Below are 50,036 nucleotides of genomic sequence, written 5' to 3'. Positions count from 1 at the left end.
GGCCTGGCAGCAGCGCGCCGTGGCGGCGCGGCTGGAAGCGCGCCCCTTGCCGCAGCCGTCGCTGGCCGTCGCCATCGCGGCGCCCCCGGCGACGGCCAGCGAGAACCTGGCGCGCTTTTATGCCGCGCTGGGACAGCAGCGCCATGCGGAGCAGCAAGTCAAGCAGCTGTTCGACCTGGCCGCGAAGAACGGCTTGCTGCTGGCGCAGGGCGAATACAAGAGCGGCTACGACAAGGCCAGCAGGGTCGCCACGTACCAGGTGACCTTGCCGTTGAAGGGCAGCTACGCGGCCGTGTGGCAGTTCGCGCTGCAAGCGCTGCGCGCCGTACCCTTCGCCTCGCTGGACGAGCTGAGTTTTCGCCGCGAGCAGATCGCCGATACCGAGCTGGAAGCGCGCCTGCGCCTGACCTTTTATTTGACCGATGCGCAGGCCGGTGCACCGGCCGATGCGGGCGGCGCGCCATGACGCCGCGCCATTATCTGATGCTGGCCGGCGTGCTGGGGGCGGGCGCCTTGCTGCTGTTCGGCGAGCGCCAGCCCGTGGCCGAGGGGGCCGAGGCGGTGGAGCGGGCCGTCGTGCCGGTGCGCCATGCGGCCGCCAGGCCGCAGGCCGCGCAGCCGGCCATCCTGGCCCTGCTGCCGCGCAGCGAAGTGGCGGGCGAGGATGGCGACACCTTTGGCGGCGCCGGCGGCGTCTTCCAGAGCCAGAACTGGACCCCGCCGCCGCCGAAGGTGGCGGCCGTTGCCGCGCCGCCGCCTCCCCCGCCGATGGCGCCGCCGCTGCCCTTCGTCTACCTGGGCAAGGCGGCCGCCGACGGCGCCTGGGAAGTGTTTTTGTCGCGCGCCGACAAGACGTATATCGTGCGCGCCAATACCGTCATCGATGGCGCCTACAAGGTCGTGGCGATCGCGCCGCCCGTCATGACGCTCACTTATCTGCCGTTGAACCAGGTTCAGCAGCTCAACATTGGAGTACACGAGTGATGTCCCGTTCCTTTTCATCGGCGCCGTTGCTGGCACTGCTGGTGCTGCTGGCCGGCTGCGCCGGGCAGCAAGCCTACCGCGACGGGCGCGAGCTGATCGCGCAAGACCAGGTGCCGGCCGGCCTGCAGAAGCTGCAGGAAGCGCTGCAGCAGGACCCCGGCAACGCGCAATACCGCAGCGCGTACCTGCAGGCGCGCGAACGGGCCACCAGCAGCCGTTTGCAGCAGGCCGAGCGCCAGGCGCAGGCGGGGCAGGGCGAGCAGGCGCGCGCGGGCTTTCTAAGCGTGCTGGAAATCGATGCGCAGAACGAGCGGGCCGCCAGCGGCTTGCGTGCGCTCGAACGCGAGCAGCGCCAGGGCAAGCTGCTGGCCGAAGCGCAGAAGGATGCCGAGGCGAAGCGCTACGACCCGGCGCGCCAGCGCCTGAACGCCATCCTCACGGAGCAGCCGAATCACGCCGGCGCGCGCGCGCTGCTGCGCGACGTCGATGAAAAAACGGCGCCGCCCGTGGTCGAGTCGGGCCTGGCCAGATCGTACAAGCAGCCGATCACGATCGAGTTCCGCGACGCGCCGTTAAAGCAGGTGTTCGAGCTGATCGCGCGCCGTTCCGGCCTTAATTTCGTCTTCGACAAGGACGTCAAGGCTGACGCGAAAACCTCGATCTTCCTGAAGAACAGCACGGTGGAATCGGCCGTCTACTTCCTGCTGGTGACGAACCAGCTGGAACAGCAGGTGATGGATGCGAACACCATTCTGATCTATCCCAACGTGGCGGCAAAACTGAAGGAATACCAGGAAGTGCTGGTGAAGACCTTCTTCCTGGCGAACGCGGACGCCAAGCAGGTGGCCAACACGCTCAAGACCATACTGAAGACGCGCGACGTGGTGGCCGATGAAAAGCTCAACCTCGTCATCGTGCGCGACACGCCCGAGGCGATCCGCCTGGCCGAGCGCCTGATCGCGCTGCAGGACGTGCCCGAGGCGGAAGTGGTGCTGGAACTGGAAATCCTCGAAGTCAAGCGCAGCCGCCTGCTGGAGCTGGGCGTGGCCTGGCCGTCGAGCCTGACCCTGGCGCCACTGAGCCGGTCGGGCGGCCTGGGGCTGACGGTCAGCGACCTGAATAACCTGAACCAGCACAGCATCGGCGTGAGCGACCTGTCCGTGACGGCGAACGCCAAGAAGACGGACGGCGATGCGAACATCCTGGCCAACCCCCGCATCCGCGTGCGCAACCGGGAAAAGGCGAAATTCGTCATCGGCGACAGGGTGCCCGTGATTACCACCACCATTTCGCCGGGCATGGGCGGCTTTGCCTCCGAATCCATCAGCTACCTGGACGTGGGCCTGACGGTGAACGCGGAACCGACCATCTATCTGAACAATGAAGTGGGCATCCGCATCTCGCTGGAAGTGAGCAACCTGGGCGCGGCCACCATCACCAAGAGCGGCTCGACCCTGTACCAGATCGGCACGCGCCAGGCGTCGACCATGCTGCAATTGAAGGATGGCGAAAACCAGGTGCTGGCGGGCCTGATCAATAATGAAGAACGCAGCTCGGGCAACAAGGTGCCGGGCCTGGGCGAGATTCCCGTGCTGGGACGCCTGTTCGGCAGCAGCAAGGACGACAGCCAGAAGACGGAAATCGTGCTGTCGATCACGCCGCACCTGGTGCGCACGGTGCAGCGTCCGGAAGCGAAGGAATCGGAATTCTCCGCCGGCACGGAAGGCAGCTTCCGCCGCCGTCCCGACATGGCGGCCAAGGCGCCCACGCAGATGCCGGGCACGGTGATCGTGCGTTCCGGCCCGTCGGCCGTCGGCATGCAGGCGCCGCCGCCGCAGCCGCTGATGGCGCCGGGCCAGGTGCCGTCAACCTTGCCGCAGAGCGTGCCCGCGCCGGAGGTGGCGCCGTCGCCCGAGCCGGCTCCGTCGTCCCTGCCCATATCGTCGGGCCAGCCCGTGCCGCTGCAGGCGTCGCCCTTGCCGCTGTCGTCCAGCCAGCCGGTGCCGGTGGCGCCGCAGCCCGCCAAATGAGGCTGGCGCCTGCGCAGGGCGATCAAGGTGGATTCACCCTGATCGAGCTGCTGGTGACCTTGGCCATCCTGGGCGTGCTGGCCACCCTGGTCATCCCCGTCGCGCAGGTGACGGTGCAGCGGCGCCAGGAGCAGGAGCTGCGGCGCGCGCTGCGCGAGATCCGCCAGGGGCTCGACGCCTACAAGCGGGCCGGCGACGAAGGCCGCATCCTGCGCGCGCCCGATGCCAGCGGCTATCCGAAAAGCCTGGAACTGCTGGTCGAGGGCGTGCCGGACCAGCGCAATCCGAAGCGCAGCAAGCTGTTTTTCCTGCGCCGCGTGCCGCGCGACCCGTTCAACGGGAACGCGGGCCTGAGCGATGCGCAAACGTGGGGCAAGCGCAGCTACGCCAGCGAAGCGGCCGAGCCGCGCGAAGGCGACGATGTCTACGATGTGTATTGCACGTCCGGCAAGACCGGCTTGAACGACGTGCCCTACCGTTTATGGTGAACCATGGCTGCTGAAAACGCCCCGGCCCCCCCGCGCGGCTTTACCCTGATCGAATTGCTGGTGGTGCTCGGCATCGTGGCGCTGCTGCTGACCCTGGCCGTGCCCCGTTACTTTCCCAGCCTCGACAAGGCGAAGGAAACCGTGCTGGCGGACAATTTGCGCAACTTGCGCGCCACCATCGACCAGTTTCACGGCGATACGGGCCGCTATCCAGATTCCCTGGAGCAACTGGTGGAAAAAAAATACCTGCGCGCCATGCCCATCGACCCCATCACGGACAGCGAGGCCAGCTGGCTCATCGTGCCGCCGCCGGACGACACGCCGGGCCAGGTGTATGACGTGAAAAGCGGCGCGCCCGGCAAGGACCGCAGCGGCACGCCGTTTGCCGACTGGTAGCGGCGATGCGCCGTTCCGCACGCCGCCAGCGCGGCTTTACTTACCTGGGCCTGATCATCCTGGTGGCCATCCTGGGCCTGGTGGGGGCGGCCGGCTTGAAGGTGGGTTCTCTGCTGCAGCGCCAGGCGGCCGAGCAGGAGCTGCTCGACATCGGCGCGCAGTTTGCCGATGCGCTGCAGAGCTACGCGGGCGCTACGCCCGCCGGCCAGCCGCAGCAACCGCCCACCCTGGCCGCCTTGCTGCGCGATCCCCGTTTTCCTCAGGTGCGCCGCCACCTGCGCAAGCTGTACGTCGACCCCATCACGGGGCGCGCCGAATGGGGCTTGCTGTACCAGCCCGGCAGCCGGGGCATCATCGGCGTGCATAGCCTGTCGTCGTCCGCGCCCTTAAAGGTGGGCAATTTCGAGGCCCGCTTTACTGGCTTTGAAGGCAAGACGCATTTGTCCGAGTGGCAATTCGTCGTCGGCAGCCCCGTGCCGCCGGCGGGGCTGGCGCAGGTGCCGGCAGACGTACCCGCGCCGCCCGCCTTGTTTCCACCGCCTCGGCCTGCAGTGCCCACGGCAGAACCAGCGGCGCCCGAGGTGGCGGAACCGGAGGACGAGGCCGCTGCGCAGCAAGAGGCGCGCGATCCATCTTAACCATAAGTCAACAATGAACAAGGCGGGGAGAACTATTTTCATTTGGAAATACTCCATTGCCTGCAACCATTTCATAGAAGAAATAATTATAATAAATGAAATTTCGATAAAATATTTATAAGTAATTTAATGCCTTTATGCTACCATCTGGCTTGGTACTTTCGGTACTAAAACGGTGGCTGGCTCCATTGTGGCGGCCATAAATTACTTTTAAGGATAAGTTATGAAATTGAAATTTATCGCGGCAGGCATTCTGGCTGCAGCATCGTTCAGCGCATCGGCGGCAACGTACGACCTGGGCATCCTGGACCCTAGCGGTTCCGATACGCTGTCGGCAATCACCACCAAATTCACGGCGGGCGCCCTGGTTGACGACTTCTGGACATTCAAACTGGTAACGCCATCGTCGACGTCGTTTGGTGCCCTGCAAACGTTTTCCGTGGTGGAAGGCGCGATCCAGGATTTTTCGGCCACCTTGCTCGGGTACGGCAGTCTCACCAACAGCACTGCGGCCGGGGTGCAAAGCCTGAGCTGGACGGGGCCCCTGGCCGCTGGCGAGTACACCGTGCACGTCACTGGCCTGACGGGCCTGGCAAAGGCCCAGTATCTGGGTTCGGTATCGGCCTTGCCGGTACCTGAGCCGGAAACCTACGGCATGCTGCTGGGTGGCCTGGCGCTGGTCGGTTTCGCCGCCCGCCGCGCTCGCAAAGCCGTTTGACTGTTTCCCGGCCAGCATGACAAAACCCGCCTCGGCGGGTTTTTTTTGTCTCTACAACACGCGCAATGACGACAAGCTGCGCAGGACCAGGCGCCAGGTCGAAGACAGTACGCCAGTACGGCAAGACGCAGGCAGCATCCTGCGCAATGACGACAAGCTGCGCAGGACCAGGCGCCAAGTCGAAGACAGTACGCCAGTACGGCAAGACGCAGGCAGCATCCTGCGCAATGAGGACAAGCTGCGCAGGACCAGGCGCCAGGTCGAAGACAGTACGCCAGTACGGCAAGACGCAGGCAACAACGTCCTGCGCAGCTTGTCAGGCGCTGCGCTTGAAGTCGCGGAAACGGAAGCCAACAAGGAAGAGGGTGGCAAAGTAGGCCACGCCGCACAGGCTCACCACGAGGGCCAGCGCGCCGGCCCGCAGCAGCGGATGAGCTTGCATGGCGATCCAGTCGATGCGCAGGGCGCCCAGATACGCCACGCCGCCCATCACTATGAGTGCCGGCAACAGGCGCAGGAAGAACCTGGCCCAGCCCGGTTTCGGCTGGTAGATGCCCCGCTTGCGCAAGCCCCAGTACAGGAAGCTGGCGTTCAGGCAGGCGCCCAGGCCGATGGACAGGGCCAGGCCGGCCACGGCGATGTAGGGCACGAACAGCAAATTCATCAGCTGCGTGGCGATCAGCACGCCGATGGCGATCTTGACGGGCGTACGGATGTCCTGGCGCGCATAGAAGGCGGGCGCCAGGGTTTTCACGAGGATGATGCCGATCAGTCCCAGGCTGTAGGCGACCAGCGGTTCCGTCGACATGCTCACGGATTCGGCCGTGAACTTGCCGTAATGGAAGAGGGTGGCGATCAGGGGCGTGGCCAGGGTCGCCATGCCGACGGCGGCGGGCAGGGCCAGCAGGAAAGTCAGGCGCAAGCCCCAGTCCAGCAGGGCCGAGTATTCCGTCTTGTCGCCATCCACGTTGGCCTTCGACAGGCTGGGCAGCAAGATGGTGCCCAGGGCCACGCCCAGCATGGCGGTCGGAAACTCCATGAGCCGGTCCGCATACGACAGCCAGGAAATGCTGCCTTCGGCCAGGCGCGAGGCGATGCTGGTGTTGATCATCAGGCTGATCTGGGCCGCGGAGACGGCAAACACGGCCGGTCCCATCTTTTTCAGCACGCGGCGCACGCCGCCGTCGGACAGGCCGATGGCGGGATTGATCGACAGGCGCGGCAGCATGCCGATCTTGATCAGCGCGGGAATCTGGATGGCCACCTGCAGCACGCCGCCGGCGAACACGGCAATGGCCATGGCGTAGATCGGCTGTTTCAGGTGGGGCGCGAGGAAGAGCGAGGCGGCGATGAACGACAGGTTCAGCAGCACTGGCGTGAATGCGGGGATCTTGAATTCGCGCCAGGTGTTCAGGATGCCGCCGGCCAGGGCCACGAAGGACATGCAAGTAATATAAGGGAACATCAGGCGCGTCATCCACACGGCCGCGTCGAAGGCGCCCGCATCCTTGGACAGGCCCGTGGCGATGGCGTACACGAACCACGGCGCGCCCACGATGCCGACGGCGGACACGAGCAGGGTGGCCCAGACGAGGGTGGTGGCCACATGGTCGGCCAGCTGCTTGCTGGCTTCCTGGCCATGCTGGTTCTTGTATTCGGACAAGATCGGCACGAAGGCTTGCGAGAACGCCCCCTCGGCAAACAGGCGGCGCAACAGGTTGGGGATGCGGAAGGCAACAATGAAGGCGTCCGTGTAGGCGCCGGCGCCAAAGGCGCGCGCGAACAGGCTTTCGCGCAATAATCCGGTTACACGGGACAGCATGGTCATGCTGGAGATGGCGGCGAGGGTTTTAAGCAAGTTCATGGGGGCAGATTATAGCCGGGGGCGGTACCGTTAAACGCTTAAAATATGGTAACAATTACTGCCGATTCCCCGCGGATACGCCCTTGCCGGGCCCATTTTCACGTGTTTTTGGCGCGATACACGGTTTTTTGATTTGCCCCCGCTTGAAAATATCGCTATAATCGAAGGCTGTACAGAATTCTGTTACGCAGACACTAATGTTTGACAGGCACTGGTTTGGCACACATGGTTCGGCAGACGCACAGAACGCACCGGTTGGCAAACACTAATGTTTGCAAACGCACTTTGACCCTGTTTTAGGAAATTCCATGGCAAATACCGCACAAGCGCGCAAACGCGCTCGTCAAGCAGTTAAGCAAAACGCACAAAATTCGTCCCAACGTTCGACCTTGCGCACGGCTATCAAAGCTGCTCGCAAAGCGATCCAGGGCGGCGACAAGGCAGCTGCTGCTGCAATCTTCCAGGCATCCGTGTCGACCATCGACCGTATCGCTGACAAGAAGATCATCCACAAAAACAAGGCAGCTCGCCATAAGAGCCGTCTGGCAGCTGCTTTGAAAGCACTGTCCGCTTAATATTCGCCAGCAGGCAAGCCGCCAAGGCGGCCTTGCCTGTGCCGGTACGCTGGCACTGGTTGAAAAGCAAAAACCCGCAGATTCATTCTGGCGGGTTTTTTCGCGTTCATGCGCGATTTTTCCGTTGTTTCCGGCAGCCGCCTGCTGCCGGCCGCCACCGGCTAGCGCAGCGCGGGCAGGTTGCCGATGTTCATGCCAGGCTTGATGTTTTTCTGCTTGAACCAGCCCAGGTTCATTTCCAGCGCATAGCGCACGGGCACGGTCCTGGTGGAGCAATGGCTGTCGAGGGTATGCGGCTGCATGTCTTCGATGTTGACGATCTTGCCACTGGCGTCGATAAAGGCCACCGACAGGGGCAGCGGCGTGTTTTTCATCCACATGCATTGCGTGGATGGGTTGCCAAAGACAAACAGCATGCCCGCATTTGCCGGCATCTTTTCACGGTACATCAAGCCCAGCTCGCGCTGCTCTTCCGTGGCAGCCACTTCCGCCTGGATCAGGTGCATGCCGGCCGATAGTTGCAGGCTCTTGCCTTGCGGAGCTTGTGCTTGGGCAATGCCGGCGCACGCCATCATGGCGATGGACAGGCTGAGACGGTGCAGGGAATTTTTCATGGTGCGGGATGGTGGCTGCGAAGCGGCGATTAAGCCATGCTGGCGGCTGCCCGGTCAAGCATGCTGCCTGGCCGCGCCGAAAGCGTGGGGTTACAGCAACATGGCTGCCGCCGTAACCCCGGGAACTACCCTTGATTCCTGTCTCTTACTTCACCGGCTTGCCTGCTTCTGCGGCCGGCTTGTTCGTCTTGCGCGCCTGGGGAACCAGGCGTTGCGGTGCATCGGTTGCGGCCGAGGCCTTGGTCGACGCACCCGCACGTGCCGCATCCGTCGCGGCGGACGCATTGGTGGACGCGGAGGCCGGCGGCACCGGCTTGGCGGCGTCGGTGGCGGCCGATGCATGGCTGGCGGCCGATGCGGGTGGCGGTTTGACGGCATCGGTGGCTGCGGAAGCATGCACCTGGGCGCCCGACTGGGCCAGTGCGGCGCCAGCCAGCAGGGAAGCGGCCAGGGTTAATATTACTTTTGTCATCATCTTTCCTTTTTCGTCATGTTAAGGTGGGATGATTTTAATGCATTATCTAAAAATAAATAGTGCTTAATGGCAAAATTTCAGCAGTGAAGCCACTATTTCTTGTCCTGCTCACGCTTTTCCAATGTTCTCGGCTGGCACTTCGCACCATTCGCCGGGCATCAATGGGTGGCTGGCCAGCGAGAACGGGCCGATGGCGCTGCGCACCAGGCGCAGGGTGGGCAAGCCGACGGCCGCCGTCATGCGCCGCACCTGCCGGTTTTTTCCTTCCTTGAGCGTGATCGCCAGCCAGGACGTGGGCTTGTCGGCGCGCGCGCGGATGGGCGGATTGCGGGGCCACAGCCAGTCCGGCTCGGCGATGCGCACGGCCTTGCACGGTTTGGTGATGAAGTCGCCCAGGTCCAGCGGCGCCTGCAGGCGCGCCAGGCTGGCCGCATCGGGCACGCCATCGACCTGCACCAGGTAGGTTTTCGCTTCCTTGCGGTCCGGGTGGCTGATTTCGTGCTGCAGGCGGCCGTCGTCCGTCAGCAGCAGCAAGCCTTCGCTGTCGGCGTCGAGCCGGCCGGCCGGATAGATGCCGGGAATGGTCAGATGGTCGGCCAGGGTGGCGCGGCCGTCCTGCGGCGAAAACTGGCACAGGACCTGGAATGGTTTATTGAAGAGGATGAGTGGCATGCTGGTCGATTAATTGATGCAAACGATGGTGGCTGCTGATTGGCGCCGCAAAAGCGTGGCGCCTTGTAAGATACTGGTGCATAATATGAAATGTTGGTCTTATGTCTTATAGAAGACTTGATGCCCGCGTGCCCGTACGCTTCCCTGGCGCGGCGTGCTGCATGGCGATGCGGATGGCCCGGGGGTGCTTTCCCTGCTAAAGTGCGTTGTTGCCGCCATGTTCGGACTTGTTTTTGTAAACTCTGCAACCGCAGAGCGCGTCGCCGGCCTGTGTTGCCCGCCGGCGGCGTGTCCCACTTCGGAGATCACGATGTATCAACATATCACTGTACCTGCTGACGGCCAAAAAATCACCGTCAACGCCGATTTTTCGCTGAATGTACCAGATAATCCCATCGTTCCCTTCATTGAAGGCGATGGCACGGGCATCGATATCAGCCCCGTCATGATCAAGGTGATCGACGCTGCCGTGGCCAAGGCCTATGGCGGCGCGCGCAAGATCAGCTGGATGGAAATCTATGCGGGCGAAAAATCGACGAATGTGTACGGTCCCGATGTGTGGCTGCCGGAAGAAACCCTGGCCGTGCTGAAAGACTACGTGGTTTCCATCAAGGGTCCGCTGACGACGCCCGTGGGCGGCGGCATCCGCTCGCTGAACGTGGCCCTGCGCCAGCAGCTGGACCTGTACGTCTGCCTGCGTCCCGTGCGCTACTTCACGGGCGTGCCGTCGCCCGTGAAAGAGCCGGAAAAGACGGATATGGTGATTTTCCGCGAAAACTCGGAAGACATCTACGCCGGCATCGAATACCAGCAGGGTTCCGAGGGCGCGAAAAAGCTCATCGATTTCCTCGTCAAGGAAATGGGCGTGTCGAAGATCCGCTTCCCGAACACCTCCGGCATCGGCATCAAGCCCGTGTCCATCGAAGGCACGGAGCGCCTGGTGCGCAAGGCCATCCAGTACGCGATCGACAATGACAAGCCGTCCGTGACGATCGTGCACAAAGGCAACATCATGAAGTACACGGAAGGCGGTTTCCGCGACTGGGCGTATGCGCTGGCGCAAAAGGAATTCGGCGCCGAGCTGATCGATGGCGGTCCGTGGTGCAAGTTCAAGAATCCGAAGACGGGCCGCGACATCACGGTCAAGGATTCCATCGCTGACGCGTTCCTGCAACAAATCCTGCTGCGCCCGGCCGAATACAGCGTCATCGCCACCTTGAATCTGAACGGCGACTATATTTCCGACGCGCTGGCGGCGCAAGTGGGCGGCATCGGCATCGCGCCGGGCGCCAACCTGTCCGATTCCGTGGCCATGTTCGAAGCGACGCACGGCACGGCGCCGAAGTACGCGGGCAAGGATTACGTGAATCCCGGTTCCCTGATCCTGTCGGCGGAAATGATGCTGCGCCACATGGGCTGGCTGGAGGCGGCCGACCTGGTGATTTCCTCGATGCAGAAGTCGATCGCCTCGAAGCGCGTCACCTATGATTTTGCCCGCCTGATGGAAGGCGCGACGCAGGTATCGTGCTCCGGGTTCGGCCAGGTGATGATCGAGCACATGTAACACGAGGAGGGGCAGGGTGCCGGGCACCCTGCGGACGAAAAAAAACCCCGTCTCACAACGGGGTTTTTCACATCTGAGGGCCGGCGATGCTTAGGCTGCTTGGATGTTGGAAGCTTGCTTGCCTTTAGGGCCTTGCGTGACTTCGAATTGAACTTTTTGACCTTCTTTGAGGGTCTTGAAACCGTTCATGTTGATTGCGGAGAAGTGAGCAAACAAATCTTCGCCGCCGTCATCTGGGGTGATGAAGCCAAAACCTTTGGAATCATTGAACCACTTAACTGTACCTGTTGCCATAAAAAGAACTTTCAAAATTAAAACAAATCACACGAGCCATAAAAGCAAGAAGCTTCTTGCCCCCTCCTCGACGTCTCACTTCTTATCAAGCTGTACATTACTGCAACAGTCGATACAGCATTGTTGGCGGAATAAATAATGAAGTCAAGCGCTTTTCCATCGATATTGCCAAATTCTTCACGACAACCAAAAAAGCAACTCTTGATTTTGACAGCAAGGTCGCCATCTGCGCACTATTAAGAAAACGCGTAAGATTGAAAACAATTGGAAAGGCGTAGATATTGCGCATGACAACCACTGTGAAAGCATTAGAATAAGCGTATGGCAACCAAGCACGACACAGAAACCCTGCTGGAGCGGCAAGTGCTGAAGCCGCCACCGCTCTACCAGGTAGCCTTGCTCAATGACGACTACACCCCGATGGAATTTGTGGTGGCTATCATTCAGGAGTATTTCAACAAGGACCGTGAAACGGCGACGCAAATCATGCTCAGTGTTCATCGCTACGGCAAAGGAGTGTGCGGCGTGTTCTCTAAAGATATAGCGTGTACCAAAGTGGAGTTCGTTTTAACGCATGCGCGCAAGGCGGGGCATCCCCTGCAGTGCGTGATGGAGGAAGTATGATTGCGCAGGAATTAGAAGTAAGTTTGCACATGGCGTTTGTCGAAGCTCGACAGGCACGGCACGAATTCATCACGGTTGAGCATTTACTGCTGGCACTGCTGGACAATCCCTCCGCTGCCGAGGTATTGCGTGCCTGCGCGGTCAATATTGAAGACCTGCGCAAGACCCTCACCAATTTCATCGGCGATAACACGCCGACCGTGCCTGGCACGGGCGAAGTCGACACCCAGCCGACGCTTGGTTTCCAGCGCGTGATCCAGCGCGCCATCATGCATGTCCAGTCTGCCTCGAATGGCAAGAAGGAAGTCACGGGCGCCAATGTGCTGGTGGCCATCTTCGGCGAAAAGGATTCGCATGCGGTGTACTACCTGCACCAGCAGGGCGTGACGCGCCTGGACGTGGTCAATTTCATCTCGCACGGCGTGCGCAAGGACCAGTCGACGGAAAGCGCGAAAGCTTCCGAAGGCGTGGAAGAGGCGCCCGTCGACGGCCAGCCGAAGGAAAGCCCGCTCGACCAGTTCACGCAAAACCTGAACAAGGCCGCTGCCGAAGGCAAGATCGATCCGCTGATCGGCCGCGAGGAAGAAGTCGACCGCGTGATCCAGATCCTGTGCCGCCGCCGCAAGAACAATCCGCTGCTGGTCGGCGAGGCGGGCGTGGGCAAGACGGCCATCGCCGAAGGCCTCGCTTACCGCATCACGCAGAGCGACGTGCCCGAAATCCTGCAGAATGCCGTCGTGTATTCGCTGGACATGGGCGCCTTGCTGGCCGGTACCAAATACCGCGGCGACTTCGAACAGCGCCTGAAAGCCGTGCTGAAACAGCTGAAGGACAATCCGAACGGCATCCTGTTCATCGACGAAATCCACACCATCATCGGTGCGGGCTCGGCCTCGGGCGGCACGCTGGACGCATCGAACCTGCTGAAACCGGCACTGGCGAATGGCCAGCTGAAGTGCATCGGCGCGACCACGTACACGGAATTCCGCGGCGTGTTCGAGAAAGACCATGCCTTGAGCCGCCGTTTCCAGAAAGTGGACGTCAACGAGCCGACCGTCGAACAAACCGTGCAGATCCTGCGCGGCCTCAAGTCGCGCTTCGAAGAGCACCATGGCGTGAAATACTCGGCCTCGGCCCTGTCGACGGCGGCCGAACTGGCGGCGCGCTTCATCAACGACCGCCATCTGCCCGACAAGGCGATCGACGTTATCGATGAAGCGGGCGCGGCGCAGCGCATCCTGCCGAAGTCGAAACAGAAGAAAACCATCGGCAAGGCCGAGATCGAGGACATCATCGCCAAGATCGCCCGCATTCCGCCGCAAACGGTCAACCAGGACGACCGCAGCAAGCTGCAGACGATCGACCGCGACTTGCGCAATGTGGTGTTCGGGCAAGATCCCGCCATCGATGCGCTGGCCTCGGCCATCAAGATGGCCCGTGCCGGCCTGGGCAAGACGGACAAGCCGATCGGCTCCTTCCTGTTCTCCGGTCCGACCGGCGTGGGCAAGACCGAGGTGGCCAAGCAACTGGCGTTCATCCTCGGCATCGAGCTGATCCGTTTCGACATGTCGGAATACATGGAACGCCATGCCGTCAGCCGTCTGATCGGCGCGCCGCCGGGCTACGTCGGTTTCGACCAGGGCGGCCTGCTGACGGAAGCGATCACCAAGAAACCGCATGCGGTGCTGCTGCTCGATGAAATTGAAAAAGCTCATCCGGACATTTTCAATATCCTGCTGCAAGTGATGGATCACGGTACCTTGACGGACAACAATGGCCGCAAAGCCGATTTCCGCAATGTGATCATCATCATGACCACCAATGCGGGGGCGGAAAGCTTGCAGAAGGCTTCGATCGGCTTCACCAATTCCAAGCAGGCAGGCGACGAGATGGCCGACATCAAGCGCATGTTTACGCCGGAATTCCGCAACCGCATCGACGCGACCATCAGCTTCCGCGCGCTGGACCAGGAAATCATCCTGCGCGTGGTCGACAAGTTCCTCATGCAGCTGGAAGAGCAGTTGCACGAGAAAAAGGTCGAAGCCGTGTTTACCGAGAAGCTGCGTACCTTCCTGGGCAAGAAAGGCTTCGATCCGCTGATGGGCGCGCGGCCGATGTCACGCCTGATCCAGGACCTGATCCGCAAGGCCCTGGCCGACGAGCTGCTGTTCGGCCGCCTGGTCACCGGCGGACGGGTCACGGTCGACCTCGACGACAAGGAGCAGGTCTTGCTGGAATTCCCGGAACCGCCAGACGCGGCGCCCACGGCTGCACCGGAAACGGTGGAAGTGGAGTAAGCGCAGCCTGCGCCACGCGCCATCCGAAAAACCCGCCCCACGCAAGTGGCGCGGGTTTTTTTACGTGCCGGCCATGCCGATGGCTGAAATGTTGTAAAAATGACTTTGTTTAAAAATAGGTATTGCTTTCGCGCAAGCTATGCAAGAATCATGATCCCGATGCCGGCTGCGCTCCACATCGTTTCGCCTCCCTAGCTCGTTGAAAGACTGCTTACATGAAAATTTCCCGTACTCTTGCTTTCCTCTTGTGTTCCGCCGGCCTCCTGGGCGGCACGGCCGCCATGGCCGCTGCCGCGACGGCCGGCAGCTATTTCCGTTTTCCTGCCGTGCGCGGCGATACCGTCGTGTTCACGGCCGAAGGCGACCTGTGGAAAAGCAGCGTGCGCGGCGGCGCCGCGCAGCGTTTGACCACGCATCCCGGCTATGAAACGAATGCGGCGATTTCGCGCGACGGCCTGTGGCTGGCCTTTTCCGCCGCCTACGAGGGCGCGCAGGAAGCATATGTGATGCCGCTGGCCGGCGGCTTGCCGCGGCGTATTTCGTACGACAATGGCGGCGTGCTGGTGCTGGGCTGGACGGCGCAGGGCGAAGTGCTGGTCAGCACGCAAAATACGGACGGTCCCGCTTCGCGCCGCATCGTTGCCGCCATCGATCCCGTGAAACAGACGCGCCGCGTGTTTCCCGTGGCCGACGCCAACGATGCCGTGCTCGACGATGCGGGCAAGACGCTGTTCTTCACCCGTTTCGGCCTGGCCATGACCAACGACAATGTGCGCAACTACCGGGGCGGCGCCCATGCCACCCTGTGGCGCTATGACCTGGACGGCAAGGGCGAGGCCGTGCGCATGCACGCGGAGCCTGCCGTGTTGGCGGGCAATAACAAGCGTCCCATGTGGTGGCAGGGCCGCGTCTATTACATCAGCGACGAGGGCGGCAGCGACAATCTGTGGAGCATGCTGCCCGACGGCTCCGAGCGCCGCGCCTTGACCAGCCACACGCAGTGGGACGTGCGCAATGCGGCGCTGGGCGACGGCAAGATCGTCTACCAGCTGGGCGCCGACTTGCACGTGCTGGACCTGAACGCACCCGCCGCGTCCTCGCCCACCTCGCAGCCGCTGGCCATCAGCCTCGTGTCCGATTTCGACCAGCAGCGCGCGCGCCAGATCCGCTCGCCGCTCGATACCTTGAGCAATGTCCAGCTGTCGGGCAAGGACGAGCGCATCATCCTGACGGCGCGGGGCCGGGTCAGCATCGCCGGCACGGGCAGCTTGCGCCGCGTCGATATCGCCATTCCCGAAGGGGCGCGGGCGCGCGACGCCGTCTTTTCCAGCGACGAGAAATCCGTGTTCGCCATCGTCGACACGAGCGGCGAGAACGAAATCTGGAAATACGCCGCCGATGGCTCGGGCAAGGGCGAGCAGCTGACGACGCAGGGCGACAACCACCGCTGGAAACTGTATCCGTCGCCGGACGGGCGCTGGCTCGCGCACACGGACAAGAAAGGCCGTTTCTGGCTGCTGGACCTGGCGACCAGGGGCAACGCGCTGATCGACGACGCGGGCAAGGCGGGCGTGGACAAGCACGACGAAGTGCAATGGTCGCCCGACAGCCGCAACCTGGCCATCGTGCGCGTGGCCAGCAACGAGCAGCGCGAGCAGATCGGCCTGTATACGCTGGCCTCGAAGCAGCTGCAATTCGTCACCAGCGACCGCTACACGTCCGGTTCGCCCGTGTTTTCGCCTGACGGCAAGTGGTTGTATTTCCTGTCGGCGCGCAATTTCCAGCTGGCCAACGGCTCGCCTTGGGGCGACCGCAACATGGGTCCCGTGTTCGACAAGCGCATCGGCGTGTACGCGCTGGCGCTGCAGCCGGGCAACCGTTTCCCGTTCCAGCCCGACGATGAACTGAGCCGCCCCGGCGTCAAGCCGGCCGAGACGGACGATGAAAAGGCGGCCGAACTGGCGGCGGAAAAGGCCCTGGAAAAGGCGGGCGGCAAGGCGGCCGTGAAGAAGGCGCCGGCCGCGCTGCCGGCCATCGTCAGCCAGGGCCTGGCCGAGCGCCTGTATGAAGTGCCGCTGGCGGCGGGCAACTACAGCGCGCTGGCCGCCGACGGCAAGCGCCTGTATTTCCTCGAGCGGGAAAGCGGCGAGAACAAGTCCAGCCTGAAGACGCTCGCCATCGGCAATACCGGTTCCAAGCCGGAACTGCTGGTGGCCAATGTGCGCGAATTCGACCTGGCCCAGGATAAAAAACACCTGTACTACCGCACGGCGGCGGCCACCGGGCCGGGCGAGATGCTGGTGATCGAGGCGGGCGCCAAGCTGCCTGCCGACCTGTCGAAGGCCAAGGTCAAGGTCGACGACTGGACTTTCGTGTCGAACCCGCGCCTGGAGTGGAAGCAGATGTTCAACGACGCCTGGCGCTTGCACCGCGACTTCCTGTACGACGCGAAGATGCGCGGCGTGAACTGGAAGGCGGCGCGCGACAAATATGCGCCGCTGGTCGAGCGGGTCACGGACCGGGCCGAACTCAATGACGTGCTGGGCATGATGGTGGCCGAAGTGGGCGCCCTGCATTCGCAGATCCGTCCCGGCGAATTGCGCCGCACGGAGCAGGAAGGCACGCCCGCGGGCCTGGGCGCCGTGCTGGCGCGCACCAGCGACGGCTACGCGGTCGAACATGTCTACCGCAGCGAGGCGGAACTGCCCGCGGCGCGCGCGCCCCTGTCGCGTCCCGAGGTGGATGTGAAGGCGGGCGACGTGATCACGGCCGTCAACGGCAAGGACGTGCTGGCCGCGCGCGATATCAGCGACCTGCTGCTGAACCAGGCCGACAAGCAGGTGCTGCTGCAGGTGAAGCGTGGCAAGGCCGCGCCGCGCGCGGTCATCGTCACGCCCGTCAACATGGCGAAACAGACGGCGCTGCGCTATGGCGACTGGGAGCTGAGCCGCGCCGAGCAGGTGGCTGCCGCCTCGCAAGGGCGCATCGGCTACCTGCATTTGCGCGCCATGGGGCCGAATGACATCGCCTCGTTTGCGCGCGACTTTTACGCCAACATCAACCGCGAAGGCCTGATCATCGACGTGCGGCGCAACAACGGCGGCAATATCGACAGCTGGATCATCGAAAAACTGCTGCGCAAGGCCTGGGCCTACTGGGCGCCGCCGGGCGTGCAGCCGTCGTCGAACATGCAGAACACCTTCCGCGGCCACCTGGTCGTGCTGGTCGACGAGCTCACGTATTCGGATGGCGAGACCTTCGCCGCCGGCATCAAGGCCCTGGGCCTGGCGCCGCTGGTGGGCAAGCGCACGGCCGGCGCCGGCGTCTGGCTCAGCGACAATACGCGCCTGGCCGACAACGGCATGGCGCGCGTGGCGGAAAACGGCCAGTTCGGCATCGATGGCCAGTGGCTGATCGAAGGCGTGGGCGTGGTGCCGGACGTGGAGGTGGAAAATCCGCCGCACGCCACCTTCAATGGCGCCGACCGCCAGCTGGAAGTGGCGCTGGACATGCTGGCGAAAAAGCTCAGGGAGCAGCCGCGCCCCGCATTCCAGGCGCAGCCGATTCCCGCGCTGAAGTAAGGCCGCTACAGGCCGGTGACGGCCTTGAACTGCTGCGCGCGGCGGCGCGATACTTCGATCACGCTGCCGTCCTGCAGGTGCAGGTCGAGGCCATCGGCGGCGTTCGGCGCCACCTGCGCCACCTGCGCCAGACTGACGATCTGGCGCCGGTTGGCGCGAAAGAACAGGGCCGGATCCAGTTTCTCTTCCAGCTGGTTCAGGGTGCGCAGCATCAGCGGATGCTGCGCGCCGAAATGCACGCGCGTGTAGTTGCCTTCCGATTCCAGCAGGCGGATATCGTCAAGCGCGACAAACCAGCAGCGCTCCCCATCCTTGATGAAGACCTTGCGCGGCGCGGGTGTCGGCACGGCCTGCGCCCGCGCGCCGGCGCGCGCCAGCGCCGTGGCCAGGCGCGCCGCCTGCACGGGTTTTTGCAGATAGTCGAGGGCGCTCACTTCAAATGCCTGCAGCGCGTACTGGTCGAAGGCCGTGCAAAAGATGACGTCGGGCGCCGCGTCGAGCGACGCCAGCAGGTCGAAGCCGGAGCCGCCCGGCATCTGCACGTCGAGCAGCAGCAGGTCGGGCTGCAGCTTGCCGATCTGCGCGACGGCGTCGGCCGCGCTGGCCGCCTCGCCCACGATGTCGACGGCGCCGCACTGCACGTGGGGCGCCAGCAGGCGCCGCAGCTCGGCGCGCGCCAGGCGCTCGTCATCGACCAGCAAGACCTTCAGCGGCGGCGCGCTCATGGCTGCTCCGGCAGGTCCATGGTGGCGCAGACCCAGCCCGCCTGCTGGCGCAACGCCAGGCTGGCGTGCTCGCCGCAGGCCAGCTGCAAGCGCTGGCGCGCATTGCGCAGGCCGACGCTGGTGGACGTGCCGGGTTCGCGCAAGGCGCCCGTGTTGGCCACTTCGACCTGCAGCATGGCCACGCCTTCGGCAGGGGGCGCGCGCCGCGCCGCGATGCGGATGTCGCTGCCGTCGGCGCTGGATTCGACGCCGTACTTGACGGCGTTTTCCACCAGCGTCTGCAAGGCCATGGGCGGCACGCGCACGTGATCGAGCCCGGGGGCGATGTCGAAGCTGACGCGCAGGCGTTCCTCGAAACGTATCTGTTCGATCGCCAGGTAGGCGCGCACGGCTTCCAGTTCGGCCGACAGCGGCACCGTGTCATGCTGGCCCGATTGCAGTGCGTGGCGCATCAGGCCTGTCAGCTGGTCGATCATGTGCGCGGCTGCCTCGCGGTCTTCGTAGATCAGGGCGCGCACGCTATTGAGGCTGTTGAAGAAAAAATGCGGGTTGACCTGCGCCTGCAGGGCGCGCAGTTCGGCCTCCCGTCCATGCAGCTGCAGGCGCAGGGTTTCCGCTTCCAGGCGGGCGGCGCGGCGCAGCGACAGCGCGGTGAAATAAAACACCGTCCAGGTCAGGAAGACCCCGAACCAGAACAGCAGCGCGCCGGGCAGCCAGGCGATGCCGCGCAGGATGTCGGGCGGATACATGACGTGGAAGGCGGCCGTCACGCTGGCCGTCTGGATGGCGGCCAGCAGGACCAGCGACGGCACGATGCGTTTCCAGCGCAAGCCGTTGGCCGCCCAGCCGCGCCGGCGCAGCACGCCATGCCACAGGTGCGACAGCAGCAAGCCGCCCAGCGATCCCCAGCAGGCGATGGTCGCGACGATGCGCAGTGGCGAGGAGCCGCCGTACACGCTGTTGAACAGGGCCAGCGCGCCCCAGCCGGCCAGCTGGAAGGTCCAGTACCAGTCGATCCGGGCCAGCAGCGGGGGGCGGCGGGGTGGCGTCATGGCTCAGCGCAGGAATTGCTCGATCTGGCCGAACATCCAGTCCGGCTGGTCGTACATGATGAAGTGGCGCGCCGTGTCGGCCAGTGCGATCTGCACGCCGGGCAGCAGGCGGTACTGCTGCTGGAAGGTGGCTTCGATGGCGGCGCGCGGCGCGTAGTCCTTGTAGGCGATCCAGGTGCCCAGCACCAGGGTGGGCGACTGCACTTTCGCCACATCCTGGCGCAGGTCGCTGGCCATCAGGGTGCCCATGGCGCGGATCACCGTTTCGCGGTCCGAGCGCTGGCCCCAGCCGACGATGCGTTCCACGTCGGCCGGCGCGCTGGCCATGGCCGCGACGGTGCGGCGCTGGCTGGCGCTGGCGGCCGCCGCATCCTGGGCCCGCATGGCCGCCTGCATCTGCTGCGACATGGCTTGCAGCTGCTCTGGCGTGATGGAGGGCAGCTGCGTTGCGCCCAGCGCCGGCAGCGAATCGACGATCACCAGCTTGCCCGCCTGGGCGGGATGGTCGATGGCCATTTTCAGGGCCAGGAAGCCGCCCAGGCTATGTCCGATGATGGCCGGCCGGCCCAGTTCTTTTCCGGTGATGTAGTCGGCCAGCTGCTGTTCCGCCTGCGCCAGCAGGTCGCCTTCGATGGGCGCCACGCCGGCAAAGCCGGCCAGTGTCAGCACGTGGCAGGCGCGCCCCGCCTGCGGTCCGCACAGGCGCGCCACCGTGCCTTGCCAGACTTCGCCCGCGGATGCGAGGCCGGGAATCAGGATGAGGGGACGGCCCTGGCCCGTGACCTCGACCGTGAATGCCGCGGGCGCGGCGGCCTGGCCGGCGCCCGCCAGCAGCGCGCTACTGAGCAGTATCAATGTTTGCAATGTTCGTTTCATGGGGTACTCCTCCTTGACGACCATGCTAGCGGCGCAGGCGCCCCGCGGCCAGCGCCGCGGGATGAGCGGTGCCAGGGCAGGATGAACGGTTCAGATCCACACATCCTGATCCTGGCAGCGCTCCGGATGGTAGGTCAGGTACTGCACCATGCGCGGCGCCGGGCCGCGGTTGGGGGTGGCGCAATGGGGCAGGGCCTGGTGCCAGATGATGAAATCGCCGGCCTGGCCTTCGACGGGCACGGGCTGCAGGCTGTGGATGGCCCATTCGCGCGGCGTGGTGCCGGGCGGCAGCTGCTGCATCCAGCCGGCGATGTGGTGCTGGAAGCCGGGCACGCAGTGGAAGGCGCCATGCTGCGCCGGACAGTCGCTCAGGTACAGCATGCCCTGCAGCTTGAACGGAATCGGCTGTTGCAGGCTGACGTCCCAGTGCAGGGCGCTGCCGAGGAAACGGTGCTGCGGCGTTTCTGGAGCATTGAAGCTTACCTTGTCGATGCTGGCATAGATGGCGGTGCCTGCGCCGTACAGCTGCTGGTAGGCGTGGCGGATGTGCGCGACGTGGCGGTTTGCCTCGAGGGCAGGATGGTCGGAAAACTGCAGCATCAGGCCCCGCTTGCCCGGGTGCGGCCGGTACCACGATGCCGGTTCGTCCGGGGAGGCGCCCAGGTAGTCCCAGATGGCCGCCTGGGCGGCGGCGCACTGCGCGCGCGGCACGGCGCCGCGCAGCACCAGGTAGCCGTGTTCCTCGAAATGATGCAGTTCGGCGGCGGACAGCACGTCCTCGTGCGGGCTGCTGGCGTGGGCCGGGCGGGGCCGCGTGCGCGCGGCGATCCACTCGGTGTAGGCTTGCAGGGTGGGCCGCTGCTGGTACAGGAAGTGCAGCGCGTCTTCCATCGAAATGCCGCGCGCGTACAGCGCCTTGATGTCCCCGTTGTCGCGCGCCAGTCCGTCGGCGCCAGGCGCACCGCCTTGTCCCGTGCAGCGCTGCCATAATTGGTGCAAATGAGGCCAGTCGTCCATGGTGTCTTGAGGTGGTTGAGAAATTAGCCGGCGCGCAGGCGGCGCCACAGGGTGGTGCGGCTGATGCCCAGGTACTGGGCGGCGGCGTCGCGGCGCCCGCCGAAGCGCGCCAGTACGGCGTTGGCGCTTTCGTCTTCCAGGCGCGGCGCGGCGGTGGCGGTAGCCGCCGGCGGCAGCGCCGCCGTGCCGCCAGCGTTGGCCAGTTCCGGCGCCACGCCCAGCACGAAGGCGGGAGTGAGCGCCTGCAGCGGTTCGGCGGCCAGGAACAGGGCCAGGCGCTCGGCCAGGTTGCGCAGCTCGCGCACGTTGCCGGGCCAGTCGTAGCGGCGCAGCAGCGGCGCGCAGGCGATGATTTCCGCGTGCAGGTTGGGGTGCGGACGGGCGCCCAGCGCGGCCAGCGCGTTTTTCAGCGACCATTCGGCCAGGCCGGGAATATCGCTGGCGCGTTCGCGCAAGGCCGGCAAATGCAGGCGCAGCACGGCCAGGCGGTAGAACAGGTCGGCGCGGAAGCGTCCTTCGCGGATGCGCTGCTCCAGGTCGCAGTGGGTGGCGCTGATGATGCGCACATTGATGGCGATGGGCCGCGTGCCGCCCACGCGCACCACTTCGCGCTCTTCCAGCACGCGCAGCAGCCGCGTTTGCAGGGCCAGCGGCATTTCGCCGATTTCGTCGAGGAACAGGGTGCCGTGGTTGGCCGCCTCGAACAGGCCCGCGTGGCCGCCCCGGCGCGCGCCCGTGAATGCCCCGTCTTCGTGGCCGAACAGCTCCGATTCCAGCAGGGATTCGGCGATGGCGCCGCAATTGATGGCGATGAAGGGCCGGTTCGCGCCCAGGCTGCGGGGGCTTTCGCGGTGGATGGCCTGCGCCACCAGTTCCTTGCCGCTGCCCGTCTCGCCCTGGATCAGCACCGTCGCCGGCGAGCGGGCGTACAGCACCACCGACTGGCGCAGCGCTTCCATGGCCTCGGATTCGCCGCGCAGATCGTGCAGGCCGTGGCGCGCGCGCAGGGTGTCGGCCACCACCGCGCGCCGTCCGCGGCCCGATTCGATCTGGGTCAGGCGCGCCAGTTCCAGCGCGTCGTCGAAGGCGCGCCGGATGGCCGTGGCCGAATACACGAAGACGGCGGCCAGCCCAGCCTCTTCGGCCAGGTCCGTGACGAGGCCCGCGCCGACGACGGCCTTGACGCCGGCCGCCTTGAGTTCATTGATCTGCGCGCGCGCGTCTTCCTCGGTGGCATACGTGCGTTGAAAAATGGGGAAGCCGAATGTGGCGGCAAATTCGCCCAGTTCCGGCATCGGGTCCTGGTAGGTGACGACGCCGATCTGCGGCGAGATGCGCCGCGCGCGCGCCAGCGCCTGCATCACGTCGTAGCCGCTGGCCTTGGCGATGATGACGGGCACCGACAGCCGGCCTTTCAGGTAGGCGCCGTTCGAGCCGGCCGCGATGACGGCGTCGCAGCGCTCGGTGGCCATGCGCTCGCGGATATGGCGCACGGCGTCGTCGAAGCCCAGGTTGATCGGTTCGATCGTTGCCAGGTCGTCGTATTCGAGCGTGATGTCGCGGAACAGGTCGAACAGGCGCGAGACGGAGACGGTCCAGATGACGGGTTTGTCGCGGTGGTCGAGCGGAGGTTGGGGAGGGCGGCGCATGCTTTATTCTAAACGATTTGTTTCATTTTTTAGCCATGCAACGGCCTTGCAACGGGCGTGTTGCAAGCAGTCTGTGGCGTTTCAGATATTGCCAATAAGGAATATGAAAAAACCCCGGGAAACTGGTTTATGATCTAGCAGCACCATGATGCCTATGGAATATATTGCTCAGGCGCATGTTCGACCGTTACCAACCGACCCATGGTGTCCATGAACCGCGTACCGACCAGTCCCGATTTCATTGCCGATGCCTTGCAGCTGATCGCCTTGCCGGCGTGTGCCTGCGATGCCTGCGGCATGGTGGTGGCCGCGAATGGCGCCTTGAACGCCTTGCTGGACAGGGATGTGTCGGGCCGGCTGCTGGCCGATTGTTTCAGCGACGCCTATCGCGCGTCGAGCACCAGCATGCTGCGCGGCGCGCTGGGCGCGGCGGGGCGCGAGCGGCACTGGGACAGCAGCCTTGAAGGGGCGGCGGGCGCCATCGCCGTGCAGGTGTGGGCCAGGCCGCTGCCGGTGGGCGATGGTTTGCCGGGCGCAACCCTGGTGTTTGCCGACATCAGCTTGCAGCAGCGCGACCAGCAAGCCTTGCGCAAGACCTTGCTGGAACAGCAGGCCATCCTGGAAAGCGCGGCCGTCGGCATCGTGTTTTCCAAGGGCGGCTTCATCGAGGAGTGCAATATCCGCGCCGCGGAGATGCTCGGTTATGCGCGCCACCAGTTGACGGGCATGCCGGGCGCGGTGCTGTACCGCTCCGCCGAGCATTGCCGCGCGCTGGGGCTGGAAGCGGCGCCGCTGTTGTCGAAGGGCAAGCCGTACCGTACCGAACTGGAATTGCGGCGCCAGGATGGCACCTTGTTCTGGAGCCGGCTGCACGGGCGCGCCGTCGACCCCCTCAATACCCATGACGGCACGGTATGGATCATCGAGGATATCAGCGACCACCGGCGCGATGAAGACCAGCTGCGCCGCGCCATGCTGGAAATGCAGGCCGTGATGGACAACGCGCCGCTGGCCATCGGTTTTCAGCGCGACAAGGGCGTGCTGCGCTACAACCGGCGCTTCGCCGAATGCTTCGGCTTTGACGGCGACAGCGGCGTGGGCTTGCCGGTGGCCGACCTGTATCCGTCGCGCGCCGCGTACGAGAGCGTGGTGCGGCAGGCCGCGCCCCTGCTGCGGCGCGGCCTGCCGTTCCAGGGCGAGATGGAGATGCGCCGCCGCGACGGCTCTACGTTCTGGGCGCTCGCGTATGGCTATGTCCTGAACCCGGAAAGCCAGGCCGGCCGCGGCCTGCGCGACACGATCTGGCTGTTCGACGACCGCAGCGCGCAAAAGGCGGCCGAGGAGGCCACGCGCCAGCTGATGCTGGAGCAGCAGGCCATCCTCGACAACGCCTCCGTCGGCATCCTGTTTTCCCGTTCGCGCCTGGTCCTGCGCTGCAATCCCCGCTTCGCCGAAATGTTCGGCTACGCGCAGGAGGAGATGACGGGCCTGCCCGCCGCCGAGCTGTTTCCCTCGCCCGCCGCCTACGAGGAGTTTGGCGTGCAGGCCACGCCGCTGCTGGGGCAGGGCTTGCCGTACGAGCAGGATGAAGCGCTGTTCCGCCGCCGCGACGGCAGCCTGTTCTGGTGCCGCATCCGCGCCAAGGCCGTCGATCAGGCGCACAGCGAACAGGGCACCATCTGGATACTCGAAGACGTCACGGCCAGCCGCCAGACGCAGATGGAAGTGGCGGCCATCATGACGAATGCCTCGGTGAGCATCCTGTATACCAAGAACCGCCAGATCACGCGCTACAACCTGGGCTTTGCCGCGATGTTCGGCTACAGCGGCGACGAGGCGCTGGGCTTGCCCGGCCGCGCGCTGTACGTCTCGCAGCAATCCTACGAGCTGCTGGGCGCGGCGGCCTTCCCCTTCCTGTCGGTGGCCAAGCCCTTCCAGACGGAAGTGGAAATGATGCGCCGCGACGGCAGCACCTTGTGGGCGCAGCTGATCGCCTATGTCGTCAATCCGGACGATCCCGCCGCCGGCACCATCTGGATCATCGAGGACCGCACGGAGGCGAAGCGCGCCGAGGAATCCCTGCGCAACGCGCTGCTGGAAAACCAGGCCATCCTCGACAGCGCCGTGCTGGGCATCTCGGTGGTGGAGGGCGGCTACAATTTGCGCAGCAACAGCAAGATGGAAGAGCTGTTCGGCTACGGGCCAGGCGAGATCAACGGCCTGTCGGTGCAGGCCCTGTATCCGGACGTCGCTGCGTGGAAGGCGGCGCGCGGCGAGACGGCGCGCGATTTCGGCGCGGGCAGGGTGCACATGTCGGAATACCAGCTGGTGCGCAAGGATGGTAGCCGTTTCTGGGCGCGCCTGTCCGGCCGGCCGTTCGACCTGGCGCATGCGCACGGCCGTTCGGTGTGGCTGGTGGACGACGTGACGGCGCGCCGCGAGGCGGCCGAGGCGGTGCGCCGCGCGCGCGATGAACTGGAGCTGCGGGTGCAGGAGCGCACGGCCGAACTGGCCGGCGCCAACCTGCTGCTGCAGGGCGAGATCGTCGAGCGGCGCCAGGCCGAGGCGCGGGTGCACCACATGGCTTACCACGACAACCTGACGGGCTTGCCGAACCGCGCGCTGCTGTCGGACCGGCTGGAACGGGCCATGCTGGCCGCGCAGCGTTCCGGCCGCAAGCTGGCCGTGATGTTCATCGACCTGGACCGCTTCAAGACCATCAACGATTCGCTGGGCCACATGACGGGCGACCTGCTGCTCAAGGAAGTGGCCGCGCGGCTGTGCGGCGCCGTGCGCGCCAGCGACACGGTGGCGCGCCTGGGCGGCGATGAATTCGTCGTGCTGGTGCCGGGCATCCGCGGCACCGATGAAGCGGCGCGCGTGGCCGAGAAGATCATCGAGGCGCTGACGCCCGCCTTTCCGCTCGACGGCCATGTGCTGCACGTGACGCCGTCGATCGGCATCTGCGTGTATCCGGACGATGGCGGCGATGTCGACGCCCTGATGCGCCATGCGGATGCGGCCATGTACCACGCCAAGGGCAATGGCCGCAACAACTACCAGTTCTTCACGCAGACGATGAACCAGGCGGCGGCCCTGCACTTCGACCTGGAAAGCAGCTTGCGCACGGCGCTGGCGCTGCAGCAGTTCGAGCTGTTCTACCAGCCCGTCATCGATATCGCCACGCGCCGCCTGCACGGCATGGAAGTGCTGCTGCGCTGGCGCCGTCCCGGCCATGGACTGGTGCTGCCTGACCGCTTCATTCCCATCATGGAGGAAAACGGCCTGATCGTGCCGGTGGGCGAATGGGTGATGCGCCAGGCGTGCGAGCAAAGCATGGCCTGGCAGCGCCAGGGCCTGCAAGCGGTGCCGCTGGCGGTGAACCTGTCGCCGCGCCAGTTCATGCACAAGGGCCTGGTGGCGGCCATCGGCGCCGTGGTGCGGGAAACGGGCATCGACCCGTCGCTGCTGGAATTCGAGATCACCGAGACGGCGCTGATGCAGCATGGCGAGCATACGCTGGAGATTTTGCGGCAGATCAATGGCATGGGCCTGCGCCTGTCGATCGACGATTTCGGCACCGGCTATTCCAGCCTGGCCTACCTGAAGCGCTTCCCCGTGAAGAAGGTCAAGATCGACCGCGCCTTCATCAAGGACCTGGAACACAGCGGGGAAGACCGGGCCATCGTGGCGGCCATCATCGCGCTGGCCGACAGCCTGCAATTGTCGGCCGTGGCCGAGGGCGTGGAGACGGAAGAGCAGTTCGCCCTGCTGCAGGCAAGCGGCTGCCGCTACGCGCAGGGCTATCTGTTTTCCGCTCCGGTGCCTGCGGCGAATGCGCAGGTGCTGCTGGAGGGCGCGACCTGAGCTGCCGCGCTTCGGCCGGCGATCAGTCGATGGTGGCCACGACGGGCGCATGGTCGGACGGCTGCTCCCACTTGCGGGGCACGCGGTCGATCACGCAGGCCGTGCAGCGGGCGGCGAGGGCGGGCGAGAGCAGGATATGGTCGATGCGCAGGCCCTTGTTCAGGCGGAAGCCCAGCTGGCGGTAATCCCACCAGCTGAACGATTTGTCAGCCTGCTCGAACAGGCGGAAGGCGTCCGTCAGGCCGATGTCGAACAGGCGCTGCAGGGCCGCGCGTTCCTTGTCCGACACCAGCACCTGGCCGGCCCAGGCGACGGGGTCGTGCACGTCGCGGTCGTCGGGCGCGATATTGTAGTCGCCCACGACGGCCAGTTGCGGATGCTGCTGCGCTTCTTCGGCCAGCCAGTCGTGCAGGGCGGCCAGCCAGCCCAGCTTGTATTCGTACTTGTCCGAGTCGACGCTCTGGCCGTTCGGCACATAGGCGCAGACGACGCGCACACCGCCGATGGTGGCGGCCAGGATGCGCTGCTGCGCATCTTCATAGCGGGGATTGTTCTTCACCACGTCGGTGATCGGCTGCTTCGACAGGATGGCCACGCCGTTGTAGGTTTTCTGGCCGCTGAAGACCACCTGGTAGCCGGCCGCCTCGATCTCGGCGACGGGGAACTTGTCGTCCGTGAGCTTGGTCTCTTGCAAGCAGAGTATGTCGACCGGGTTGTCTGTCAGCCACTGCAGTACTTGCGGCAGGCGCACTTTGAGCGAGTTGACGTTCCAGGTGGCGAGTTTCATGGGAAAAATCCTTGCTTGAATAGGTATCGATAGGCGCGAATCTTACCGCATGCGTGCGGGCGGCGTCCTGCCCCGCTGGTCAAGTGCATGCTTTATTTGCTTGCAAGGAAAAAGAGTATTAATAAAGTATTTATATTTAACCAATCGTGGCGCATGAATATTATGTTTTTGTGTATCATTGATCAATCCCTATGTTTGATTTGGCATAAGTGGCTGGCGTGGCAGGCTGCGTCTCCCCATTTAACGCGACAAAGGTGTAAAGTTTCTCGCTAAAACGCGATAAAAACTACTAAAATGGCACAATGTAACAACTGTGTCATACGGCTTTGTTACAGCCAAGTTAAGAACCGAACAGGAAGCAGTTGTAATTAGTTGTAATTGCTATTCCGATTACATGACCACTGTGCCCGGGGCGGAGCGTAGATTCCGTCCCTGGCGCCGCCAGACTTGTTATATAAATTGCAGTACTATATCTATGAGACTGTTTTGCGACATCAATAGATGGTACTATTTTGAAATGTTGCAGTTTTAATAGTGAGACTTGCGCGTAGCATTTGCAAAGGAAGAAAATGCGAACTGCATTTGAAGCGTGGGCGCAGCGTGACGGCCACATTGTGCGGCGAAGAGAAGACAAACCGGATGAGTACCTGATCTTCGAGACCCAGCGTCGCTGGGTTATCTGGCAGGCTGCTCTGACGCATGGCAAGACGGCTGCGAAGCCGCGGGTGAGCGCTGCCGAAAAGGCGGCGAAGGCCCAGCGCGCGCTGGAAATGTCTTCCGATGAAGCGACCGTGCGCAACAAGGTGCTCAATGAGGTGCTCGACGCCTTCAGCGGCGCCGATGGCGCGGCCGGCATGGAAGGCATACTGAAAGTGATCCAGGGCCTGAAAATGAAGCAGAAGGCACTGGCCGACGACAAGAGCGAAGATTCCACGGCTTGAGGAGACGGCGATGCGCTATCGGCACTACAAGGGCGGCATTTATGAACTGGTGTGCGAAGCCACGCTGGAAGCGGATCTCACGCCGATGATCGTCTATCGCGCCGCAGACGGTTCCATCTGGACCCGGCCGAAAGACGTGTTCTTTCAGCTGATCGAGGTCGAAGGCGTCATGGTCCAGCGTTTCGCCCCCATCAACTGATGGCCGCCTGCGTGCGTGCCCGGGATTCTCTTCATGCGTAAATTGCTGCCTGCCGCAGTGGTGCTGGGCCTTGCCTGCACCGCGGCGCATGCCGAAACCATCGGTTCGGTCGACACGGTGTTCAAGCTGATCGGCCCTGACCACAAGATCGTCGTCGAAGCGTATGACGATCCCCGCGTCGCCGGCGTCAGCTGCTATCTGTCGCGCGCCAAGACGGGCGGCATCAAGGGCGCCGTCGGCCTGGCCGAAGACAAGGCCGATGCGGCCGTGGCCTGCCGCCAGGTGGGACCGCTGCAATTCAAGGGCAAGCTGCCGCGCCAGGAAGAAGTGTTTACCGAGCGCGCCTCGATCTTCTTCAAGCATGTGCGCGTCGTGCGCATGGTCGACAGCAAGCGCAATGCGCTGGTCTATCTCGTCTATTCCGACCGCCTGATCGAGGGTAGTCCGAAAAACAGCGTCACCGCCGTCGCCGTGCCGGGCGACCAGCCGATTCCCGTCCGTTAAGCGAGCCAGCCATGCGCGTACCATCGTCTGCCGCCCTTGCCGCCAGGACGCTGCTGCTGTTTGGCCTGGGCGGCTGCGCCACGTTGACGGGCAACACCGAGCAGATGGTGCTGGTGCAAACCATCCAGGACAACCGCGAACTGAGCGGCGCCGGCTGCATCCTCAGCAACGACGTGGGCAAGTGGTTTGTCACCACGCCGGGGCGCATTATCATCCGCAAGAGCCAGGAACCGCTGAAGGTCGACTGCCGCAAGCACGGTTCGCCAGCCATCGCGACGGACGACCATATCGATCCCAAGCTCAATGGCAGCGTCTGGGGCAATGTCATCCTGACCCTGGGCGTCGGCTATTTCGTCGACCGCAACACGGGTGCCGGCTTCGACTACCCGTCCATTCTGACCATCGTCATGCAGGACCCCGCGCGCCTGGCGCCGCCTCCGCCGGTTCCCGCGCCGCCGCCGGCCGCCGCCGTGCCGGAAGCGGTGGTGCAGCCCAAGGTGGCGCCGCTGCCGATTCCCGATCCCGTCGTCTACTGATTCATGCGCTGCGCATAAAAAAACCGCCATGGTCGCAAGACCTGGCGGTTTTTTTTTACGGTGTCACGACGCCTGACAAAACCGTCGCGAGCGGGAGCTGGTGGTGGCCGAGAAGCGCAGCTGTACTTCAGGTACAGCGAGCATCGCCGGCCGCCAATAGCCCCGCGCAGCAGGTTTGGTCTGGCGTTTCCTTACACGCGGTTGATCAGGAACGTCGTCAAGAGCGGCACCGGACGGCCGGTCGCGCCTTTTGCGCCACCCGATTTCCATGCCGTGCCGGCGATGTCCAGATGCGCCCAGGTGTACTTCCTGGTGAAGTTTTCCAGGAACGCTGCTGCCGTCACCGAACCGCCGCCTGGCGTGCCGATGTTGGCCAGGTCGGCGAAGTTCGACTTCAGCTGCTCGTTGTACGCTTCTTCGATCGGCATGCGCCATGCCGTGTCGCTCGATTGCTTGCCCGCTGCCAGCAGTTCATTGGCCAGCTGGTCATGCGCCGCATCGCTGCGCGTAAACAGGCCGCTGTTGTGGTGGCCCAGGGCGACGACGCAAGCGCCCGTCAGGGTGGCGATATCGACCACGGCTGCCGGCTTGAAGCGTTCGGCGTAGGTCAGCGCGTCGCACAGCACCAGGCGGCCTTCGGCGTCCGTGTTCAGCACTTCGATGGTCAGGCCGTTCATCGAGGTGACGATGTCGCCCGGTTTGGTGGCGCGGCCCGACGGCATGTTTTCGCATGCGGCGATGACGCCGATGACGTTCAGCTTCAGATTCATTTCGCCGATGGCGCGGAAGGTGCCCAGTACCGAGGCGGCGCCGCACATGTCGTACTTCATTTCGTCCATGCCGGGACCGGCCTTGATGGAAATGCCGCCCGTGTCGAAGGTGATGCCCTTGCCGACCAGGACCACTGGCGCATCCTTGGCCTTGCCGCCCATGTGCTTCAGGACGATGAACTTCGGCGGCTGCTCGCTGCCGTTGGTGACGGACAGGAAGCTGCCCATTTTCAGCGCTTCGAGCTGTTTGCGGTCCAGTACTTCGACTTCGAACTTGTAATCCTTGGCCAGCTGCTTGGCCGTGTTGGCCAGGTAGGTCGGGTTGGCGATGTTCGCCGGCAGGTCGCCCAAGTTGCGCGTCAGGTCGGAACCGTTGGCGATGGCGATGGCTTGCGCCAGTGCGCCGCGCGTGGCGTTGGTCGCCGGTGCCGACAGGACGATCTTGCGCACGCCCGCTGGCGCCGGGTCTTTTTTGCTTTTTTGCGAGTCGCAGCGGTATTCGCTGTCGTGGGCGGCTTGCACCACGCAACGGATTGCCCAATTTACGTCGCGCTCTTTCACTTCCGTCAGCGGTAATGCGATAATGGCGTCCGCAGCGCCCAGCGAGCCAAACGCCTTGAGCGCCGCTTGCACGCCGCTGGCGAAGCTTTTTTCGCTGACAGTTTCATCGCTGCCCATGCCAACGAGCAGAACACGTTCCGCGGCGACGCCATCGACTGCGCGCAGCAGCAACGTGCTGCCAGGCTTGCCGCTGATGTCGCCGGACTTCAGCGCAGCCGAAATCGCACCCTTGCTGTCCAGCGATTTTGCCGCTGGCGACAGTTTTTTGTTTTCGAATACCGCAACCGCGATGCATCCGCTTTTGGCCGTGCCGAGGGTGCTCTTGGTATCGAATGCTTTTATGCTAAAGTCCATTTGGTTCTCCGTTTTCATTTACTAGTAACGTGTTACTCAACTAACTGACCCGAATTATAAACTCCGAATGATCTTTCAACGCGCCCTTCGACGTGAATTGGCTAGTGCCGCCGGGGCCACCTTCACTGTTTTGTTCAGTATCCTGCTCACCTGGATGCTGATCGGTATTCTCGGCAAGGCGGCGGGCGGCAAAATCGCGTCGTCCGACGTCATGTCCCTGATGGTCTTTTCCGCCCTGATGCAGCTGCCCACCATCATCATCCTCACCGGTTTCATTTCGGTGCTGATGGTCGTCACGCGCAGCTACAAGGAGTCGGAGATGGTGGTGTGGTTCGCTTCCGGCCTGAGCCTGTCGCGCTGGATCTGGCCCGTCCTCAGCTTCGGCCTGCCGCTGGTGCTGGCCACCGGCGTCCTGAGCCTGTACGCCACGCCGTGGGCGCAAAAGAAAAGCGATGAATATGTGGCGCGCTTTGAAAAGCGCGAAGACCTGCAGAAAGTCACGCCGGGCCAGTTCCGCGAATCGGCCGGCAGCAACCGCATTTTCTTCGTCGAGGGCGTCAGCGGCGAGAAAAACGTGGTGCAGAACGTCTTCGTCAATACCGTCGATGAAAAAGGCAGCGCCGTCGTCGTCGTCGCCCGCGAAGGCGTGATCAATACCGACGCCAAGGGCGAACGCTTCCTGGTGCTCAAGAGCGGCCGCCGCTACCAGGGCGTGCCGACGCAAGCGGACTTCCAGAGCATGGAATTCGAGCAGTACATCATGCGCATCGAGAGCAAGCAGCAGGAGCTGGGAGCGGAGCTGGGCGTGCGCGCCATGAGCACCATGGCGCTCATCGCCGAACCGAACCCGTACACCATGGCCGAATTGCTGTGGCGGGTCAGTGCGCCGCTGATCGGCCTGATGCTGATCCTGCTGGCCATTCCGCTGGGCTTTGTCAATCCGCGTGCCGGCAGTTCGACCAACCTGATCATCGCCCTGCTGATTTTCTTTACCTACAGCAACCTTATCAAGGTCGTCGAAGCGAGCGTGAAACAGGGGCGCCTGAGCTTTGGCGTGGCCTGGTGGCCGCTGCACCTGCTGGCGGCACTGGCCGTGGTGGCGCTGTTTGCATGGCGCCTGAATGTGAATCACCGCTATCATCCGCTGGTCCTGCTGGCGTCCTTCAAGCGCGCGCGCCGCGCCGGCAATACAAGTAAAGCGGCATCGAAATGAAGATTTTACAGCGCTATTTTGCGGTCTCGATATTCCAGGCGGTGCTGTTCGTGCTGCTGGCCTTCCTGGCACTGCAAGCCTTCATCGACCTGACGGGCGAGCTGCCCAAGGTGGGCCGCAACGGCTATACCATCCAGTATGCGTTCCTGTACGTGCTGGTGCTGGTGCCGGGGCACGTGTACGAGGTGATGCCGATCGCGGCCCTGATCGGCACCATTTACACGATGGCGCAGTTTGCCGCCAGCTCCGAATTTACCATCATGCGCGCGTCGAGCATGTCGACGGCGATGGCGGCCGGTTTCCTGTTCCGCATCGGCATCGTCTTCGTCGTCATCACCTTTATCTTCGGTGAATTGATCACGCCGCGCACGGAGCCGCTGGCCGAGCGTCTCAAGCTGACCTCGCGCGGCGCGGCCGTGTCGAGCGAATTCCGCTCCGGGCTGTGGACCAAGGACATGGTCAAGAGCGACGGCCTGACGGGCAGCGTCACCGGTTCGCGCTTTTTCAATGTGGGCGAAGCGCGTCCGGATGGCCAGCTGAAAAACGTCAAGCTGTATGAATTCGACACCGACATGCGCTTGCGCACCCTGACCGTGGCCAAGGGCGCTACCTACCAGGGCAATAATATCTGGCGCCTGACCGAGGTGACGGAAACCTCGTTCTCGAACAGCGCGGCGACCGCGCCCGGCTTCGAGCCGAAGCTGTCGAACTACTATGGCCAGGAGACGAGCCTGGTGCGCACCGTGCAAAGCGCCAGCAAGGACATGACGTCGGAAGTGACGCCGAAGATCCTGACGGTGTCGGCGTCCGATCCCGAGCGCATGTCGGCCAGCGAACTGGCCGTGTACACGCGCCACCTGGCCGAGAACAAGCAGGAAACCGAGCGTTTCCGCATCGCCTTCTGGAAAAAGCTGATCGATCCGCTGGCCATTTTCGTGCTGATGGCGCTGGCGCTGCCGTTTGCCTACATGCACACGCGCAGCGGCGGCATCAGCCTGAAGATCTTCATCGGCATCATGATCGGCGTGAGCTTCATGCTGGTCAACACCCTGTTCTCGCATCTCGGGCTGCTCAGCACCTGGCCGGCCTTCCTGACGGCGGTGGCGCCGAGCGCCCTGTACCTGCTGCTGGCGCTGGGCGCCCTGTGGTGGGTGGAGCGGCACTGATGGCGGCGCACGTGCAACAGGCATTGATCCTGTTTGCCCACGGCGCGCGCGCTGCATCGTGGGCCGCGCCCTTCGAGCGCCTGCGCGACCTGACCCAGGCGCGCATGCCCGACGCCAGCGTGCACCTGGCCTTCCTGGAACTGATGTCGCCGCGCCTGCCCGAGCTGGTAGCGGCCCTGCTGGCCCAGCTGCCCGCCGGCGCCATCCTGGACGCCACCGTGGTGCCGGTGTTCCTGGGGCAGGGCGGGCATGTGCTGCGCGACTTGCCGCTCTTGCTGGAAGAACTGCGCCAGCAGCATCCGCGCCTGCGCCTGAAGGTGGTCGAGGCGGTGGGCGAAAACGCCAGCGTGCTTGCCGCCATCGCCGACTACTGCGTGGCCGCGCCAGGCTCCAGCCCCATCTCTTGAGCGGCGCCGCCAGCGCGATGCCTGCCGCGGCCATCGACATCGTCTACCTGTGGGTCGATGGCGCCGACCCGGCCTGGCGCGCGCGCCGGCAGCACGCGTATGCCGCCTGGGAGCGTGCGCACCCGGGCCAGCTGGCCCTGCACGGCAACGTGGCGGGACGCTACCGCGACAACGGCGAGCTGCGCTACAACCTGCGCGCGCTCGAGCGCTTCTTCCCAGGCCACGGCCATATCTATCTGCTGACGGACCGCCAGGTGCCTGCCTGGCTGCGCGCGTCGCCGCGCCTGACGGTGATCGACCATGCCAGCCTGATGCCCGGTGCATCCCTGCCCGTGTTCGATTCCGGCCATATCGAATCGTATCTGCACCATATTCCGGGCCTGTCCGAGCGCTTCCTGTATTTGAACGACGACGTGTTCTTTGGCGCGCCGTTCGAGCCGACCTTCTGGTTTGGCGGGGAAGGGGACGGGCGCTTGAGCGTTTTCACGGAGAGTGCGCTGCAGGAGGACATGCAGGGCTTGCGCGCCGACGTGGCCGCGCCCGTCAACTGCGCCACCTTGTCGCGGCAATGGCTGTCGGCGCAGTACGCCGATTACCGGCATGAGCCGCGCCTGTATGCGCATGCGCCGCGGCCCATGCTGAAAAGCGCGCTGCATGCGCTGGAAGGGCTGGCGCCGGCCGTGTTTGCCGGCGTGCGCGCGACCGTGTTCCGCTCCTGGCAGGTGCCGGCATTGCTGCCCGACCTGGTGCCGCGCTGGATGGTGCATCAGGGAGTGGCGCGGGCGCGCATGCTCGATCCGCTGCATATCGCCAGCGGCGACGCGGATGCGCCGCGGCAGCTGGAGCAGCTGCTGGCGCAGTTCGGCCGCTTGCCGTTTTTCTGCATCAACGATACCTGCGACGAGGCCGAAGACGACGACCCGCGCTTGCTGCGCGTGGCCGCTACCTTGCAGCAGCTGCTGCCGCTGCCATCTTCATTTGAAATGTGACGGCGCTCAAGCCGCTTTCTTGTTTGGCGCCAGGCTGATGCGGGCTGCGGCCGAGCTGTCGGACAGCGCGGCGAGGAACAGCAGCAGATAGGCGCCCAGTTCCAGCACTTCTTCGCCCAGCAGCGCGTAGGCGTCCGGCATGCCGTGGAAGACCTTCTTGTCGAAGGGCCAGCCGGCAACCATCAGCAAGCCGCCGATGGCCGTCAGGATGGTGATGCGCATGCTGAAAATCTGCGGCGCATGGGCAAACACCTTGCGGGCGCGCGGCGCGAAGAAGATCAGCACGCGTATCAGGATCAGCAGCTCGACCACGCGCAGGGCTTTTTCCAGCTGCGCCCACGCGGGCGCCGTGCCGAACTGGTCGATATCGAGTTCGCGCAGCAGGAAGCCGAACAGCAGGGCCGACAAGCCGGCATGCATGAGGAAACGCAGGGACTGGCGGTCGGCTTCCTGCCACGCGCGCGCGCCGTGCACGGTGCAGGCCAGGGCCAGGAACAGCGCCTGCAGCCATTCCAGCAAGTGGTTTTCATCGTCGATATTCGGGAACACCGTCCACAGGGCGATGGAGGCAAGCATGCTGAACAGCACAGCGCTGGCGACGCCGGCATTGCTGCGGCTGAGCGAAGTCAGGGCTTCGCGCACGGAAGAGAAATTCATTGTTGATTGTGACGGCTCAAGTTGCGCGGCGCGGTATTGCAGCCTGCGGGCGCAGCTTTTTTCGGGGAGATTGCCGGGGCGGTTCCCGTCAGCGGGGAAGCCGCGCAGCAAGTGCTATGGCGGGGCGAAGCGTGATCTTATTGCTATCACGCAACAACTTCTCGAGAAAAGATGCGTGAGCATCGTATCATGTTTCGTCGAAAGACGTCAGTTACTGACTTTAAAGTCGGTAAAATACGGTGTATTTATTCAAGCATGGCGCGCCACAATGGCGACCTCTTCGCCGATGGTCTGGTGCGCGCGCGCGGCCATGGCGTCGCCCAGCATCACCAGCACGGGACCGTGGGTGTCGCCCAGGCCGTGCGCGAGGGCGCTCAGCGGCAGGCGCACGATGCGCTGGTCCGGGCGGCTGCAGTTTTCAATCACCACCACGGGCGTGTCAATGCGCCGGCCCTGGGCCAGCAGGCGCTGCGCCGTGGCGATGGCTTCGCGCCCGCCCATGTATTGCACGAGAGTGTCGCAGTCGGGAATGCGCGTCTGGTCCGGTTCGCCCGGCGCCGTGCTGGACGTGAAGAAGGCCACGCTGCGCGACACGCCCCGCTTGGTCAGCGGCTGCTGCGTGGCGGCCGCTGCCGCCAGGGCCGTGGTAATGCCGGGCACCACTTCGACGGCGATGCCCGCTTCTTCCAGTGCCCGCAGTTCCTCGTCGGCGCGGCCGAACAGCATGGGGTCGCCCCCTTTCAGGCGCACCACGACGGCGTGCTTGCGCGCGTGGTCGACCAGTTGCTTGTTGATGAACGCCTGCGCCGTCGATAGCTGGCCGCAGCGCTTGCCTACAAGAATCTTTTGCGCCTGGGGGCACAGCTCCAGCATCTCTTCGGTGACCAGCGCGTCGTGCAGCACGACGTCCGCTTGCGCCAGCAGGCGCGCGCCGCGCAAGGTCATCAGGTCTTGCGCGCCGGGGCCGGCGCCGATCAGGTAGACCTTGCCGGGGAGAGATGGGGAGCTGTTCATATGGCTGCCTTTCCTGGACGATGCGGGGTTAGAGTCGGACCATGCCGGCCGCAACCGTCTGGTGGGTCACTTCATCGATCAGGATAAACGCGCCCGTGGCGCGGATATCGGCATACGCGTCGGCCGCCAGCGCCTGCTGCACGTTCAGGCTGATGCGGGCGATATCGTTCAGCTTCAAGCCGTCGGCCGGGTGGCGCTGCTGCGTATTGATATCGAGAATGGACTCGATCGCCGTTACCTTGGCCGCCGTCTGTTTCGTGCCATGCTTGATCCAGTACTTGCGGCGCAGGTCCAGCGCGTCTTCCGACAGCCAGCATACGTCGGCCACCACCTGTTTCAGCAGGGTGGCTGGGCGTTCGCTGCTGGCCAGCAAGTCGCCACGCGAGATATCGAGGTATTCATTCAGCAGCAGGGTCACGGACTGGCCCACCACGGCCGTCGGCAGCGAGCCATCCAGGGTGACGATATCCTTCACGGTGGCCGTCTGGCCGGACGGCTGCACCACCAGGGTGTCGCCGATGCTGACCTTGCCCGCCTCGATGCGGCCCATGTAGCCGCGGAAATCATTGGCTTCGTGGCCGTTGTGGCGCGCCACCAGCTGCACGGGGAAGCGGAAGGGCGCGTCGTGCGATTCGTCGTAGACGGACAGCGATTCGAGCAGTTCGATCAGGGTGGGACCCGTGTACCAGCCCAGCTTTTCGCCCCGTTCGACGACGTTGTCGCCCGTGAGGGCCGACAGGGGGATCGGCGTGATGTCCTTCAGGCCCAGCGACTGGGCAAATTCGCGGTAGGCGGCGACGATGCGGTTGTACACCGTTGCATCGTAATCGACCAGGTCCATCTTGTTGACGGCGACGACCACGTGCTCGATCTGCAGCAAGTGGGCGATGGTCGAGTGGCGTTTGGTCTGGATCAACAGTTCCACGCTGCCATCGTCGCCCAGTTTCACCTTCGACACGTCGATCAGGATGATGACGGCGTCGGCCGTGGATGCGCCCGTGACCATGTTGCGCGTGTATTGCTCGTGGCCGGGCGTGTCGGCGATGATGAATTTGCGCTTCGGCGTGGCAAAGTAACGGTAGGCCACGTCGATGGTGATGCCTTGCTCGCGTTCCGCTTCCAGGCCGTCCGTCAGCAGCGACAGGTCGACCGTGTCGCCCACCGTGCGCTTGTGCTTGGAGCGCGACATGGCGTCGAGCTGGTCGGCGAAGATACCCTTGCTGTCGAACAACAAACGGCCGATCAGCGTGCTCTTGCCGTCATCGACGGAACCGGCCGTGATAAAGCGCAACATGCCGCGTTCGACGCTGCTGCTGAGATTGGTGTTCTGGATTGCTGCGTTCATTAGAAATACCCTGCTTTCTTGCGTTTTTCCATCGAGGCTTCGGAAGTCTGGTCATCCATGCGGGTGGCGCCCCGTTCCGTGATTTGCGTGATTGCCGTCTCGGCGATGATGGCGTCGACCGTATCGGCGCTTGAGGACACGGGGCAGGTGCACGAGATATCGCCCACGGTGCGGAAGCGCACGACTTGCGTTTCCACCGTCTCGCCTTCGCGCGGCGGCGTCAGGTCCGTCAGCGGCACCAGCAGGCCGTTGCGCGGGATCACCTGGCGTTCGTGTGCGAAGTAGATCGGCGGCAATTCCAGTTTTTCACGGGCGATGTATTGCCATACGTCCAGCTCCGTCCAGTTCGAGATGGGGAAGACGCGCATGTTTTCGCCGGGATGCACGCGGGTGTTATACAGGTCCCACAATTCCGGACGCTGGGCTTTCGGGTCCCAGGCGCCGAATTCGTCGCGGAACGAAAAGATGCGTTCCTTGGCGCGGGCCTTCTCTTCATCGCGGCGGGCGCCGCCGATGCAGGCGTCAAAACCGTGTTCGGCGATGGTTTCCAGCAAGGTCACGGCTTGCGCCGCATTGCGCGAATCCGTGGCCGGGTTGCGCAGGCGCACGGTACCGCGCTTGATCGAATCTTCGACGGAGCCAACGATCAGGCGTTCGCCCAGTTCCGCTACTTTCTTGTCGCGGAAAGTGATGACTTCCGGGAAATTGTGGCCCGTGTCGATGTGCACGAGGGGAAATGGAAACTTGCCTGGGCGGAAGGCCTTTTCGGCCAGGCGCAGCAGGACGACGGAATCCTTGCCGCCGGAAAACAGCAGGGCGGGGTTGGCCGATTCGGCCGCCACTTCGCGCATGATGTGAATGGCTTCCGACTCAAGGCTGTCGAGGTGGCGCTGGTTCAAAATATTGCTCATATGGAGTGCTTTCTTGTTCTGCTGCGTCTGTTATGTCTGTTCAGGCTGCCACGGATTTGATGCGTATCAATTTGCCGTCCACCATGTGCAGGCCGCATTCCTTGGAATCGGGATTTTCCCACCACCAGCGTCCGGCCCGCACATCTTCGCCCGGCTGGACGGCCCGCGTGCACGGTTCGCAGCCGATGGACGGGTAGCCCTGGTCGTGCAGCGCATTGTAGGGCACGTCGTTGGCGCGGATATAGTCCCACACGTCCTGCTCGGACCAGTCGGCCAGCGGATTGAATTTCGTCATCGCGTGCGCCGCATCGTCTTCCTGCACGTGCAGTTCGGCGCGCGTGGTGGACTGGGCGCGGCGCTGGCCCGTCACCCAGGCCTTGTTGCCGGCCAGGGCGCGGCCCAGCGGCTCGACCTTGCGGATGCGGCAGCATTCGCGGCGCATCTCGACGCTGTCATAAAAGGCGTTCAGGCCATGCTGTTCCACGTAGGCGGCCACGGCTTCCGGCTGCGGGCGGTACAGGGTGATGTCGTGGCCGTAGCGGGTTTTCACCTTGTCGAGCACGGCCAGGGTTTCCTGGTGCAAGCGGCCCGTTTCCAGAGAAAAGATGCCGATCGGCAGCTTCGCTTTGAGAATCATGTCGGTCAACACCATGTCTTCGGCTGCCAGGCTGGACGCGAACACGGCCGGCGAAAACTCCGCGGCGATGCGTGTCAGCGTTTGCTCGGTGGCGTGTATCAAAGAAGTCAAATCGCTCATGACAATTCCTCAGATGCCGGCCGCGTTGTCGAGGTCGGGATTCTGGCCTTCGCGGTGGTGACGGCGGAACAGCGGCGACTTCTGATCCCACGATGCCTGGTAGGTTTCCGAAAACACGGACAGCCCTTTCAAGGCGTCATGGATGCTGCGGTCCGGCCGGGTGGCATACGCATCGAAGCCGACCCTGTGCATGGAAAACAGCTGGTCGCGCAGCACGTCGCCGATGGCCCGCAATTCCCCACGGAAACCCAGGCGGGCGCGCAGGTTGAAGGCGATGGAATAGCCGCGGCCATCCGTGAATTTCGGGAAGTCCACGCCGATGACGGGCAATTGCGCCACGTCGGCCGCCAGTTCTTCCGGGCGTTCGTCGCTGGCCAGCCAGACACCGATGTCGGGCAGGCGGGCGGCCAGGGTCGCGCGCTGGGCTTGCCACACGGGCAGGGGCACGATGACCTTGCCGGCGGGCACGACCACCGTTTCCGGCGTATCGTTTTCATCGAGGCGCAGCAAGCCCCAGGTATTCGGCACCACGGCGGCGTTCTTGATGATTTCTTCGCGTACTTCAAACATATTCGTCTTCTCCCACCAGGTTGCCGACCGTGATCGGCGTTGCATATACGTGTTCCTTGAACGGCGCCAGGCCCAGGCGCTGGGCCGTGTCGACGAAGCGCTCGCCTTCATGGCGTTCGCGCACGTAGACGTGCAGCAGGCGGCCGATGACTTCAGGCATCTGGAGGGAAGAGAACGATGGTCCGATGATCTTGCCGATGGCGGCGTTGTTGCCTTGCGCGCCGCCGATCGACACTTGATACCATTCGCTGCCATCCTTGTCGACGCCGAGGATGCCGATGCTGCCCACGTGATGGTGGCCGCAGGCATTGATGCAGCCGGAAATATTCAGTTCGATCTCGCCGATGTCGTGCTGGAAGTCGATGCTGTCGAAGCGTTCCGCGATGGCGGCCGCGATCGGCAAGGACTTGGCGTTCGCCAGCGAGCAGAAATCGCCGCCGGGGCAGCAGATCATGTCGGTCAGCAAGCCGATATTTGGCGTGGCCAGGCCGTGCGCCTTGGCTTCCTGCCACAGTTTAAAGAGTTTCGATTGCTCCACGTCGGCCAGCACCAGGTTCTGCTCATGCGTCACGCGCAGTTCGCCAAAGCTGTAGCGGTCGGCCAGATCGGCCACGAAGTCGATCTGCTCGGCCGTCGCGTCGCCGGGCGGCACGCCCGTTTTCTTCAAGGACAGCACCACGGCCACGTAGCCAGGGCGCTGGTGCGGCTTGACGTTGCGCGCCAGCCAGTTTACATAGGCCTTGTTGTCCGCGTGTTCCGCCTGGTAGTCGAGTTCCGGCAGGGCAAGGTAGGCGGGTGGATTGAAGAAGTCCGCCACGCGCTGCATTTCCTCGGCCGTCAGGGTTTCCGGGCCGTCTTTCAGATCGACCCACTCTTCTTCCACCTGGCGCGTGAATTCTTCCACGCCGATGGCTTTGAGCAAGATCTTGATGCGCGCCTTGTATTTGTTGTCGCGGCGGCCGTGCAGGTTGTACACGCGCATGATGGCCTGGATGTAGGTCAGCAAGTGCTGCCATGGCAGGAACTCGCGCACCACGCTGCCCAGGATGGGCGTGCGGCCCATGCCGCCGCCGGCCATCACCTTGAAGCCCACTTCGCCGGCCGCGTTGCGCACGGCCGTCAAGCCGATGTCGTGCACGGCGATGGCGGCGCGGTCTTCCTCGGCGCCATTGATGGCGACCTTGAACTTGCGGGGCAGGGCGATGAACTCGGGATGGAAGGTGCTCCACTGGCGCAGCACTTCCGCGTACGGGCGCGGATCGATGATTTCATCGGCGGCGACGCCGGCGTACGGGTCCGATGTTGTATTACGGATACAGTTGCCGGAGGTCTGGATCGCGTGCATTTCGACGGACGCCAGGTCCGTCAGGATATCGGGTGTCTGCTCCAGCTCGATCCAGTTGAACTGGATGTTCTGGCGCGTGGTGAAGTGGCCATAGCCGCGGTCATACTTGCGCGCGATGTGCGCGAACATGCGCATCTGTTGCGACGACAGCAAGCCGTAGGGCACGGCAATGCGCAGCATGTAGGCGTGGCGTTGCATGTACAGGCCGTTTTGCAGGCGCAGCGGAATGAATTCCTCTTCCGTCAGTTCATTGGCGATACGGCGCGCAACCTGGTCTCGGTACTGGGCGATGCGTTCTTTGATGATGAGGTGGTCGTACTGATCGTAATGGTACATATCAATTCCTAAAAAAGCCGGGGTGCTGGAAGATTGCCTGGGATTATGTTCTTGATACTGTTCGTGTCACATGGTCGGTCAATTAATAGATTAGCTTTACTGCCACGCCGGTCAAGGTCATCGCCAGCAGGACTCTTAAAAACCTTTCCGGCACGGAGCGGGCCACCCAGGAACCGAGCGTGATGCCGGGCAGGGAGCCGACCAGCAGGGAGGCCAGCAATTCCCAATGGATGGAACCGAGCCACCAGTGGCCCAGGGCGGCGATGGCCGTCAGGGGCACGGCATAGGCGATGTCGGTGCCCGCCACTTCGGCTGAGCTCATGCGTGGATACAGCATCACCAGCAGGGTGGCGCCGATGGCGCCGGCGCCGATCGACGAGACCGTCACCAGCACGCCCAGCACGGCGCCGGAAAAAATGGTCGCGGCGGCAAGCTTGTTGCCTTGTAATTGTTTTTCAGGGTGGGCATTGATCCAGGCCAGCATGCGGCCCTTGAAGATCAGCGCCACGACGGTCAGCAGCACGGAGGCGGCGATGGAATAGCGGATGATCTGGCCGATTTCCGGCGACAGGGTGCCGAACGATTTCAGCGCCAGGGTCGAGACGACGGCAGCGGGCAGGGCGCCGATGCACAGGCGCTTGACGATATCCCAGCGGATGGTGCCGCGCAGGCGGTGCGTCAGGGTGCCGGCGCTCTTGGTGATCGAGGCGAAGGCCAGGTCGGTGCCGACGGCCACGGAGGGCGGCACGCCAAACAGCAGGGTTAACAGCGGCGTCATCAGCGAACCGCCGCCCACACCGGTCATTCCTACGAGTAATCCTACGGCAAATCCTGAGACTATATAAGACAAAGTCATGCTTTCACCCCCAAAGTACCCGCAATAGTAATAAACTTGGCGTTTAATCCAAACTACTTAGTACGCATTTGCTTATATGCGATATGCGTATATGCATGAACGCAAAATCATGGGTGGGGCGGAAACTCGGCAAATCACGGCAATCTAGGGCAAACCAGCAATGAATCTCCATCAACTGCGCTTCGTGCGCGAAGCGGTCCGGCAGAATTACAACCTGACGGACGCCGCCAAGGCCTTGTTCACGTCGCAACCGGGCGTGTCGAAGGCCATCATCGAGCTGGAAGAAGAGCTGGGCGTGGATATCTTTACGCGCCACGGCAAGCGCATCCGCGGCTTGACGGAGCCGGGCCGCCTGGTGCTGGAGTCCGTCGAGCTGATCATGCAGGAAATCGACAGCATGAAGCGCATCGGCAAGGAATTCGCGGCGCAGGACAGCGGCAGCTTTACTATTGCCACCACGCATACGCAGGCGCGCTACACCTTGCCCAAGGTGGTGCAAGCCTTCATGCTGAAGTTCCCCAAGGTACGATTGTCTTTACTGCAAGGAAACCCGCGCCAGATCGCCGAGATGGTGCAGCGCGACCAGGCCGACCTGGCCATCGCCACGGAATCGATCGCCGCCATCGATGGCCTGATCACCTTGCCCTGCTATCAATGGGAGCACGTGGTGGTGGTGCCGGTCGACCATCCGCTGCTCAAGTCGAAGTCCGTGACCCTGGAAGAAATCGCCGCCTTCCCCCTGATTACCTATGACAGCGCGTTTGCCGGACGCAACAAGATCGACCACGCTTTCGTGCTGCGGGGCTTGAAGCCGGACATCTTGCTCGAGGCTATCGATGCGGACGTGATCAAGACTTATGTCGAGTTGGGCATGGGGATTGGTATCATAGCGGGTATGGCCTTCGATGCCGAGCGCGACAAAGGCTTGCGCGCCATCCCTGTCGGCCACCTGTTCGGCATGAATGTGTCGCGCGTGGCCGTCAAGCAGGGCGCGTATTTGCGCAGCTATATCTATACCTTTATCGAGTTGCTGACGCCGACCCTGAATCGCAAGCTCATCGAGCAGGCGATGAGCGGTGATAAAGAGCACTACGAACTATAACAATGCATGAAGTCGGCCGGGCGACGTGCCTGGCCAAGATTATTTAAGAAGAGAAGAAACAATGATTACCGATCAGCTTGCCAAATATTACGCCACCATCGCGCAGCAGTACGAGCGCGTCTATGACAAGCCCGAACGCCAGGAAGACCTGGAAGTGTTGCGCGACAAGGTCGCCGACGTGCTGGAAGGCCACACCGTGCTGGAGCTGGCTTGCGGCACCGGCTACTGGACGGAAGTGGTCGCCGAGTCGGCCGAGTCCGTGCTGGCCACCGATATCAACGATGAAATGCTGGCGCTGGCCCAGGCACGCGGCTTGCCCGACAACGTCACGTTCGCCAAGCTCGACGCCTTTAATTTGCCCGATGACTTGCTGGGCAAGTTCACGGCCGTGTTCGCCGGTTTCTGGTGGTCGCACGTCAAGCGCGAAGACCAGGACAAGTATCTGAAGCAATTGCGCAGCAAGCTGGGCAAGGACATCCTGCTGGTGCTGATCGACAATTCCTATGTCGATGGCAGCAGCACCGTGATCGCGCGCACTGACCTGGAAGGCAATACCCACCAGTTCCGCACGACGGAGGGGGGCGAGCGCTATGAAGTGCTGAAGAATTTCCCATCGGATAGCCACCTGCGCAAGAAATTTGCCCACTCGGCCCGCGAAATCCGCATGAAGCGCCTGGAATACTACTGGCTGCTGAGCTGCCGCCTGAAGTAAGGCCGGAACGGCAATATGAACCGCCTTCGGGCGGTTTTTTTTCGCCTGTTGTTTTTAGGTAACACGGTGTTGTGCCAAAAAGCAACATCTTGTCGATGTCATATTGTTGAAGTATTTGATGGGCATGATTCGGTTCAGCAGCTAAGCAGCAACACTCTTGTCCAACCTAATGTAGAGAATCTCAAGTGAAAAAAATTACTCTGGCAGCATTGATCATCGGCACCTTCGCGGCAGCTACGGCGCAAGCACAATCGAACGTCACCGTGTACGGCCTGGTTGACCTCGGTATCGCCAAGACCACTGGCCAGCCGACCGTCGAACGCGAAAACAATGCGTCGCGCCTCGGTTTCAAGGGTACGGAAGATTTGGGTGGCGGCCTGTCCGCAATTTTCAACCTGGAAAGTGAATTCCTGGCCGACACCGGCGCGCAAAAAGGCGTGTTGTTCGACCGTCAAGCGTATGTGGGCTTGAAAGGCGCTTTCGGTACCGCCATCCTGGGCCGCACCAAGAACCTGGTCGATGGCACCATCGCCCGCGTCGACCCATTCAACACCTACGGCGTGGTTGGCAAGAACAATGAAACCCTGCTGCGTTCGGGCGTCGGCTCGTCGCGCGTGAACAACGCCGTGACCTACAACAGCCCAAGCTTTGAAGGTTTCGTGGGCAGCCTGCAATACGTGCTGAGCGAAGTCAACAGCGCTGACGCTGGCGTGATCGGCCTGGCAACCTACGACAATGGCCCGATCAGCCTGCACGCCGGCTACGAAAAAGCCGTGCAAGCAACGGCAACGTCCGCCAAGGCTGACCTGTGGTCCATCGGTGGCGGCTATAAATTCGGCCCAGCCAAGATCACGGCTGCCTACTCGAAAGGCGACACCAAGGTGGCAACCACCGGCGAATACAAGTCCTACCTGATCGGCCTGAACTACACGGTTGGCGGCGGCGATGCCAAAGTGTCGTATGGCAAGCAAGAGCAAAGCAACAACAAGTTCAAGGATCAGGACACCATCAAGGAATTCGGCGTCGGCTACGACTACCACCTGTCGAAGCGCACCGACGTGTATGCTTACGCCGGCCGCGAGCGCGTGAAGTCGTTGACCTCGTACCAGGTTGGTATCGCACACAAATTCTAAGCATCGCTTGATGTGAGGGATGACAAGGGCGCCTGCGGGCGCCTTTTTTATTGCATCGCCGCTGCCGCCGCCTCGGCATGCATGGGCAGCGAGATTTCGATGCGTGTGCCGCCCAGTTCGCTATCGGCGCCGATGTGTATGCTGCCGTTCAAGCCCCACACCCGTTCGCGCATGCCCAGCAGCCCCAGTGCCGTGGATTTTTCCAGGTCGTGTTCGGCAATGCCGCGGCCGTCATCCTGGATGGTGATCGCCAGCGAGGAATCGATGCGGTGCAGGGCGATGGTGATGTGGTTCGCCTCGGCGTGGCGCGCGATATTCGTCAGCGCCTCTTGCACGATGCGGTAGATGGCCGTGCTGCGCGCATCGTCGAGCACCAGGTCGGCTTCGTCGGCCAGCAAGTCGAAATGGATGGCGCGGCGCAACAGGAAATCGTGGCGCAGTTTTTGCAGCGCGAAATACAAGCCCCCTTCATCGAGCGCGCGCGGACGCAGGTTGCTGGCGATGCGCCGCAGCGAAGTGATGGCCGTCACCAGCAAGCCGTCCATGCTGTGCAGCAATGCTTGCAGGGGCACGGTGGTGTCCGTGTGCTGGCGCACGAGGGTCAGGTCGACGCGCAGGGTGGCCAGCAACTGCCCCAGGTCGTCATGCAGTTCGCGCGCGATATGCTTGCGCTCTTCTTCGCGGATGGATTGCAGCGCGCTCGACAATTCACGCAATTGCGAAAAGGAGCGGGCCAGTTGTTCATGCATCTGCTGGCGCGCACTGATGTCGCGCACGATGATGGTAAACACGCTATGGCCGTCTTCCTGCATGCTCGACAGCGAGCCTTCGAGGGGAAACATGGCGCCATCGCTGCGCCGTCCCGTCAAGGTGTAGTCGGTGGCACGCCGGCCCGTCAGGCGCAGCTCCTGGCTGATGTCGCCGAACGGCGGATCGCCATCCTGCTTGCCCAGGTCGCCCAGGGTGCGCAGGTCGCGCAGGATGTAGTGGCCCAGGCGCATGCCGCGCATGCCGTCCGGCGTGTCATCGAATAACCTGGCTGCCGCCGCGTTCGCATGCAGGATGATTTGTTCGCTGTTGATGCTGATGATGGCGTCGCTGGCATTGTCGATGATGGCCTGGCCGCGCGCCTGCCGTTGCCGGCGGGCTTTCAGCGGGGGAAACAGGCACAGCAAAAGCGCCGCCGCCATGCCCAGCGGCAGGATACGCAGCAGTGCGGGACTGCCTCGGTCGGGCATGGGTATCTCCTTGCGAACGTGTACGAAGGCAGGCAAGACAGTGATGACGGGCAGGACTTTATCTAAGTAAATAGCCTATGCCTGCTGGGATGGCGCGGCTTGATGTGGCGCAGGAAGGGGGCGATGAGCGTCAGGCGCCGCGCCGGCATGGGCCGGGCGGCGGCGGGGAGCTTACATTTGCTTGAACAGGTGCAAGAAGCTGCGGCTCACTTCAAGCTTGTCGGCTTTGCCTTTGATGAGCACCAGGTGGCGGCCGCGGATGTCGCGCGTGACGCCTTCGATGGCATTCACGTTGACCAGGGTGGCGCGGTGGATTTGCCAGAACAGCGAAGGGTCGAGTTCTTCGGCCAGGTCGCGCACGGGCTTGCGGATCAGCGCTTCATACTTGGCGGTCTGCACGCAGGTGTATTTCTCGTCGGAGCGGAAAAATAAAATTTCTTCCACGGGAATCATGCGCAAGTCCTGGCCGATGCTGGCCTGTATCCATTGCAGGTAGGTGGGCTTGGCCGTGATTTTCTCGGCCAGCTGCGACAGCATGGCCGTGACGCTGCTGTTGACATCCAGGGCGGGCTTGTTCAAGTGCGTTTTCAGGCGCTCCACCGTCACCAGCAAGCGTTCATGCTCGGGCGGCTTGAGCACGTAATCGACGGCGCCCCGCTCGAACGCTTCCACGGCGTGGGTATCGTAGGCCGTGACAAAGACGATATGCGTCTTGCTGCCGATCACTTGCGCCGCTTCCATGCCCGTCTTGCCCGGCATGCGGATATCGAGGAAAGCAAAATCGGGTTTGAGTTGTTCCACCAGTTCGATCGCTTCGTCGCCATTCTTGGCTTCGCCGATGATTTCCAGTTCGGGCCAGGCCTGGCCCAGGCGCAGGCGCAGCTGGTCGCGCATCAGTCTTTCGTCGTCGGCAATAATAGCGGTAGGCATAGGTCTCAAGTGTGAACAGGCGAAGATTGATTATTCAATGATTTAGCGTTTTTATCAACTGTCTTATTTGGACAGTTGATATGGCACTTCGATCACGGCGCACACGCCGCTGGGCTGGTTGGGCGTGATGGTCAGGCTGCCCTGGTCGCCATGCAGCAGTTTCAAGCGCTCGCGGATGGTGGGCAAGCCCAGGCCCGTGCCATCGCTGGGCACCACGCCAAAGCCCAGGCCGTCATCGGTGACGGTGACGCGCAGCTTGCTGTGCGCCACTTCGGCCACGATGCGCAGGGTGCCGCCTTCCGGTTTGACTTCCAGGCCGTGCTTGATGGCATTTTCCACCATCGATTGCAGCATCATGGGAGGGAAGGCGGCGCTGCGCAGGCCGTCGGGAATCTGGAAGTCGACGGTCAGGCGTTCTTCCATGCGCATTTTCAGCAGGTTCAAGTACGCTTGCACCATGTCCGCTTCGCGGCCCAGGTTGGTAATCAGGGCGTTGTCGCGCATTTGCGGCAGCACGGCGCGCAGATACTGGATCAGGCTGCGCTGCATCTTGGCGGCGCGCGGCGGATCGACCTGGATCAGGTGTTCGACGGAGGCGAGTGTGTTGAACAGGAAGTGCGGCTCGACTTGCGCCTGCATCATCTGCATCTTCGCTTCGCTGAGCTGGCGCTGCATGGATTCGCGCTCGGCTGCCTCGTTTGCCGTGACGGTTTCCGCTTCTGCACGTTTCTTGCCGCCCACCAGGGCCTTCATGGCGAACAGGGCCAGGACCAGCAGGGACACAAAGCTCTTGAACCAGGTCGAGGCTTGCTGGTGATAGCGCGACACTTTTTGCTCTGCCGCATCATCGACCGCTTCTTCTATGGCATTCGACAACTCTTCACCGATTTGTGGCGGCAATTCAATATGGACTTCTTCCCCCGAGGCATTCGTGGTCACGGGATAGCTGGGCTTGGCGGGGGCGGCCGGTGGTTCCGGCGGTGCCGGCGGCACGGTGTTTGCGTGCTCATCCGCCTCGGCGGCATCGGCCGGCTCGCTGGCCGCATCTGCCGTGCTGCTGCGCCGGTTCTTGCTGTTGCGGGGATTGAAATGGATGCCCGTATCGTCGATCAGGATATTGGTTTCGCCCGAGCCCTTGCTGCTGCGCTTGTGCGACTTGATGATGACTTCTTCGTCCGGATTGGACGAGAAAAGCTCATCTTGCAAAATGGAACCGGCGATCAGGGCCAGGGCGGCAAACAGGAAAAATTTCCACCAAGACAGCTGAGTGACCCAGGTCGTCGTCGCGTCGAATGCCCGTTGCAACCAAGCGAGGATGGTTTTCAACAATTGGGGCAGGCTGGAAATCGGAAGCATGGGGGCACTTTCAAGTACAAGAGTTAATCGACGCAGCGGGCAAGTTTAACCGCTTGTTGAGCCGCGTCAGAGTCTGATGTTGCCACTGTGCCTAAAGACCACGAACTACGCCAGCCGATTGCGACAGGCTGCACAAAAAGGCGCTTGAAGTGAAGACTATGCTTGCTGGGCGGTGGGACGAGGCAGTATAAAAATAGCCCTTGCGGAGCCGCGGTACCTTGGCTATAATTCGCCCCCTCGCTGAACGATGCATGCAAATGCCGAGTAAAACGAGAGAAAAAGAAGGAGTTGACGATTGTGCTGAAATGCTTCATACTCTTCCTTCTTCGCAGCTGACAAACACAACG

The 50,036-nt window shown here is 63.2% G+C and carries 47 protein-coding genes; 24 read left to right on the top strand and 23 right to left on the bottom strand.

Annotated features, from left to right (window positions below; all coding sequences use genetic code 11):
• The 7 genes from GCN74_RS22755 to GCN74_RS22725 form a co-directional block, all read left to right on the top strand.
• Positions 1–466: hypothetical protein (locus GCN74_RS22755; RefSeq protein ID WP_152258779.1), on the top strand; the 466-nt coding region annotated here is incomplete at its 5' end.
• Positions 463–984 carry a hypothetical protein gene (locus GCN74_RS22750; RefSeq protein WP_152258778.1) on the top strand — a complete coding sequence of 174 codons (522 nt, stop codon included), beginning with the start codon at positions 463–465 and terminating at the stop codon, positions 982–984. The genes GCN74_RS22755 and GCN74_RS22750, both read left to right, overlap by 4 nt.
• A complete protein-coding gene (locus tag GCN74_RS22745; RefSeq protein ID WP_152258777.1) occupies positions 984–3,014 on the top strand; it encodes a secretin N-terminal domain-containing protein in 2,031 nt (676 codons plus the stop codon). Before GCN74_RS22750 ends, GCN74_RS22745 begins: the two co-directional genes overlap by 1 nt.
• Entirely contained in the window at positions 3,011–3,502 is a 492-nt protein-coding gene (locus tag GCN74_RS22740) for a type II secretion system protein (protein WP_152258776.1), read from the top strand. Before GCN74_RS22745 ends, GCN74_RS22740 begins: the two co-directional genes overlap by 4 nt.
• A 3-nt stretch (positions 3,503–3,505) precedes the next feature.
• Positions 3,506–3,898 (top strand): type II secretion system protein, encoded by a 393-nt coding sequence (locus GCN74_RS22735; RefSeq protein WP_152258775.1) that lies wholly within the window; start codon positions 3,506–3,508, stop codon positions 3,896–3,898.
• A 5-nt stretch (positions 3,899–3,903) separates the two neighbouring features.
• A complete protein-coding gene (locus GCN74_RS22730) occupies positions 3,904–4,536 on the top strand; it encodes a type II secretion system protein (RefSeq protein WP_152258774.1) in 633 nt (210 codons plus the stop codon).
• A 223-nt stretch (positions 4,537–4,759) separates the two neighbouring features.
• Positions 4,760–5,254: an FxDxF family PEP-CTERM protein gene (locus GCN74_RS22725; RefSeq protein WP_152258773.1), complete on the top strand. Its 495-nt coding sequence runs from the start codon at positions 4,760–4,762 to the stop codon at positions 5,252–5,254.
• A gap of 316 nt (positions 5,255–5,570) precedes the next feature.
• On the opposite strand, the gene murJ is transcribed toward GCN74_RS22725, so the two are convergent.
• Positions 5,571–7,118, bottom strand: coding sequence for a murein biosynthesis integral membrane protein MurJ (gene murJ, locus GCN74_RS22720; RefSeq protein WP_152258772.1), 1,548 nt, complete (start codon positions 7,116–7,118; stop codon positions 5,571–5,573).
• 308 nt (positions 7,119–7,426) lie between these two features.
• Between murJ and rpsT the strand changes: the two genes are divergently transcribed.
• Entirely contained in the window at positions 7,427–7,693 is a 267-nt protein-coding gene (gene rpsT / locus GCN74_RS22715) for a 30S ribosomal protein S20 (RefSeq protein WP_038495058.1), read from the top strand.
• 161 nt (positions 7,694–7,854) lie between these two features.
• Here the strand turns inward: rpsT and GCN74_RS22710 are convergent, their stop codons facing one another.
• From GCN74_RS22710 to GCN74_RS22700, 3 genes are all read right to left on the bottom strand, one after another.
• The gene (locus GCN74_RS22710; RefSeq protein WP_152258771.1) at positions 7,855–8,307 is read right to left on the bottom strand and encodes a DUF192 domain-containing protein; all 453 of its coding nucleotides are present in this window, start codon (positions 8,305–8,307) and stop codon (positions 7,855–7,857) included.
• 145 nt (positions 8,308–8,452) lie between these two features.
• Positions 8,453–8,779, bottom strand: a complete 327-nt coding sequence (locus tag GCN74_RS22705; RefSeq protein ID WP_226939174.1) for a hypothetical protein — start codon at positions 8,777–8,779, stop codon at positions 8,453–8,455.
• A gap of 111 nt (positions 8,780–8,890) precedes the next feature.
• Positions 8,891–9,454, bottom strand: coding sequence for a pseudouridine synthase (locus tag GCN74_RS22700; RefSeq protein WP_152258770.1), 564 nt, complete (start codon positions 9,452–9,454; stop codon positions 8,891–8,893).
• A gap of 310 nt (positions 9,455–9,764) precedes the next feature.
• Between GCN74_RS22700 and icd the strand changes: the two genes are divergently transcribed.
• Positions 9,765–11,018, top strand: coding sequence for an NADP-dependent isocitrate dehydrogenase (gene icd, locus GCN74_RS22695; protein WP_152258769.1), 1,254 nt, complete (start codon positions 9,765–9,767; stop codon positions 11,016–11,018).
• 90 nt (positions 11,019–11,108) lie between these two features.
• Here the strand turns inward: icd and GCN74_RS22690 are convergent, their stop codons facing one another.
• Positions 11,109–11,312, bottom strand: coding sequence for a cold-shock protein (locus GCN74_RS22690; RefSeq protein ID WP_010395943.1), 204 nt, complete (start codon positions 11,310–11,312; stop codon positions 11,109–11,111).
• Positions 11,313–11,633: 321 nt separating this feature from the next.
• On the opposite strand from GCN74_RS22690, the gene clpS reads away from it, so the two are divergent.
• The 3 genes from clpS (at position 11,634) to GCN74_RS22675 (ending at position 17,814) form a co-directional block, all read left to right on the top strand.
• Entirely contained in the window at positions 11,634–11,936 is a 303-nt protein-coding gene (gene clpS / locus GCN74_RS22685; protein ID WP_034751577.1) for an ATP-dependent Clp protease adapter ClpS, read from the top strand.
• Positions 11,933–14,233, top strand: a complete 2,301-nt coding sequence (gene clpA, locus GCN74_RS22680) for an ATP-dependent Clp protease ATP-binding subunit ClpA (RefSeq protein WP_152258768.1) — start codon at positions 11,933–11,935, stop codon at positions 14,231–14,233. The genes clpS and clpA overlap by 4 nt, the downstream gene beginning before the upstream one ends.
• A gap of 215 nt (positions 14,234–14,448) precedes the next feature.
• A complete protein-coding gene (locus GCN74_RS22675) occupies positions 14,449–17,814 on the top strand; it encodes a S41 family peptidase (protein WP_152258767.1) in 3,366 nt (1,121 codons plus the stop codon).
• Positions 17,815–17,819: 5 nt separating this feature from the next.
• Here the strand turns inward: GCN74_RS22675 and GCN74_RS22670 are convergent, their stop codons facing one another.
• From GCN74_RS22670 to prpR, 5 genes are all read right to left on the bottom strand, one after another.
• Positions 17,820–18,539 (bottom strand): LytR/AlgR family response regulator transcription factor, encoded by a 720-nt coding sequence (locus GCN74_RS22670; protein WP_193317205.1) that lies wholly within the window; start codon positions 18,537–18,539, stop codon positions 17,820–17,822.
• Positions 18,536–19,591 carry a sensor histidine kinase gene (locus tag GCN74_RS22665; protein ID WP_152258766.1) on the bottom strand — a complete coding sequence of 352 codons (1,056 nt, stop codon included), beginning with the start codon at positions 19,589–19,591 and terminating at the stop codon, positions 18,536–18,538. Before GCN74_RS22665 ends, GCN74_RS22670 begins: the two co-directional genes overlap by 4 nt.
• A 3-nt stretch (positions 19,592–19,594) precedes the next feature.
• Positions 19,595–20,467: an alpha/beta fold hydrolase gene (locus tag GCN74_RS22660; RefSeq protein ID WP_152258765.1), complete on the bottom strand. Its 873-nt coding sequence runs from the start codon at positions 20,465–20,467 to the stop codon at positions 19,595–19,597.
• 90 nt (positions 20,468–20,557) lie between these two features.
• Positions 20,558–21,484 carry a phytanoyl-CoA dioxygenase family protein gene (locus GCN74_RS22655; RefSeq protein ID WP_152258764.1) on the bottom strand — a complete coding sequence of 309 codons (927 nt, stop codon included), beginning with the start codon at positions 21,482–21,484 and terminating at the stop codon, positions 20,558–20,560.
• 23 nt (positions 21,485–21,507) lie between these two features.
• A complete protein-coding gene (prpR, locus tag GCN74_RS22650) occupies positions 21,508–23,133 on the bottom strand; it encodes a propionate catabolism operon regulatory protein PrpR (RefSeq protein WP_152258763.1) in 1,626 nt (541 codons plus the stop codon).
• Positions 23,134–23,343: 210 nt separating this feature from the next.
• Here prpR and GCN74_RS22645 point away from each other — a divergent pair, with 210 nt between their 5' ends.
• Positions 23,344–27,000, top strand: coding sequence for a bifunctional diguanylate cyclase/phosphodiesterase (locus tag GCN74_RS22645; protein WP_152258762.1), 3,657 nt, complete (start codon positions 23,344–23,346; stop codon positions 26,998–27,000).
• Between the two features lie 22 nt (positions 27,001–27,022).
• Here GCN74_RS22645 and xth read toward each other — a convergent pair whose 3' ends face one another.
• Positions 27,023–27,787: an exodeoxyribonuclease III gene (gene xth, locus GCN74_RS22640; RefSeq protein ID WP_152258761.1), complete on the bottom strand. Its 765-nt coding sequence runs from the start codon at positions 27,785–27,787 to the stop codon at positions 27,023–27,025.
• 554 nt (positions 27,788–28,341) lie between these two features.
• Between xth and GCN74_RS22635 the strand changes: the two genes are divergently transcribed.
• The 4 genes from GCN74_RS22635 to GCN74_RS22620 are packed head-to-tail and all read left to right on the top strand — an operon-like array spanning position 28,342 to position 29,967.
• Positions 28,342–28,728, top strand: a complete 387-nt coding sequence (locus GCN74_RS22635; RefSeq protein WP_226939173.1) for a hypothetical protein — start codon at positions 28,342–28,344, stop codon at positions 28,726–28,728.
• A 10-nt stretch (positions 28,729–28,738) separates the two neighbouring features.
• Positions 28,739–28,927 (top strand): DUF1653 domain-containing protein, encoded by a 189-nt coding sequence (locus GCN74_RS22630; RefSeq protein WP_034782199.1) that lies wholly within the window; start codon positions 28,739–28,741, stop codon positions 28,925–28,927.
• Positions 28,928–28,960: 33 nt separating this feature from the next.
• Complete coding sequence (locus GCN74_RS22625) at positions 28,961–29,431, top strand: CreA family protein (protein ID WP_152258760.1); 471 nt, start codon at positions 28,961–28,963, stop codon at positions 29,429–29,431.
• 11 nt (positions 29,432–29,442) lie between these two features.
• Positions 29,443–29,967: a hypothetical protein gene (locus GCN74_RS22620; RefSeq protein WP_193317204.1), complete on the top strand. Its 525-nt coding sequence runs from the start codon at positions 29,443–29,445 to the stop codon at positions 29,965–29,967.
• A gap of 191 nt (positions 29,968–30,158) precedes the next feature.
• Here GCN74_RS22620 and GCN74_RS22615 read toward each other — a convergent pair whose 3' ends face one another.
• Positions 30,159–31,652 (bottom strand): leucyl aminopeptidase, encoded by a 1,494-nt coding sequence (locus tag GCN74_RS22615; RefSeq protein ID WP_152258759.1) that lies wholly within the window; start codon positions 31,650–31,652, stop codon positions 30,159–30,161.
• Between the two features lie 67 nt (positions 31,653–31,719).
• On the opposite strand from GCN74_RS22615, the gene lptF reads away from it, so the two are divergent.
• The 4 genes from lptF to GCN74_RS22595 are packed head-to-tail and all read left to right on the top strand — an operon-like array spanning position 31,720 to position 35,427.
• On the top strand, positions 31,720–32,865 hold the full coding sequence (lptF, locus tag GCN74_RS22610; protein WP_152258758.1) for an LPS export ABC transporter permease LptF: 1,146 nt from the start codon (positions 31,720–31,722) through the stop codon (positions 32,863–32,865).
• Complete coding sequence (gene lptG, locus GCN74_RS22605) at positions 32,862–34,031, top strand: LPS export ABC transporter permease LptG (RefSeq protein WP_152258757.1); 1,170 nt, start codon at positions 32,862–32,864, stop codon at positions 34,029–34,031. Before lptF ends, lptG begins: the two co-directional genes overlap by 4 nt.
• Positions 34,031–34,438 carry a sirohydrochlorin chelatase gene (locus GCN74_RS22600; RefSeq protein WP_152258756.1) on the top strand — a complete coding sequence of 136 codons (408 nt, stop codon included), beginning with the start codon at positions 34,031–34,033 and terminating at the stop codon, positions 34,436–34,438. Before lptG ends, GCN74_RS22600 begins: the two co-directional genes overlap by 1 nt.
• On the top strand, positions 34,435–35,427 hold the full coding sequence (locus GCN74_RS22595; RefSeq protein ID WP_152258755.1) for a Stealth CR1 domain-containing protein: 993 nt from the start codon (positions 34,435–34,437) through the stop codon (positions 35,425–35,427). Before GCN74_RS22600 ends, GCN74_RS22595 begins: the two co-directional genes overlap by 4 nt.
• A 6-nt stretch (positions 35,428–35,433) precedes the next feature.
• On the opposite strand, the gene GCN74_RS22590 is transcribed toward GCN74_RS22595, so the two are convergent.
• The 8 genes from GCN74_RS22590 to GCN74_RS22555 all read right to left on the bottom strand — a co-directional run bounded on the left by GCN74_RS22590 (position 35,434) and on the right by GCN74_RS22555 (position 43,218).
• Complete coding sequence (locus GCN74_RS22590; RefSeq protein WP_152258754.1) at positions 35,434–36,084, bottom strand: hypothetical protein; 651 nt, start codon at positions 36,082–36,084, stop codon at positions 35,434–35,436.
• Between the two features lie 249 nt (positions 36,085–36,333).
• Positions 36,334–37,098: a uroporphyrinogen-III C-methyltransferase gene (gene cobA, locus GCN74_RS22585; RefSeq protein ID WP_152258753.1), complete on the bottom strand. Its 765-nt coding sequence runs from the start codon at positions 37,096–37,098 to the stop codon at positions 36,334–36,336.
• A gap of 28 nt (positions 37,099–37,126) precedes the next feature.
• A complete protein-coding gene (locus tag GCN74_RS22580; RefSeq protein WP_152258752.1) occupies positions 37,127–38,443 on the bottom strand; it encodes a sulfate adenylyltransferase subunit 1 in 1,317 nt (438 codons plus the stop codon).
• On the bottom strand, positions 38,443–39,354 hold the full coding sequence (cysD, locus tag GCN74_RS22575) for a sulfate adenylyltransferase subunit CysD (RefSeq protein WP_152258751.1): 912 nt from the start codon (positions 39,352–39,354) through the stop codon (positions 38,443–38,445). The genes GCN74_RS22580 and cysD overlap by 1 nt, the downstream gene beginning before the upstream one ends.
• A 40-nt stretch (positions 39,355–39,394) precedes the next feature.
• On the bottom strand, positions 39,395–40,111 hold the full coding sequence (locus GCN74_RS22570; protein ID WP_152258750.1) for a phosphoadenylyl-sulfate reductase: 717 nt from the start codon (positions 40,109–40,111) through the stop codon (positions 39,395–39,397).
• A gap of 9 nt (positions 40,112–40,120) precedes the next feature.
• Positions 40,121–40,681 (bottom strand): DUF934 domain-containing protein, encoded by a 561-nt coding sequence (locus tag GCN74_RS22565; protein ID WP_152258749.1) that lies wholly within the window; start codon positions 40,679–40,681, stop codon positions 40,121–40,123.
• On the bottom strand, positions 40,674–42,362 hold the full coding sequence (locus GCN74_RS22560; protein ID WP_152258748.1) for a nitrite/sulfite reductase: 1,689 nt from the start codon (positions 42,360–42,362) through the stop codon (positions 40,674–40,676). The genes GCN74_RS22565 and GCN74_RS22560 overlap by 8 nt, the downstream gene beginning before the upstream one ends.
• An 82-nt stretch (positions 42,363–42,444) precedes the next feature.
• Positions 42,445–43,218, bottom strand: coding sequence for a sulfite exporter TauE/SafE family protein (locus tag GCN74_RS22555; RefSeq protein ID WP_152258747.1), 774 nt, complete (start codon positions 43,216–43,218; stop codon positions 42,445–42,447).
• A gap of 160 nt (positions 43,219–43,378) precedes the next feature.
• Here GCN74_RS22555 and GCN74_RS22550 point away from each other — a divergent pair, with 160 nt between their 5' ends.
• From GCN74_RS22550 to GCN74_RS22540, 3 genes are all read left to right on the top strand, one after another.
• Positions 43,379–44,320 (top strand): CysB family HTH-type transcriptional regulator, encoded by a 942-nt coding sequence (locus GCN74_RS22550; RefSeq protein WP_034751505.1) that lies wholly within the window; start codon positions 43,379–43,381, stop codon positions 44,318–44,320.
• A 61-nt stretch (positions 44,321–44,381) separates the two neighbouring features.
• Positions 44,382–45,032: a class I SAM-dependent methyltransferase gene (locus GCN74_RS22545; protein ID WP_099665030.1), complete on the top strand. Its 651-nt coding sequence runs from the start codon at positions 44,382–44,384 to the stop codon at positions 45,030–45,032.
• A gap of 185 nt (positions 45,033–45,217) precedes the next feature.
• Positions 45,218–46,165: a porin gene (locus GCN74_RS22540; RefSeq protein ID WP_152258746.1), complete on the top strand. Its 948-nt coding sequence runs from the start codon at positions 45,218–45,220 to the stop codon at positions 46,163–46,165.
• A 47-nt stretch (positions 46,166–46,212) separates the two neighbouring features.
• Here the strand turns inward: GCN74_RS22540 and GCN74_RS22535 are convergent, their stop codons facing one another.
• From GCN74_RS22535 to GCN74_RS22525, 3 genes are all read right to left on the bottom strand, one after another.
• Positions 46,213–47,403 carry a PAS domain-containing sensor histidine kinase gene (locus GCN74_RS22535; protein WP_152258745.1) on the bottom strand — a complete coding sequence of 397 codons (1,191 nt, stop codon included), beginning with the start codon at positions 47,401–47,403 and terminating at the stop codon, positions 46,213–46,215.
• A 171-nt stretch (positions 47,404–47,574) separates the two neighbouring features.
• Positions 47,575–48,333 (bottom strand): LytR/AlgR family response regulator transcription factor, encoded by a 759-nt coding sequence (locus tag GCN74_RS22530; RefSeq protein ID WP_152258744.1) that lies wholly within the window; start codon positions 48,331–48,333, stop codon positions 47,575–47,577.
• A gap of 63 nt (positions 48,334–48,396) precedes the next feature.
• Positions 48,397–49,689: a sensor histidine kinase gene (locus GCN74_RS22525; RefSeq protein ID WP_152258743.1), complete on the bottom strand. Its 1,293-nt coding sequence runs from the start codon at positions 49,687–49,689 to the stop codon at positions 48,397–48,399.
• Positions 49,690–50,036: the final 347 nt, after the last annotated feature.

Source organism: Janthinobacterium sp. FT14W (assembly GCF_009208755.1).
Lineage (GTDB): Bacteria > Pseudomonadota > Gammaproteobacteria > Burkholderiales > Burkholderiaceae_D > Janthinobacterium > Janthinobacterium violaceinigrum.
The sequence above is the reverse complement of the archived record's forward strand: the minus strand, read 5'-3'. Positions and strand labels throughout refer to the sequence as shown.

Excerpts from the sequence above, each read along its gene's own strand:
- GCN74_RS22730 (WP_152258774.1), top strand. The coding sequence starts at position 3,904 with ATGCGCCGTTCCGCACGCCGCCAGCGCGGCTTTACTTACCTGGGCCTG.
- GCN74_RS22590 (WP_152258754.1), bottom strand. The coding sequence starts at position 36,084 with ATGAATTTCTCTTCCGTGCGCGAAGCCCTGACTTCGCTCAGCCGCAGC.
- prpR (WP_152258763.1), bottom strand. The coding sequence starts at position 23,133 with ATGCGCCGCCCTCCCCAACCTCCGCTCGACCACCGCGACAAACCCGTC.
- GCN74_RS22660 (WP_152258765.1), bottom strand. The coding sequence starts at position 20,467 with ATGAAACGAACATTGCAAACATTGATACTGCTCAGTAGCGCGCTGCTG.
- GCN74_RS22580 (WP_152258752.1), bottom strand. The coding sequence starts at position 38,443 with ATGAACGCAGCAATCCAGAACACCAATCTCAGCAGCAGCGTCGAACGC.
- clpS (WP_034751577.1), top strand. The coding sequence starts at position 11,634 with ATGGCAACCAAGCACGACACAGAAACCCTGCTGGAGCGGCAAGTGCTG.
- GCN74_RS22735 (WP_152258775.1), top strand. The coding sequence starts at position 3,506 with ATGGCTGCTGAAAACGCCCCGGCCCCCCCGCGCGGCTTTACCCTGATC.
- GCN74_RS22700 (WP_152258770.1), bottom strand. The coding sequence starts at position 9,454 with ATGCCACTCATCCTCTTCAATAAACCATTCCAGGTCCTGTGCCAGTTT.
- GCN74_RS22560 (WP_152258748.1), bottom strand. The coding sequence starts at position 42,362 with ATGTACCATTACGATCAGTACGACCACCTCATCATCAAAGAACGCATC.
- GCN74_RS22670 (WP_193317205.1), bottom strand. The coding sequence starts at position 18,539 with ATGAGCGCGCCGCCGCTGAAGGTCTTGCTGGTCGATGACGAGCGCCTG.
- GCN74_RS22555 (WP_152258747.1), bottom strand. The coding sequence starts at position 43,218 with ATGACTTTGTCTTATATAGTCTCAGGATTTGCCGTAGGATTACTCGTA.
- GCN74_RS22745 (WP_152258777.1), top strand. The coding sequence starts at position 984 with ATGTCCCGTTCCTTTTCATCGGCGCCGTTGCTGGCACTGCTGGTGCTG.
- GCN74_RS22565 (WP_152258749.1), bottom strand. The coding sequence starts at position 40,681 with ATGTTTGAAGTACGCGAAGAAATCATCAAGAACGCCGCCGTGGTGCCG.
- GCN74_RS22570 (WP_152258750.1), bottom strand. The coding sequence starts at position 40,111 with ATGAGCGATTTGACTTCTTTGATACACGCCACCGAGCAAACGCTGACA.
- GCN74_RS22690 (WP_010395943.1), bottom strand. The coding sequence starts at position 11,312 with ATGGCAACAGGTACAGTTAAGTGGTTCAATGATTCCAAAGGTTTTGGC.
- GCN74_RS22665 (WP_152258766.1), bottom strand. The coding sequence starts at position 19,591 with ATGACGCCACCCCGCCGCCCCCCGCTGCTGGCCCGGATCGACTGGTAC.
- GCN74_RS22750 (WP_152258778.1), top strand. The coding sequence starts at position 463 with ATGACGCCGCGCCATTATCTGATGCTGGCCGGCGTGCTGGGGGCGGGC.
- murJ (WP_152258772.1), bottom strand. The coding sequence starts at position 7,118 with ATGAACTTGCTTAAAACCCTCGCCGCCATCTCCAGCATGACCATGCTG.
- GCN74_RS22740 (WP_152258776.1), top strand. The coding sequence starts at position 3,011 with ATGAGGCTGGCGCCTGCGCAGGGCGATCAAGGTGGATTCACCCTGATC.
- GCN74_RS22600 (WP_152258756.1), top strand. The coding sequence starts at position 34,031 with ATGGCGGCGCACGTGCAACAGGCATTGATCCTGTTTGCCCACGGCGCG.
- icd (WP_152258769.1), top strand. The coding sequence starts at position 9,765 with ATGTATCAACATATCACTGTACCTGCTGACGGCCAAAAAATCACCGTC.
- lptG (WP_152258757.1), top strand. The coding sequence starts at position 32,862 with ATGAAGATTTTACAGCGCTATTTTGCGGTCTCGATATTCCAGGCGGTG.
- GCN74_RS22525 (WP_152258743.1), bottom strand. The coding sequence starts at position 49,689 with ATGCTTCCGATTTCCAGCCTGCCCCAATTGTTGAAAACCATCCTCGCT.
- cobA (WP_152258753.1), bottom strand. The coding sequence starts at position 37,098 with ATGAACAGCTCCCCATCTCTCCCCGGCAAGGTCTACCTGATCGGCGCC.
- cysD (WP_152258751.1), bottom strand. The coding sequence starts at position 39,354 with ATGAGCAATATTTTGAACCAGCGCCACCTCGACAGCCTTGAGTCGGAA.
- GCN74_RS22710 (WP_152258771.1), bottom strand. The coding sequence starts at position 8,307 with ATGAAAAATTCCCTGCACCGTCTCAGCCTGTCCATCGCCATGATGGCG.
- GCN74_RS22620 (WP_193317204.1), top strand. The coding sequence starts at position 29,443 with ATGCGCGTACCATCGTCTGCCGCCCTTGCCGCCAGGACGCTGCTGCTG.
- xth (WP_152258761.1), bottom strand. The coding sequence starts at position 27,787 with ATGAAACTCGCCACCTGGAACGTCAACTCGCTCAAAGTGCGCCTGCCG.
- lptF (WP_152258758.1), top strand. The coding sequence starts at position 31,720 with ATGATCTTTCAACGCGCCCTTCGACGTGAATTGGCTAGTGCCGCCGGG.
- GCN74_RS22535 (WP_152258745.1), bottom strand. The coding sequence starts at position 47,403 with ATGCCCGACCGAGGCAGTCCCGCACTGCTGCGTATCCTGCCGCTGGGC.
- GCN74_RS22615 (WP_152258759.1), bottom strand. The coding sequence starts at position 31,652 with ATGGACTTTAGCATAAAAGCATTCGATACCAAGAGCACCCTCGGCACG.
- GCN74_RS22675 (WP_152258767.1), top strand. The coding sequence starts at position 14,449 with ATGAAAATTTCCCGTACTCTTGCTTTCCTCTTGTGTTCCGCCGGCCTC.
- GCN74_RS22725 (WP_152258773.1), top strand. The coding sequence starts at position 4,760 with ATGAAATTGAAATTTATCGCGGCAGGCATTCTGGCTGCAGCATCGTTC.
- GCN74_RS22705 (WP_226939174.1), bottom strand. The coding sequence starts at position 8,779 with ATGACAAAAGTAATATTAACCCTGGCCGCTTCCCTGCTGGCTGGCGCC.
- GCN74_RS22630 (WP_034782199.1), top strand. The coding sequence starts at position 28,739 with ATGCGCTATCGGCACTACAAGGGCGGCATTTATGAACTGGTGTGCGAA.
- GCN74_RS22530 (WP_152258744.1), bottom strand. The coding sequence starts at position 48,333 with ATGCCTACCGCTATTATTGCCGACGACGAAAGACTGATGCGCGACCAG.
- GCN74_RS22545 (WP_099665030.1), top strand. The coding sequence starts at position 44,382 with ATGATTACCGATCAGCTTGCCAAATATTACGCCACCATCGCGCAGCAG.
- GCN74_RS22625 (WP_152258760.1), top strand. The coding sequence starts at position 28,961 with ATGCGTAAATTGCTGCCTGCCGCAGTGGTGCTGGGCCTTGCCTGCACC.
- GCN74_RS22645 (WP_152258762.1), top strand. The coding sequence starts at position 23,344 with ATGAACCGCGTACCGACCAGTCCCGATTTCATTGCCGATGCCTTGCAG.
- GCN74_RS22655 (WP_152258764.1), bottom strand. The coding sequence starts at position 21,484 with ATGGACGACTGGCCTCATTTGCACCAATTATGGCAGCGCTGCACGGGA.
- rpsT (WP_038495058.1), top strand. The coding sequence starts at position 7,427 with ATGGCAAATACCGCACAAGCGCGCAAACGCGCTCGTCAAGCAGTTAAG.
- clpA (WP_152258768.1), top strand. The coding sequence starts at position 11,933 with ATGATTGCGCAGGAATTAGAAGTAAGTTTGCACATGGCGTTTGTCGAA.
- GCN74_RS22550 (WP_034751505.1), top strand. The coding sequence starts at position 43,379 with ATGAATCTCCATCAACTGCGCTTCGTGCGCGAAGCGGTCCGGCAGAAT.